Origin of the sequence: Streptomyces sp. CA-106110, from assembly GCF_050936285.1 — a bacterium.
Lineage (GTDB): Bacteria > Actinomycetota > Actinomycetes > Streptomycetales > Streptomycetaceae > Streptomyces.
This window is the reverse complement of sequence record NZ_JBNJNB010000001.1, coordinates 1,712,298-1,769,968: the sequence shown is the minus strand read 5'-3', so window position 1 is coordinate 1,769,968 and position 57,671 is coordinate 1,712,298. Positions and strand designations below refer to the sequence as shown.

45 protein-coding genes and 5 pseudogenes (2 of these 50 cut by a window edge) are annotated in these 57,671 nt (G+C 69.7%); 29 read left to right on the top strand and 21 right to left on the bottom strand.

The window, feature by feature from the left end; genetic code table 11:
- The 3 genes from ACQEXA_RS08245 to ACQEXA_RS08235 form a co-directional block, all read left to right on the top strand.
- Positions 1 to 79: the 3' portion of a hypothetical protein gene (locus ACQEXA_RS08245; protein ID WP_433129244.1), read on the top strand. It extends 65 nt beyond the left edge of the window; only the last 79 of its 144 coding nucleotides appear in the window; the start codon falls outside the window, past its left edge; the stop codon is at positions 77 to 79.
- A gap of 84 nt (positions 80 to 163) precedes the next feature.
- Positions 164 to 694 (top strand): transposase, encoded by a 531-nt coding sequence (locus ACQEXA_RS08240; protein WP_433129242.1) that lies wholly within the window; start codon positions 164 to 166, stop codon positions 692 to 694.
- An 89-nt stretch (positions 695 to 783) separates the two neighbouring features.
- Positions 784 to 1,335 (top strand): PadR family transcriptional regulator, encoded by a 552-nt coding sequence (locus tag ACQEXA_RS08235; protein ID WP_433129240.1) that lies wholly within the window; start codon positions 784 to 786, stop codon positions 1,333 to 1,335.
- Positions 1,336 to 1,370: 35 nt separating this feature from the next.
- Here the strand turns inward: ACQEXA_RS08235 and ACQEXA_RS08230 are convergent.
- Positions 1,371 to 2,255, bottom strand: a pseudogene (locus ACQEXA_RS08230) (fibronectin type III domain-containing protein); the annotation flags it as partial.
- Between the two features lie 885 nt (positions 2,256 to 3,140).
- On the opposite strand from ACQEXA_RS08230, the gene ACQEXA_RS08225 reads away from it, so the two are divergent.
- The gene (locus ACQEXA_RS08225) at positions 3,141 to 3,611 is read left to right on the top strand and encodes a reverse transcriptase N-terminal domain-containing protein (protein ID WP_433129238.1); all 471 of its coding nucleotides are present in this window, start codon (positions 3,141 to 3,143) and stop codon (positions 3,609 to 3,611) included.
- Between the two features lie 226 nt (positions 3,612 to 3,837).
- Here the strand turns inward: ACQEXA_RS08225 and ACQEXA_RS08220 are convergent.
- Positions 3,838 to 5,097, bottom strand: a pseudogene (locus ACQEXA_RS08220) (IS4 family transposase); the annotation flags it as partial.
- 63 nt (positions 5,098 to 5,160) lie between these two features.
- On the opposite strand from ACQEXA_RS08220, the pseudogene ACQEXA_RS08215 reads away from it, so the two are divergent.
- Positions 5,161 to 5,454: pseudogene (locus ACQEXA_RS08215) on the top strand (reverse transcriptase/maturase family protein); the annotation flags it as partial.
- A 178-nt stretch (positions 5,455 to 5,632) separates the two neighbouring features.
- On the opposite strand, the gene ACQEXA_RS08210 reads toward ACQEXA_RS08215, so the two are convergent.
- From ACQEXA_RS08210 to ACQEXA_RS08200, 3 genes are all read right to left on the bottom strand, one after another.
- Entirely contained in the window at positions 5,633 to 7,093 is a 1,461-nt protein-coding gene (locus ACQEXA_RS08210; RefSeq protein ID WP_433129228.1) for an IS1380 family transposase, read from the bottom strand.
- Positions 7,094 to 7,179: 86 nt separating this feature from the next.
- Positions 7,180 to 8,418 (bottom strand): IS1380 family transposase, encoded by a 1,239-nt coding sequence (locus ACQEXA_RS08205; RefSeq protein ID WP_432931261.1) that lies wholly within the window; start codon positions 8,416 to 8,418, stop codon positions 7,180 to 7,182.
- 367 nt (positions 8,419 to 8,785) lie between these two features.
- Positions 8,786 to 10,081 (bottom strand): ISAs1 family transposase, encoded by a 1,296-nt coding sequence (locus tag ACQEXA_RS08200; RefSeq protein WP_432920765.1) that lies wholly within the window; start codon positions 10,079 to 10,081, stop codon positions 8,786 to 8,788.
- 51 nt (positions 10,082 to 10,132) lie between these two features.
- Between ACQEXA_RS08200 and ACQEXA_RS08195 the strand changes: the two genes are divergently transcribed.
- Positions 10,133 to 10,258 carry a hypothetical protein gene (locus tag ACQEXA_RS08195; RefSeq protein ID WP_433129236.1) on the top strand — a complete coding sequence of 42 codons (126 nt, stop codon included), beginning with the start codon at positions 10,133 to 10,135 and terminating at the stop codon, positions 10,256 to 10,258.
- 171 nt (positions 10,259 to 10,429) lie between these two features.
- Here the strand turns inward: ACQEXA_RS08195 and ACQEXA_RS08190 are convergent, their stop codons facing one another.
- The gene (locus ACQEXA_RS08190; RefSeq protein ID WP_433134489.1) at positions 10,430 to 11,710 is read right to left on the bottom strand and encodes an IS256 family transposase; all 1,281 of its coding nucleotides are present in this window, start codon (positions 11,708 to 11,710) and stop codon (positions 10,430 to 10,432) included.
- A gap of 199 nt (positions 11,711 to 11,909) precedes the next feature.
- On the opposite strand from ACQEXA_RS08190, the gene ACQEXA_RS08185 reads away from it, so the two are divergent.
- From ACQEXA_RS08185 to ACQEXA_RS08170, 4 genes are all read left to right on the top strand, one after another.
- On the top strand, positions 11,910 to 13,295 hold the full coding sequence (locus ACQEXA_RS08185; protein WP_433129234.1) for an FAD-binding oxidoreductase: 1,386 nt from the start codon (positions 11,910 to 11,912) through the stop codon (positions 13,293 to 13,295).
- Positions 13,296 to 13,530: 235 nt separating this feature from the next.
- Entirely contained in the window at positions 13,531 to 14,826 is a 1,296-nt protein-coding gene (locus tag ACQEXA_RS08180; RefSeq protein ID WP_432920765.1) for an ISAs1 family transposase, read from the top strand.
- 243 nt (positions 14,827 to 15,069) lie between these two features.
- Positions 15,070 to 16,092 carry an alpha/beta fold hydrolase gene (locus ACQEXA_RS08175; protein ID WP_432931263.1) on the top strand — a complete coding sequence of 341 codons (1,023 nt, stop codon included), beginning with the start codon at positions 15,070 to 15,072 and terminating at the stop codon, positions 16,090 to 16,092.
- Positions 16,093 to 17,042: 950 nt separating this feature from the next.
- On the top strand, positions 17,043 to 19,346 hold the full coding sequence (locus tag ACQEXA_RS08170; protein ID WP_433129232.1) for a recombinase family protein: 2,304 nt from the start codon (positions 17,043 to 17,045) through the stop codon (positions 19,344 to 19,346).
- Positions 19,347 to 19,530: 184 nt separating this feature from the next.
- On the opposite strand, the gene ACQEXA_RS08165 is transcribed toward ACQEXA_RS08170, so the two are convergent.
- Together ACQEXA_RS08165 and ACQEXA_RS08160 are read right to left on the bottom strand one after the other, a co-directional pair.
- Positions 19,531 to 20,364, bottom strand: coding sequence for a transposase (locus ACQEXA_RS08165; RefSeq protein ID WP_433129230.1), 834 nt, complete (start codon positions 20,362 to 20,364; stop codon positions 19,531 to 19,533).
- 288 nt (positions 20,365 to 20,652) lie between these two features.
- Positions 20,653 to 22,113, bottom strand: a complete 1,461-nt coding sequence (locus ACQEXA_RS08160; protein WP_433129228.1) for an IS1380 family transposase — start codon at positions 22,111 to 22,113, stop codon at positions 20,653 to 20,655.
- A gap of 124 nt (positions 22,114 to 22,237) precedes the next feature.
- On the opposite strand from ACQEXA_RS08160, the gene ACQEXA_RS08155 reads away from it, so the two are divergent.
- Positions 22,238 to 23,245, top strand: coding sequence for a group II intron maturase-specific domain-containing protein (locus tag ACQEXA_RS08155; protein ID WP_433129226.1), 1,008 nt, complete (start codon positions 22,238 to 22,240; stop codon positions 23,243 to 23,245).
- 153 nt (positions 23,246 to 23,398) lie between these two features.
- A complete protein-coding gene (locus ACQEXA_RS08150) occupies positions 23,399 to 24,646 on the top strand; it encodes an IS110 family transposase (RefSeq protein ID WP_433134487.1) in 1,248 nt (415 codons plus the stop codon).
- 21 nt (positions 24,647 to 24,667) lie between these two features.
- Here ACQEXA_RS08150 and ACQEXA_RS08145 read toward each other — a convergent pair.
- Positions 24,668 to 26,310: pseudogene (locus ACQEXA_RS08145) on the bottom strand (IS200/IS605 family accessory protein TnpB-related protein).
- Positions 26,311 to 26,525: 215 nt separating this feature from the next.
- Here ACQEXA_RS08145 and ACQEXA_RS08140 point away from each other — a divergent pair.
- Together ACQEXA_RS08140 and ACQEXA_RS08135 are read left to right on the top strand one after the other, a co-directional pair.
- Positions 26,526 to 27,140 (top strand): annotated as a pseudogene (locus ACQEXA_RS08140) (IS110 family transposase); the annotation flags it as partial.
- Between the two features lie 208 nt (positions 27,141 to 27,348).
- Positions 27,349 to 28,101 (top strand): transposase, encoded by a 753-nt coding sequence (locus ACQEXA_RS08135; RefSeq protein ID WP_433128849.1) that lies wholly within the window; start codon positions 27,349 to 27,351, stop codon positions 28,099 to 28,101.
- Between the two features lie 7 nt (positions 28,102 to 28,108).
- Here ACQEXA_RS08135 and ACQEXA_RS08130 read toward each other — a convergent pair whose 3' ends face one another.
- The 4 genes from ACQEXA_RS08130 to dhaK form a co-directional block, all read right to left on the bottom strand.
- The gene (locus tag ACQEXA_RS08130; protein WP_432935643.1) at positions 28,109 to 28,306 is read right to left on the bottom strand and encodes a hypothetical protein; all 198 of its coding nucleotides are present in this window, start codon (positions 28,304 to 28,306) and stop codon (positions 28,109 to 28,111) included.
- Positions 28,307 to 28,639: 333 nt separating this feature from the next.
- Positions 28,640 to 29,056 carry a dihydroxyacetone kinase phosphoryl donor subunit DhaM gene (gene dhaM / locus ACQEXA_RS08125; RefSeq protein ID WP_359403099.1) on the bottom strand — a complete coding sequence of 139 codons (417 nt, stop codon included), beginning with the start codon at positions 29,054 to 29,056 and terminating at the stop codon, positions 28,640 to 28,642.
- A complete protein-coding gene (dhaL, locus tag ACQEXA_RS08120; RefSeq protein ID WP_433129224.1) occupies positions 29,049 to 29,648 on the bottom strand; it encodes a dihydroxyacetone kinase subunit DhaL in 600 nt (199 codons plus the stop codon). The genes dhaM and dhaL overlap by 8 nt, the downstream gene beginning before the upstream one ends.
- A gap of 35 nt (positions 29,649 to 29,683) precedes the next feature.
- Positions 29,684 to 30,676, bottom strand: coding sequence for a dihydroxyacetone kinase subunit DhaK (gene dhaK, locus ACQEXA_RS08115; protein WP_432935647.1), 993 nt, complete (start codon positions 30,674 to 30,676; stop codon positions 29,684 to 29,686).
- A 627-nt stretch (positions 30,677 to 31,303) separates the two neighbouring features.
- On the opposite strand from dhaK, the gene ACQEXA_RS08110 reads away from it, so the two are divergent.
- From ACQEXA_RS08110 to ACQEXA_RS08100, 3 genes are all read left to right on the top strand, one after another.
- The gene (locus tag ACQEXA_RS08110) at positions 31,304 to 32,659 is read left to right on the top strand and encodes an NAD(P)/FAD-dependent oxidoreductase (protein ID WP_432935649.1); all 1,356 of its coding nucleotides are present in this window, start codon (positions 31,304 to 31,306) and stop codon (positions 32,657 to 32,659) included.
- A gap of 106 nt (positions 32,660 to 32,765) precedes the next feature.
- Positions 32,766 to 33,140, top strand: coding sequence for a ferredoxin (locus ACQEXA_RS08105; RefSeq protein WP_359403112.1), 375 nt, complete (start codon positions 32,766 to 32,768; stop codon positions 33,138 to 33,140).
- 112 nt (positions 33,141 to 33,252) lie between these two features.
- A complete protein-coding gene (locus ACQEXA_RS08100; protein WP_432935651.1) occupies positions 33,253 to 34,431 on the top strand; it encodes an acyl-CoA dehydrogenase family protein in 1,179 nt (392 codons plus the stop codon).
- 136 nt (positions 34,432 to 34,567) lie between these two features.
- On the opposite strand, the gene ACQEXA_RS08095 is transcribed toward ACQEXA_RS08100, so the two are convergent.
- The 3 genes from ACQEXA_RS08095 to ACQEXA_RS08085 are packed head-to-tail and all read right to left on the bottom strand — an operon-like array spanning position 34,568 to position 36,365.
- Positions 34,568 to 35,113 carry a hypothetical protein gene (locus ACQEXA_RS08095; RefSeq protein WP_432935653.1) on the bottom strand — a complete coding sequence of 182 codons (546 nt, stop codon included), beginning with the start codon at positions 35,111 to 35,113 and terminating at the stop codon, positions 34,568 to 34,570.
- Entirely contained in the window at positions 35,110 to 36,000 is an 891-nt protein-coding gene (locus tag ACQEXA_RS08090; RefSeq protein WP_432935655.1) for a hypothetical protein, read from the bottom strand. Before ACQEXA_RS08090 ends, ACQEXA_RS08095 begins: the two co-directional genes overlap by 4 nt.
- A complete protein-coding gene (locus ACQEXA_RS08085; RefSeq protein WP_432935657.1) occupies positions 35,997 to 36,365 on the bottom strand; it encodes a hypothetical protein in 369 nt (122 codons plus the stop codon). The genes ACQEXA_RS08090 and ACQEXA_RS08085 overlap by 4 nt, the downstream gene beginning before the upstream one ends.
- Before the next feature lie 23 nt (positions 36,366 to 36,388).
- Between ACQEXA_RS08085 and ACQEXA_RS08080 the strand changes: the two genes are divergently transcribed.
- Both ACQEXA_RS08080 and ACQEXA_RS08075 read left to right on the top strand, forming a co-directional pair.
- Positions 36,389 to 39,265: a CHAT domain-containing protein gene (locus ACQEXA_RS08080; RefSeq protein ID WP_433129222.1), complete on the top strand. Its 2,877-nt coding sequence runs from the start codon at positions 36,389 to 36,391 to the stop codon at positions 39,263 to 39,265.
- Positions 39,266 to 39,324: 59 nt separating this feature from the next.
- The gene (locus ACQEXA_RS08075; RefSeq protein WP_432935661.1) at positions 39,325 to 40,437 is read left to right on the top strand and encodes a tetratricopeptide repeat protein; all 1,113 of its coding nucleotides are present in this window, start codon (positions 39,325 to 39,327) and stop codon (positions 40,435 to 40,437) included.
- Between the two features lie 288 nt (positions 40,438 to 40,725).
- Here ACQEXA_RS08075 and ACQEXA_RS08070 read toward each other — a convergent pair whose 3' ends face one another.
- From ACQEXA_RS08070 to ACQEXA_RS08055, 4 genes are read right to left on the bottom strand one after another with little or no spacing between them, the layout of a single operon-like run.
- Entirely contained in the window at positions 40,726 to 41,733 is a 1,008-nt protein-coding gene (locus tag ACQEXA_RS08070; protein ID WP_432935663.1) for a Gfo/Idh/MocA family protein, read from the bottom strand.
- The gene (locus ACQEXA_RS08065) at positions 41,730 to 42,755 is read right to left on the bottom strand and encodes a Gfo/Idh/MocA family protein (protein ID WP_433129219.1); all 1,026 of its coding nucleotides are present in this window, start codon (positions 42,753 to 42,755) and stop codon (positions 41,730 to 41,732) included. The genes ACQEXA_RS08070 and ACQEXA_RS08065 overlap by 4 nt, the downstream gene beginning before the upstream one ends.
- A gap of 56 nt (positions 42,756 to 42,811) precedes the next feature.
- Entirely contained in the window at positions 42,812 to 43,573 is a 762-nt protein-coding gene (locus tag ACQEXA_RS08060; protein WP_433129216.1) for an SDR family oxidoreductase, read from the bottom strand.
- Positions 43,574 to 43,589: 16 nt separating this feature from the next.
- Positions 43,590 to 44,753, bottom strand: a complete 1,164-nt coding sequence (locus tag ACQEXA_RS08055) for a phytanoyl-CoA dioxygenase family protein (RefSeq protein ID WP_432935667.1) — start codon at positions 44,751 to 44,753, stop codon at positions 43,590 to 43,592.
- Positions 44,754 to 44,891: 138 nt separating this feature from the next.
- Between ACQEXA_RS08055 and ACQEXA_RS08050 the strand changes: the two genes are divergently transcribed.
- The 9 genes from ACQEXA_RS08050 (at position 44,892) to ACQEXA_RS08010 (ending at position 55,931) form a co-directional block, all read left to right on the top strand.
- Positions 44,892 to 45,929, top strand: coding sequence for a LacI family DNA-binding transcriptional regulator (locus ACQEXA_RS08050; RefSeq protein ID WP_432935669.1), 1,038 nt, complete (start codon positions 44,892 to 44,894; stop codon positions 45,927 to 45,929).
- 80 nt (positions 45,930 to 46,009) lie between these two features.
- Entirely contained in the window at positions 46,010 to 46,804 is a 795-nt protein-coding gene (locus tag ACQEXA_RS08045) for an oxygenase MpaB family protein (RefSeq protein ID WP_432939825.1), read from the top strand.
- Positions 46,805 to 46,950: 146 nt separating this feature from the next.
- Positions 46,951 to 48,507, top strand: a complete 1,557-nt coding sequence (locus tag ACQEXA_RS08040) for a phytoene desaturase family protein (protein ID WP_433129211.1) — start codon at positions 46,951 to 46,953, stop codon at positions 48,505 to 48,507.
- 54 nt (positions 48,508 to 48,561) lie between these two features.
- On the top strand, positions 48,562 to 49,671 hold the full coding sequence (locus ACQEXA_RS08035) for a nitronate monooxygenase (protein WP_433129209.1): 1,110 nt from the start codon (positions 48,562 to 48,564) through the stop codon (positions 49,669 to 49,671).
- On the top strand, positions 49,668 to 51,218 hold the full coding sequence (locus tag ACQEXA_RS08030; RefSeq protein WP_433129207.1) for an acyl-CoA synthetase: 1,551 nt from the start codon (positions 49,668 to 49,670) through the stop codon (positions 51,216 to 51,218). Before ACQEXA_RS08035 ends, ACQEXA_RS08030 begins: the two co-directional genes overlap by 4 nt.
- A gap of 95 nt (positions 51,219 to 51,313) precedes the next feature.
- On the top strand, positions 51,314 to 52,816 hold the full coding sequence (locus ACQEXA_RS08025) for an acyl-CoA synthetase (RefSeq protein ID WP_432935677.1): 1,503 nt from the start codon (positions 51,314 to 51,316) through the stop codon (positions 52,814 to 52,816).
- A gap of 146 nt (positions 52,817 to 52,962) precedes the next feature.
- Positions 52,963 to 54,063 carry a fibronectin type III domain-containing protein gene (locus tag ACQEXA_RS08020; RefSeq protein WP_433129205.1) on the top strand — a complete coding sequence of 367 codons (1,101 nt, stop codon included), beginning with the start codon at positions 52,963 to 52,965 and terminating at the stop codon, positions 54,061 to 54,063.
- A 10-nt stretch (positions 54,064 to 54,073) separates the two neighbouring features.
- Positions 54,074 to 55,294: an RNA-guided endonuclease InsQ/TnpB family protein gene (locus ACQEXA_RS08015; protein ID WP_433129203.1), complete on the top strand. Its 1,221-nt coding sequence runs from the start codon at positions 54,074 to 54,076 to the stop codon at positions 55,292 to 55,294.
- A 28-nt stretch (positions 55,295 to 55,322) separates the two neighbouring features.
- Positions 55,323 to 55,931 carry a metallophosphoesterase family protein gene (locus ACQEXA_RS08010; protein WP_433129201.1) on the top strand — a complete coding sequence of 203 codons (609 nt, stop codon included), beginning with the start codon at positions 55,323 to 55,325 and terminating at the stop codon, positions 55,929 to 55,931.
- A gap of 49 nt (positions 55,932 to 55,980) precedes the next feature.
- On the opposite strand, the gene paaK is transcribed toward ACQEXA_RS08010, so the two are convergent.
- On the bottom strand, positions 55,981 to 57,279 hold the full coding sequence (gene paaK, locus ACQEXA_RS08005) for a phenylacetate--CoA ligase PaaK (RefSeq protein ID WP_432935680.1): 1,299 nt from the start codon (positions 57,277 to 57,279) through the stop codon (positions 55,981 to 55,983).
- Between the two features lie 114 nt (positions 57,280 to 57,393).
- Between paaK and ACQEXA_RS08000 the strand changes: the two genes are divergently transcribed.
- Positions 57,394 to 57,671, top strand: partial view of an alpha/beta fold hydrolase gene (locus tag ACQEXA_RS08000; RefSeq protein ID WP_432935682.1) — the 5' portion only. The gene runs 79 nt beyond the window's last position; the window shows 278 of its 357 coding nt (coding positions 1-278); its start codon is at positions 57,394 to 57,396; its stop codon lies off the right edge, out of view.

Genomic DNA, 57,671 nt, shown 5'->3' with positions numbered 1-57,671 from the left:
GCAGATGCATCATCTCGTCGGCCAGATGCGGGAGCGCAAACCAGATGCCGACCCGGCATTGGGCGTTGCCGTTTCCTGACCGGGTCCCGCTGCTTGTCCTCGCCTACCGGACCAACCTCAGCATGCAGCAGCTGGCGTCACTGTTCGCAACCACCGACTCACCGTGCACCGGGTGATTTCCCGCCCCGCACGGCACCTCGCGGAACTTCTGGGGCCGCCCCCGGCTGACCGGCGGGAGTTGTGGGTCGTCGACGGCACGCTCATCCCCGTCCACGATCAGTCCCGCACGGCGAAAAGCAAGAACTACCGGCGCAGTGTGAACGTGCAGGTCGTCTGCCGGGCCCGTAACAGACGCGCCGGCGCTGTTTGCGACGCATGGCCAGGGAACCGGAACGACGTGGTCGTCTTCAGAGAAACCCTCGACCAAAGTCTGCCCGACCACCCGCGGCTCTCCGGCGACGGCGGCTACCGCGGCTACGACCAAATCAGGTCACCGCGCCGCGGACCAGACGGCCGCATCGTCAGAGACAGAAACTACAAACGGTTCCGGAAACGGCGAGCCGTAGCTGAACACACCCTCGCTCGCCTCAAAGACCACCAAATTCTGCGACAATGCCGCCGCCGCGGCGGCGCCGTCAATCACGCCGTCGCCGGCGTCGCCGCGCTCCACAACCTCAAGCTCGACATCAGGTAACTGAAACCCCAGGGTCGGCAAGGCACGCGCCGAGCCGCTTTACGGGATATCTCTTTAGGAGCGTCGCGCGGCCTCCTTAGGATGACCCCATGTCACTCCCGCACGCGATCCTGACCGCCCTGCTGGAGAAGCCGTCGTCCGGACTGGAGCTGACCCGGCGGTTCGACCGGTCGATCGGCTACTTCTGGTCGGCGACTCACCAGCAGATCTACCGGGAGCTGGGGCGGCTGGAGAGTGACGGACTGATCCGGGCCCTGCCCACCGAACAGCCGGCCCGCGGACAGAAGAAGGCCTACGAGGTCCTGCCCGCAGGCCGCGCCGAACTCGAGCGCTGGGCGGCGGCGCCACAGGACCCGAGGCCGATGCGCGATGTGCTGCTGCTGCGGCTGCGGGCGGCCGCCGTCGTCGGAACCGAGGGCATCGAGGCGGATCTGCGCCGCCATCTCGCCTTGCACCAGCAGCAGTTGGCGGAGTACCAGGACATCGAGCGACGTGACTTCGGGCCCGGAAAGGACTCGGAACAGGACCGCCTCCAGCACCTTGTGCTGCGAGCGGGCATCGAGGTCGAGACCTTCTGGATCCAGTGGCTGGCCCATGCCCTGGAGGAGTTCGGGCAGCTGTCCGGGCACGAAAAGCGGTGACCGGAAGACGCTGACCGGAGGGCGACCGGATCGCGTCAACCGGCCGTCGTCACCGTCCGCTCCGCCGAGTAGCCGCCCCAGGTGCCGTCCGGCAGCTTCGCCCGGATCCGCACCCGGTACGTCACGCCTGCCTCCCGGCCCACTTAGAATCTGTACGTCGCCTCGGCGCGCGGCGCTGTTCCGCCCCAGACGAGCGAGGTGGCGGGCTGTCCGTCCAGGTCGATCCGGTACTCGGTGACGAGACCGTCCACCCGCGGCGGGACCCAGGCCAGGTCCAGGTAGTACGCCCCTCCGGCGCGGTGGGTCGTGGCACGGAACCGGGCGGGCGCGGTGCCCCGCCCGTCGCCGGCACCGGCCGGTGTGGTCAGCCGTATCGCCTCGCTCGCCGGTGAGAGGTTGTCGGCCGCGTCCCGGGCGCGCACCGTGAACGAGTAGCGGGCCCCTGGCCGCAGCCCGGTGACCACGGTCGCCGTCTGCGCGCCGCCCACACTGTGGATCTTCGAGCCGCCCTGGTAGATGTCGTACGAGATCACCCTGCGGTCGTCCGTCGACCGGCTCCAGGCCAGCTGGACCGCCCGGCTGCCGACGGCCTTGCCGGACGGGCGTCCGGGGCGGGACGGCGGCCGCTCGTCGGCGGTGACCGCGGCGGGGGTGGTGGCACGGACCGCGTGGCTCGCCGGACCGACGGCGCCGTCGGCGCTCCGCGCCCGTACCGTGAAGAGGTAGGACGTCGCGGGGTCGAGCCGGGTGACGTCCACCATGTGCTCGGCGCCCGGCACCTCCTGCACCTCGGCAGAGCCGCGGTAGACCTCGTACGCGGTGATGTCCGGGCCCCCGGCCACCTGGTTCCACATCACGTGCACGCTGGTCGCGCTGCCCGCCACGGCCGTCACCCCCAGGGGGGCGGAGGGGACCGTTCCTAGTCAGTCATCCCGAGGCCTGTCGGCCTCACCCCGGGGCCGGGAAAATGGGGCGGGTGCCCGTCCGGAGGACGTCGTTTCTACTTGGTGCGAGTGAGCCCGATAGTCAGTCGGACGCGGGGGCCGTGTGCAGGAATCCAATGTTGTTGCCATGAGCACTTGCGACGTGAGGTCGCTTGAGTTGAGTGGTTCGTCACCGAGGAGGTTCGACTGATGTCGAAGGTGTAGGGCCCAGGCCCGTGTGCAGGGTCTGTCCCCGCCTCAGCGTGCGTCGCGGGTAACTGCGGGGTGCGAAGCCTGAGGTCGAGGCCCAAGGACCTCCGTTCCATCCGGGGGTTACAGGCTGGGGAAGAGCGGACGGGTGAATGCAAATGAATCCTCGATGATGCCTCGTCAAGCAAACTCCCGTCGATGGGTAGTACCAGCGGGTGATAGGGACTGGCCGCAGGAAAGCGGCAGGCGCCGAGTGGACAGTGCTCGCCACTCGGGAGCACACCGCCGTCCCCGGGGTTCAGAGGACACCCAACCCGGTCACATCTCACTCATGCGGAACACGACAACCCCGATAAGGTCCCGACGACAAGTCCGTCGGGTAAGCCGACCGCAAGGAAGGCCCAATTCCTCAGCGGGAGCAGGAGGATCCAACAAGCGAAGGCCGACAGCCGAAAGGAAACAGGAACCCGGGAGCCGGAAACCGACAACTCCGTCGGCGGACCCGCATAACTGGTCGGATAGGGGTCTATGCCTCGACTCGAAAGGGTGCTGACGTGGATCTGGTGAGCCTGTGAGACACGACTGTTTATGACACCGGAACCGAAGGGCAAGTTAGACGCCATGGCAACGAGGGCGAACGGGGCGGCTCAGATCGCAACGAGCGCTGTTGTGATGGCGAACGGACCGGAGGACGAGATCACCGACTGGTCGTCGGTCAAATGGCGACAGGTCGAGGACGACGTACGGCGTCTGCGGCAGCGCATCTTCACGGCATCGCAGGCAGGGGACCTGGCCAGGGTCAGGAATCTTCAGAAGTTGATGCTCCGCTCCCGCGCCAACACGCTGGCGAGCGTGCGGCGGGTCACGGAGATCAACGCCGGTCGCGCGACGGCCGGCATCGACGGGAAGACCGCACTGCTGCCCCAGTCCAAGGCCGAACTGACCGACTGGATACAGCATCACGCAAAACCGTGGAAACCCAAGCCGGTCAAGCGCGTGTATATACCGAAGGGCAACGGAGACCGGCGCCCGCTAGGAATTCCCGTGATTGCCGACAGGTGCCTTCAGGCCCTGGCTCTCGGAGCACTGGAACCCGAGTGGGAGGCACGATACGGGCCGAGATCCTATGGCAATGCCACGTAGCGTAAGTTGATCATGCTGTGAGAGTGAGTGCTCGGGCGTTGACGAGGTGGATTGTGGGCGGCGCCGGATGGCGGGTGCCGGTGTCGGCAGGACGCTTGACGCGGTAGCTGTTGTGCCGGGCGCGCTTGACGACACGGGGGTAACTGCGATGGCGGCGGCGGGGGTTGAGGTTCTTCTTGCGGGTGATGTCGGCGCGGACCCTGGCCAGGACGGCGTCCAGGTCCTCAGGGGAAATAGCCGCCGGGTCGGCGACGCGGCGGCGGACGATGCGCAGGGTGCGGGTGAATTTGACCCGGTCGGGGTCGATGTCGGCCTCGGTGGCAGCCCGGCAGATCAGGGCGGAGATCGCGTAGTGGGTGAGCAGGTAGCCGTACAGCTCCTGCCGGACGAGGTCCGGGCTCTTGGAACGCAGGATGCGGCCTGGGCCGCGTAGGGCGGTCTTCAGGTCATCGTTGGACTGCTCGTGCTCCCAGCGCTGGTGGTACGCGTGAGCGAGCAGGGGGGCGGGGGCGTTCGCGTGGTCGGTGATCGTGGTGATCAGGCAGACCAGCTCCCGCTCGGCGTCGGTGCCGCGGTCGGGGACCTCGTACTCGACCACGCGCACCACTCGGGCGGCTGCGGGATCGACCTCCCGCCCGGCGCGGGCGTCTTCCAGCAGTCGGCCCCGCGCCGCCGTGTTGAGGCGGGGGGAGTAGACCAGGGAGAGGTAGGAGCCGTCGGGCAGGTCCGCGACCAGCGGGAGGGTGAGCGTGTCGCCGACGCGCCAGAGCAGGTCCGCGCCGGTCCCGGCGGCAGCGCACCACTGCTCGAAGCCGAAAAAGCCCCGGTCGGCCAGCAGCAGCATGTCCTCTTCCAGGCGCTCGAACAGCTGGAAGGCCAGGGTCTGCTCGCCGGCGCGCTTGCCGGCGATCGGCCCGATCGCTGCCCCGATCGGGGCGCGGGAGCCGGTCTCGACCAGGGTGAGCACCCGCGCCTTGGGGAAGGCGGAGGGATTGGCGGCGGTCCCGGAACGGCCGAACGCCTCGGCGTTGGATTCGGTGTCGGGCAGGTCCCACTCCATGCCGTCGATGGAGACCAGGCGGCGGGGCCCGAGCCAGGCCCCGCGGGTGAGCTGCTCCGCGACCGGCTCGGTGATGCGGTCGAAGATCTCCGCGAGCGGTTCGGAGCCCAGGCGCTTGCGGGCCTGGGTGATCGCGCTGGTCGTGGGCACCTCCCAGGCCCGGTCCCAGCAGCCCCACCGCTCCAACGGCTCCGAAAGGCGGGTGATGGCCTCTTCGTAGTCGTCGTCCGCGAACAGCGCCAACGCCATCACCAGGTACACCACCACATGCGGCGGGAGCTTCCCGTCCGACCGTCTGGCCTGCCGTCCGAACGCCCGCACCGCGTCGTCGATCACATCACGTGGGACCGAGCCCGCCAGCAGCCCGATCGAGATCCACTCCGGCAACCGCCCGCCTGCACCAGCACCCTGAGTCACGGTCAGCAACCTACCGCCCGGAGTCGAAGGCGGCCCCACGCCCTTGATCAACTTACGCTACGTGGCATTGGATCCTATGGTTTTCGGCCCGGTCGTGGCTGTCATGACGCAATCGTGGCCATCCACACAACGGCAAGCGGCAGGAACGCCAAACGCCTGTGGGTGCTCGATGCCGACTTGAAAGCGGCTTTCGACCGAATCGACCACAGCTATCTACTGGCCTCTCTGGGCACATTTCCCGGCAGGGGAATGATAGCCGGATGGCTGAGGGCTGGCGTGGTCGAGAAAGGTTGGTTCACCCCGACCGAGGAGGGGACTCCGCAAGGCGGGGTGATCAGTCCCGCGCTATTGAATATTGCCCTTCATCCTCGACCTCGATTCGTCTGTGGCCTGATCGGTCTGACCGGTCCGACGGTTTGCCCTATTTGTCCCGATGGTCGGTGTGGGGGACCTTCGCGTGACGCTGCGGGTGCGCCGGCTTCCACGGGGCCGGAATCCTGCTGGCCTGCTCCTTCCTGGTCCTTGTCGGGGTGGTGGTCGGCCGTCAGACGCGGGCCGGAAGCTGATGGGCTCGCTGCCAGGCGGCGGTGAACGCGGTGGCCCAGGGCCAGGTCCGGTCGAGGTGGAGGGTGCGTCTGCGGGCGTGGGAGGTGAGGCGGGCGGGCAGGTGGTAGAGCTTCATGCGGATCGTTTCCGCTTCGGCGGCGGCGAGTTCGGGCTCGTCGTGCAGGAGAAGGAGCCGCGTCCAGGCGTCGAGGTCGGCGGCGATCGTGGCGGCCAGCACCCAGGCGGCGTTGATCTGCCAGGACTTCGAGGGCAACAGCCCGAGGCCGACCCGTTTGATCGCTTTGACGCGGTCCTCTACCTCGGCGTGATCCCGGTACAGGGCGTCGATGAACCACACCTGCCCCGAGGCGGGAACCCCGGAAAGCCCTTGGTGGGCGGGGATGTTCGTGGCGACGATCTGGTAGCGCCAGCCGGTGCGTTTCTCGAAGGCGGTCAGCTTCTTCGCATCCCGCCGCGAGGGCTTGACCCGGCGCACGATCAGCCGCATCCCCTCGGGCCAGCCGGTCAGGTCACGGACCCCGGTCAGCTCGGCGACCTGGTAGGAGACCGTCTCGCCGTCGAATCCCTTGATCTCGTGGACCTCGCCGTCCTGCCGCAGTGCGGCCGTCCACACGTTCTCGGGCAGCAGCGCGATGGCCTGCTCGTCCGTGGCGTTGATGGCCCAGCCGGTCACCCAGCGCACCCGGCGCCGGCTGGTGGACAACTGCTGGAGGTGGTCGAGGACATCGTGGCTGAAGGCCGCGCCGTCGATCCGGATCAGCAGCTTCGACCACAGCGGCAGCGGAAGTTGCCGCAGCGCGGCGGCCAGGACCGTCTTGTGGTCGGCGACATCGTTGGGCGGCGCGTTGCCGGGCCGCAGCAGCATCGCGACGCATTCGCGGGTGTTGGCCACCCACGCTCCCAGCGGCATGTGACCGAAGCTGCCCTTGAAGGTGCCCGCCGCGCCCTCCTTGGCGCTGGTGCAGGTGACGATGGTCGCGTCCAGGTCGAGGACGTACCAGCCGGTCAGGGCCCGGCCGCACACCGTAATCCAGGGGAAGCCGCCGGGGCGCAGGGCGAGCAGCGTCCACACCACGCGGCGTATAGCAGCGCGGACGCGCTCGACCCGCGCCGCCACCAGGCCGTCGATCGTCGCCAGAGTGCGGCGCAGGGTGCTGTCCGAGACTGGGCGCGGGAACAGCGGCCGCCATTGGTACTGCAGTCGCTCGGCTTCCAGGATGTTCGTCGCGCCGAGCACGATCGCACAGGCCAGCTGGACCAGCGCCATACCCCGCTCCCGCCAGCCCGGCCCGGCGCCCTTCGGCAGCGCCGCACTCAGTGCGGTGACCAGGCCAGTGCGGTCGGCGACCTTCCGCAGCAACACCACGCCCGCGTGGCCGATCAGGTTCTTGCCGTCGGCCCGCACAGCAAGCCGGTGATCCCATTCGGTAGCCTGCACCTGTCGGGTGCCTCTTCTCTGCGACGGTTTTGATCTAGGCAATCCAGATCATCGCAGGTGGGAGGCACCCTTCTTCTGTCGGGGCATCAGGTCACAGACGTAGCTGAACACATGAGGTTGGCGAGCTCGCCGTCCAGAGCAAGGAGCTGGAACCAGCAGCGGAGAACGGTGGCGGTGAGCCAAGCGGCGTTCACGGTCATCTCGCGCGAGGGCAGCAGGCCGATCCCGGATGCCTTCTGATCGCGGATCTTGGGCTCGACCCGGGCGTGTTTGCGGTGCCGCCCGTCCAAGTGGGCGATCTGCCCGCGCTGGTGGTTGGTCGCGAAGGTCTGGTAGCGCGCCTCCTGCTCGATCTCGTAGGCACTGGCGTCCTTGTTGTAGCGGGGGTGCAGGGGCTCTTTCCGCGCGATCACCCGGTGGTGCGCGGGCCAGGCGGACAGGTCGCCGAGCAGGGCGGTGATGTCAGCGACGAACGCGCCCTCGCGGACACCGCCGTCCGCACCGCCGCCTGCGGGCTGCCACAGGTTCTTCTTGTCGCAGATCTCGATGGCGGCCTGTTCGCGGGCGGTGAAGGCCCAGCCGACGGAGTACTCCCAGCGGAAGGTGGGGCTCTTGCGTCCACCGGCGGAGGCGATCCAGTCGATCAGCTGGTGGGAGAAGCCCGCACCGTCCACCCGGAAGAGGATTTTCTGCCTTCGCCACCAAGGCAGTTGGGCCACCGCCCGGGCCAGGATGTCGATGTTCACCTCGGCGTCGTTGGCGCTGACGTTGCCCGGGTGCAGCGTCGCGGCGAGCTGTTCACCGGTGTTGTCACAGGTGGCGACGAATATGTGGTGTCCGAGGAAGCCCTTGTAGGTTCCGTGGGCTCCCTCCTTCTGCGACGGTGCCGGGATCAGCGTCCCGTCGCTGTCGATCACGGTCCAGCCGGTCAGCGGCGCCCCTTCGACCTCCACCCCGGGGAAACCCCCGGGCCGGTCGCGGAGCAGTTCGTACACACGGCGCCGCACCCTCGCACGGGCCCGCCCGATCCGGGAGATGCCCTGCTCGCCGGCCTCTTTCAACATCCGCCACGTGGTGGGGTGAGAGGCGACCGACCCGAAGACCGGCCGCTGGTGTTCCAGCAGTCGGATGTCGCGGATGCAGGTCGCACCCAAGGTGATCGCGACCGCGAGGTCCACCATCACCTGCCCTCGGTCATGCAGCGGCACGAACCCCGGCCGGGCCAAAGCCGTCGACAGCGCCCCGGTCAGCCCCGTTCGCTCCGCGAGCAGCCGCAGATGTACCCCGCCCACATGACCGATCTGCCCCTTTCCGTCCCCCGGCATCGCCAGACCCCGACTCCACTCGCTACCCTGCACGTGAAAGGTGCCCCCACCCGCTCATGATCCAAGCCTTAGACAAGCCGGATCATCGCAGGTCACGGGGCACCTTTTCCATGCCGTGACAGAACGTCACAGCTCATGGAATTCACGGTGAAACACCAAGGCCGAGGCCACACGTCACGCCCGAAGTACTTCGCTCACTGGACCTGGGCGGCCCCGGCAGGGGCGAGGCCAGAACGACAAGAGCCGTATGACGGGAGACTGTCACGTACGGTTCCGTGGGAGCCCGGGGGTGAGATTCCCCCGGGCGACCCGACTACAAGCAGGCTGCCCGCAGGGCCCCGGCGAGTGCCGGGATCGTCCGGTTTGATCATGTGATGCCGTAGAGGGTGAGGACGCGGGGGCGCTCGGTGTGGGCTCGTCGTCCGGCGGCGGTGTTGACGTAGCCGGCGAGCTTGAGCGCGCTGCGGATCAGGTCGCGGAGGGCAGCGAGTACGGCGGGCGCTTTGTGGGTCCTGACCTGGGACTTGTCCTCGTTGAAGGTGACATCTCGACACCAGTGGACGGTATTTTCCACGGTCCAGTGCCCGCGAGCCCAGGACGCGATCTCGGCTGCGTTCGCTTCCTCGGCGGGCAGGTCGGTGATGGCGTAGACGGTCTCGCTGGACCATTTCTTCGCTCCGTAGAGACGGCGGCGGCGCTGGATCCGCAGGACCTGGGCCGCGTGCGGGAAGAGCAGTCCGCTGACGGTGACGACCTGCACGAGCCGCTGCTCGTGACGGCCGTGGCCCCGGGCGTCGTCGCGGTGGATCACAGGGATCTCCTTCCAGGGCAGGGCGTGGAGTTGACGGGCCTGGCCACGCTGGTTGTTCTTGATGGTCAGCAGGTAGTGAGCGCCGCGTTCGCGCAGGTAGGTGGCGTGGTCACGTTGGGCGTGGAGGGCATCGGCGGTAACGACCACCCCCGCGAGATCCGCGTCGTCGATCTGGTCGAGAAGAGGTGCGAACTCGGGGATTTCATTGGTCTTCGCGCCGATCTCGCGGGAGGCGAGAGTGACACCGTCGCCGTGACGGACGGCGGACAGGACGAAGACCCGACTGCCGTCCGGGCGCCTCGCGCCACGCAGGCACTTGCCGTCCACCGCGATCGCCCGCCGCCTCAGCCGTGCCGGCTCGGCGCGGGCGGCCGCCCGGTGAGCCCGGCGCTGTTCACGCTCGGTTGCGCCGTCGGGCATCACCGGCTCCGGCCGGCGGGGCTGTGTGGACAGCAAGGGCCGAAGGTAGTCGTAACCGGCCGCGCCGATCTCACCGGGATCGAGCCGCCCCAGGACGCTGCGCAGGGTCTTCTCGCTCGGCACCCGGTAGCGGCCAAGGAGTGGGTGGTAGGGCAGGCCGAAGGCGGCCAGTTCCTCCGGCGTCGCACGTCGGCACCACTCCGCCGCCGCGGTGATCGAGTCGTGGCCGGACGGGGTCATCGCGCAGACCACCAGGGCCAGCAGCGAGGAGAGCCGGTACCGCACTCCGCAAGCCCCTCTCGGGTCGGTGACCGACTCGAACTCCGTGACCAGGCTGCGGACTTGGTCCTTGGCGGCACCCTGGCCGAGGGCTTCCAGGCAGGGCGCATGAGGCACGGGGACAGCGACAGGGGATGATGGAGGAACGAACACGGCACCTTCGTGGATCTTGGAGCGTAGAGAACTACATGATCCACAGGTGCCGTGTTCACCTGCTTCCGGGGCCCACCACCGACATCAACACCCCAGGCCAGGACGATCCAGGCACTCGCCAAAGCCCTGGGGGACACCCGCTTCCACACCCTCTGCCTCGACCTCGAACTCACCTGAAGATCGCCAACAGAGTCTGACCATTGATCCCGCGACTATCTCGCGGCTCACCCGCGGGCCGCTTTCGCGCAGCAATACGCAGAGGGCAGAAGCAGCAGGCAGGACAGTTCCATGCAGTTTCCGCTTGTCGGGGGTGTGTCAATTTAACGGCTGATCTTGGTTGTTGAGCGGTCAGTTGTTGCTCGGGGTCAGGCGGCCCTCGAAGGCGATCTGGAAGGCGTTGAGTGGGGCCTTCCAGCGCATGGTCCACCGCTTGCGGCCCTTCCCGGTCGGGTCCAGGCTCATCAGCGCCATGTAGATGCACTTGAGGGCGGCGGCCTCGTTGGGGAAGTGTCCGCGGGCGCGAACGGCCTTGCGTATGCGGGCGTTGACGCTCTCGATCGCGTTCGTGCTGCAGATGACCTTGCGTATCTCGACGTCGAAGGAGAGGAAGGGCACGAACTCGGCCCAGGCGTCCGACCACAGCTTCACGATCGCTGGATACTTCTGGCCCCAGGACTCCTGGAACTCCAGGAACCGCTCCGTCGCCGCGTCCTCGCTGGGAGCGGTGTAGACGGGCTTGAGGGCCTTGGCAACCTTGTCCCAGTCCTGGCGGGCGGCGTAACGGAACGAATTCCGCAGCAGGTGAACCACACACGTTTGGACAATCGTGCGAGGCCAGACGGTCTCCACGGCCTCGGGGAGGCCCTTGAGTCCGTCGCAGACCAGCATCAGCACGTCGTCCAGGCCGCGGTTCTTCAACTCGGTGAACACGTGCAGCCAGTACTTCGCGCCCTCGCCGCCGTCACCGGCCCAGATGCCGAGGATGTCGCGGGTGCCGTCCACGGTCACGGCCATCACGACGTAGATGGGGCGGTTCGCGACCTGACCGTCGCGGATTTTGACATTGATAGCGTCCACGAACAGGACCGGATAGACGCGGTCGAGCGGCCGGTTCTGCCATTCGGCCATGCCGTCCATCACCTTGTCAGTGATGGTGGAGATGGTCTGCTTGGACACCTCGGCGCCGTACGCCTCGGCGAGATGAGCCGATATCTCCCCGTGGGTGAGACCCTTCGCGGACAGGGACAGCACCATCTCGTCGACACCGGTCAGGCGGCGCTGCCGCTTCTTGACGATCTGCGGCTCGAAGCTGCCGGCGGTGTCGCGGGGCACCTTCACCTCCACCGGACCGATGTCGGTCAGTACGGTCTTCGCCCGGGTGCCGTTGCGGCTGTTGCCGTTGTTCTTCCCGGCCGGATCGTGCTTCTCGTAGCCGAGGTGATCGGTGATCTCGCCTTCCAGGGCGGACTCCAGCACCCGCTTGGTCAGCAGCTGCAACAGCCCACCCTCGCCAGTCAGCTGCAGTCCCTCACTACGTGCCCGGTCAACGAGCATCGCGACGAGCTGTTCGTCCGACGCGGCCGATGGCGTCGCATTGCCTGCCGACTCCTCCACGGACCCTTGCTCCATCGTCATCTCGCTCACGTGGCGTCTCTCCCTTGATCAGCAGATCCGCCGTTGATTAGACACTCCCCTTGTCGGACCTCGCGGCTATTGCGATTGCCACCGTAGAGGCCTTGTAGAGCTCCCGTAGACACTGCAATGGCAGGGTCGTACGCAACATAGGCAAGAAGTGTTCACCGTTCAATGGAGAAGGATTCGCGTGGGCGTGCAACTGAAGCCCGAGGACGTGGCGGGGCTGCGGCAGACTGTGACAGGACCGGTTGTGGAGCCGGGGGCCGAGGGCTACGAGGCGGAGTGCGCCACGTACAATCTGAACTGTGCTCTCGAGCCGGCGGTCGTGTTGGGGGCGGCCAACGCTGAGGATGTCGTCACGGCGGTGCGGTTCGCCGTCCGGCACGGGCTGCCGGTCGCGGTGAAGTCCACTGCCCACCAGATGGTTTCCTCGGCCGAGGGCTGGCTCCTCATCACCACGCAGCGTATGAAAGGGATCTCCGTCAACGCCGAGGAGCGAACCGTACGCGTCGAGGCGGGTGTGCACTGGAGTGAAGTACTGCCCCGCACGGCCGAGCACGGGCTTGCTCCGGTATCCGGTTCGGCACCCGAGGTCGGGGTTGTCGGCTACACGCTGGGGGGTGGACAGAGTCCGCTGTTGGGCCGCACCCACGGCTATGCCGCCGACCACGTCAGGTCGCTGGACGTGGTGACCGCGGACGGAGAGCTGCGCCGGGTCACACCCGAGTCCGAACCGGACCTCTATTGGGCTCTGCTGGGCGGCAAGGGCAACTTCGGAGTCGTGACTGCGATCGAGTTCGAGGTGTTCCCCGTCGCACGCTTCTACGGCGGGGGCATCTACTTCCGCGGGGAAGACCTGGACCGCGTCCTGACGGCCTGGCGCATGTGGCTGCCCACCGTCGGTGACGACATGACGTCGTCCATCGCAGTCCAGCGCCTGCCTGACTTGCCGGCGCTCCCCGATCCGTTGCGTGGCGCGTTCGTCGTCCACCTGCGGATCGGCTACCTCGGCACCGCGACCGAGGGCGAGCAACTGATCGCACCGCTGCGGGCGGCTGCGCCGGCCCTGCTCGACCTGGTGGCGGAGAAGCCCGTCACTTCGGTCGGGGAGATCCACATGGACCCGGTGGACCCGATGCCGTACTTCGACCGCTGCGTGTGCCTGACGGAGTTCTCCGAGAAGACCGCACAGGCACTCGTGGAGCTGACGGACGCCGAGTCGGACTGCACACTGACGAGTGTGGAGATACGGGCTCTCGGCGGTGCTTTCGACCGTGAGCCCCGTTTTCCCAACTCAGTGCCCAGCAAGGGACTGCCGTATGTCCTCTTCGCCGCCGCGGTGGGCACGCCCGACCGCGCCGAGGAGCTCCGGGCCGATCTGGCGCGCGTCGTGGACGGACTGGCACCCTGGGTGGCCGAGCGCAACATGGTGAACTTCCTGTCGCCGGACGAGGCGACCGACCCGGCAGGAGTGCGCGCTGTATACGGAAAGGAGCGCTACGACCGTCTCGCCGCCGTGAAGCGTCGCCACGACCCGGACAACCTCTTCCGCCACAACCACAACATCACGCCCGCCTGAGCGACTCCTCTCGCGCGAACGATCCTGCTGCCGACCGCAGTCGGTATGTCCCGTAACTGCTCAGCGCACCGGATCCCACGCTGGAAGAGTTGATCAGGGTGTCCCCCAGGGCTTTGGCGAGTGCCTGGATCGTCCTGGCCTGGGGTGTTGATGTCGGTGGTGGGCCCCGGAAGCAGGTGAACACGGCACCTGTGGATCATGTAGTTCTCTACGCTCCAAGATCCACGAAGGTGCCGTGTTCGTTCCTCCATCATCCCCTGTCGCTGTCCCCGTGCCTCATGCGCCCTGCCTGGAAGCCCTCGGCCAGGGTGCCGCCAAGGACCAAGTCCGCAGCCTGGTCACGGAGTTCGAGTCGGTCACCGACCCGAGAGGGGCTTGCGGAGTGCGGTACCGGCTCTCCTCGCTGCTGGCCCTGGTGGTCTGCGCGATGACCCCGTCCGGCCACGACTCGATCACCGCGGCGGCGGAGTGGTGCCGACGTGCGACGCCGGAGGAACTGGCCGCCTTCGGCCTGCCCTACCACCCACTCCTTGGCCGCTACCGGGTGCCGAGCGAGAAGACCCTGCGCAGCGTCCTGGGGCGGCTCGATCCCGGTGAGATCGGCGCGGCCGGTTACGACTACCTTCGGCCCTTGCTGTCCACACAGCCCCGCCGGCCGGAGCCGGTGATGCCCGACGGCGCAACCGAGCGTGAACAGCGCCGGGCTCACCGGGCGGCCGCCCGCGCCGAGCCGGCACGGCTGAGGCGGCGGGCGATCGCGGTGGACGGCAAGTGCCTGCGTGGCGCGAGGCGCCCGGACGGCAGTCGGGTCTTCGTCCTGTCCGCCGTCCGTCACGGCGACGGTGTCACTCTCGCCTCCCGCGAGATCGGCGCGAAGACCAATGAAATCCCCGAGTTCGCACCTCTTCTCGACCAGATCGACGACGCGGATCTCGCGGGGGTGGTCGTTACCGCCGATGCCCTCCACGCCCAACGTGACCACGCCACCTACCTGCGCGAACGCGGCGCTCACTACCTGCTGACCATCAAGAACAACCAGCGTGGCCAGGCCCGTCAACTCCACGCCCTGCCCTGGAAGGAGATCCCTGTGATCCACCGCGACGACGCCCGGGGCCACGGCCGTCACGAGCAGCGGCTCGTGCAGGTCGTCACCGTCAGCGGACTGCTCTTCCCGCACGCGGCCCAGGTCCTGCGGATCCAGCGCCGCCGCCGTCTCTACGGAGCGAAGAAATGGTCCAGCGAGACCGTCTACGCCATCACCGACCTGCCCGCCGAGGAAGCGAACGCAGCCGAGATCGCGTCCTGGGCTCGCGGGCACTGGACCGTGGAAAATACCGTCCACTGGTGTCGAGATGTCACCTTCAACGAGGACAAGTCCCAGGTCAGGACCCACAAAGCGCCCGCCGTACTCGCTGCCCTCCGCGACCTGATCCGCAGCGCGCTCAAGCTCGCCGGCTACGTCAACACCGCCGCCGGACGACGAGCCCACACCGAGCGCCCCCGCGTCCTCACCCTCTACGGCATCACATGATCAAACCGGACGATCCCGGCACTCGCCGGGGCCCTGAGGCTGCCCGTCCGAGAGAGACGAGTAAGAAGTCGCGCCACCCTGACGCTGATCGTCAAACAGTCTCACAGCGACTCGGGCCGAGTGGAGTGGGTATCCGGCTGCGGGCGGCTCTCGCCCTCATAAATAACGAGTTGATCACGTCACCGCACCGGCGCTTCCCGTGACGTGCAACCGAGATACCGGCTCTCAGCCCCTAGGAGAATCATGGGCATCAGAATAAGAAAGACCAACAAACTATACGCCTTCGTCGCAGCTCTGGCCGCACTCCTGGCCGTCTCGGTGACCCTGAGCTCCGGGGCATGGGGGGCGAGCCGGCAGCATGGCTCAGCGGGTTCGAAGTCGGCTTCTGTGTTCCCGCAGGACAAGCCACCGGCCGGCTTTCAGTCCAAGTATGCGGAGGTGAACGGCTTCCGCATGCATTACGTGATCGGTGGTAAAGGCTCACCCGTCCTGATGTCGGGAGGGTTCCCCAACAACTGGAGCGAGTTCAAGCCGGAGATGGGTCCACTCTCCAAGAACCACACCGTTATCGCGGTCGACCTGCGCGGCACTGGCGACTCTCAGGTTACAAAGAGTGGTTACACGTCGCCACAGCTGGCCCGAGACGAGCATCAGCTGCTGGTCCAGCTGGGCCTCAACAACGGAATCCAGATAGTCGGCCACGACCTCAGTGTGTTTGTCGCCTACGACTATGCCGCCCAGTACCGGTCGGAAGTCCGGAGCATGGTTGTGATGGAAGCGCCTCTCCCGGATGAGAGCATCTACAGCTTCCCGGTCCTCAGCCCTGACCCGACAAAGCCGACGGCTTGGCACTTCGGGCTGTTCCAGCAGCCCTTGGCGGAAAAGCTTCTCGCGGGCAACGAGACCGTCTTCGTCAAGAACATCATGAGCGAGTGGACGAGTGTCAAGTCGGCGTTCAGTCAGTCGGACTTTGAGTACTACGGACACTTCCTGAAGGAGCCCGGTCGCACGCATGCATGGTTGAGCGTGTACCGGGGGATGCGTGCGGACATTGCGCAGACCAAGACGTACCAGGCTGAGGGTAAGTTGAAGATGCCTATTCTTGCGGTCGGTGGCGAGAACTCCTTCGGTTCGGGGGTCGCTGACCAGTGGAGCAAGTACGCTGTGAACGTCCAGGGACGAGTTCTCAAGAACACGGGCCACTTCGTGACGCAGGAGAGGCCGAAGGAAGTGACGGCTATGCTGCAGTCCTTCCTGCAGAAGTAGCTTTCGCCGTCATCCGAGGACCGGAATGGTTCTTTTGAGGGCGAGTAGCATTCCCTTTGATGTGGTCGTGGTGGTAGCAATCACGTTGCTACCAGCACGACCACATCGTCATGTTATGGAGTCAACCTCGATTCGTCAGCGGTGATCGCTGCCTCTTGAGGTGGTCAGTTCGCCCCGTTTGTCCCTTCGGGTGTGAGGCGGGTTCGTCGCGTGTCGCTGCGGCTGCGCCGGGTTCCACGGGCCCGGGGATGTGCGGTTCTCCTCCGTTCTGGTCTTCGTCGGGACGGGACCGGACGTTAGGTGACGGCCGGAAGTTCGGAGAGGCGTTGCCAGCAGGTGGTGAACGCGGTGCGCCAGGGGCCAGGTGTCGGGGATCTTCAGTCCGTCGGCGGGCGTGGCGGACCAGGCGGGCGGGCAGATGCAGAAGTTTGTAGCGCAGGGTGTCGGGTTCGGCGTCGGCGAGGCCGTCCACATCGTGTAGTCCCAGCAGCCGGGTCCAGGCTTCCACGTCGGCGGCGAGGTTCGCGGCGAGCATCCATCCCCGGTTGACCGTCCAGGACTGGGAGGGGAGATTGCGCAGACCACGGGCCTTGTCACAGCGCACCCTGTCCTCGAGGAGGAAATCTCAACACGACGGTGGATGGCGTTGACGCCTCCTCGACGCCCATCATTGCGGTAGAGGCGCTGTTGGAGCTGGTTGCCGAGGTTGGGCGGATCTCGGAGCGGCGGTCGGGTGCCTCGGGGCCGGAGGAGTCGTGGACGGACAGCAGGTTGAGGGTGAGCCCCCCTCATCGCGGGGGCGACCGTGGGGGTGTGGGCGGAGCTATCGGAGGTCAACCGGCATCTGGTAGTACGGCTGTTAGGGGTGCTGCTGACGCGCCGGGCCGCGGAGGCGGCGGTTGCGACGGGTCCCTTGACGGCCGTCGTGGGAGCGGGCGGGGGTGATGGTGGTGACGACGCGGGTGGAGCGTCCGTGGGAGGGCGTGTCGGGGAAGGTGGCCGCGCACCATCGTGATCGGCTCGCGGTCGTCTACGTCCGGCAGTCGACGTTGCGTCAGCTTCGGCACAATACCGAGTCCGCGAAGTTGCAGTACGCGCTGGTGGAACGGGCCGTCATGCTGGGCTGGCCGCCGTCGCGGACGCTCGTGATCGACGAGGACATGGGTCATTCCGCGTCCGGGGCCCAGGACCGGCCCGGGTTTACCCGCTTGGTCTCCGAGGTCGGGCTGGGGCATGTGGGGGTGGTGCTGGGCATCGAGATGTCCAGGTTGGCCCGCTCGGGCCGGGACTGGCATCAGCTGCTCGAGCTGTGCGCGCTGTCACGCACGTTGCTGGCGGATCCGGACGGGGTCTACGACCCGGCCGAGCACAACGACAGGCTGCTGCTGGGGCTCAAGGGCACGATCAGCGAGGCTGAGCTGTATCTGATCAAGCAGCGGATGTGGGGCGGGCGGATCGCCAAGGCCCGGCGCGGGGAGCTGGGGTTCGAGCCACCGATCGGCTACTGGCGCCGCCCGTCCGGAGAGATCGTGATCGATCCGGACGAGCAGGTCCAGTCCGTCATCCGGCTGGTCTTCGCCAAGTTTGAGGAGCTGGGCACCCTGCACGCGCTGCTGGCCTGGCTGGTCGCGAACGGCATCGAGCTGGGAGGGCGGCAACGCTGCGGGCCCGAGCGCGGGGAGGTGGTGTGGCGGCGTCCAAACCGCACCATCGTGCGCAACACCATCCGCAGCCCCGTTTACGCCGGGATCTACGCCTACGGACGCAAGCACACCGAATACCACGGGGCGGGCCGGCGCGAGCGCGCGGTCAAGGATCCCGCGGACTGGCTGGTCTACCTGCCCGGACGACTGCCCGCCTACATCAGCGTCGAGCAGTGGCAGCGCAACCTGGCCCGGCTGGAGACCAACCGCAACACCGCGACCACCCCGGGCTCCCCGCGCGGCGGTAACGCCCTGCTCGCGGGCCTGCCGCGGTGCGGCAAGTGCGGCAAACGGCGCATGGGCGTGTACTACCGCAGCCACCAGGGACAGCACGGACACCTCTACCACTGCAGCTGGGAGTACGCCCACTACGGCGGGCCGCGCTGCCAGGAACTGGCCGGGGCCTGCCTCGACGAGCACATCACCACCCAGGTCCTGACCGCGATCGCCCCGGCCTCACTGGAGCTGTCGCTGCATGCGGCCGAGCAGGTCGAGCGCGACCGCGCTGCCGTGGAGAAGATCTGGAGCCAGCGCTTGGAACGAGCGGACTACCTCGTCGACCGCGCCCGCCGGGCCCACCACCTTGCCGAACCCGAGAACCGCCTGGTGGTACGGCAACTGGAGGCCGAATGGGAACAGACTTTGGCGGACCGGGAGAAACTACGCGAGGACCACGCTCGGTTCGCGGCCACCACACCGCGCACGCTGTCCCGGGCCGAACGTGAGGCAATCCGCGAACTGGCAGCCGACCTGCCCGGCCTGTGGCACGCACCCACCACCACCATCGAGGACCGCAAACACCTGCTGCGACTGCTCATCGAGCAGGTCGCGGTCCGGGTCATCGGCGAGTCCGAGCAGGTCGAGGCCACCGTCACCTGGGCCGGCGGCCACCGCACCACGAGCCGGCTGGTCCGCCCCGTCGCCAAATTCGAACAACTCAGCTACTACCCACAACTCCTGTCCCGGACCCGGGAACTGGCCGAACAGGGCGTCGGCACCAGGCAGACCGCCCAGATCCTCAACGCCGAGGGCTTCCGGCCGCCCAAGCGTTCCGAGAGTTTCACCATGGACAACGTCCGTGATCTGCTCCGCCGCCAGGGCCTGCTCAAGGCCCAGGGCCGTAGCACCCGCGCACCCTACGAGAAGCTGCTCGGCCCGGATGACCGATGGGCCACCGACCTGGCGGCGGAACTCGGGATCCCGCCCAGCACCATGAACAGCTGGATTATCAAGGGCTGGGTCGCCGCCCGGAAGATCGAGGCCCGGGCGGGATGTGGATCGTTCACGCCGACCAGGCCGAGCAGCAGCGACTGCGTGAACTACACGCCCGCCCCAACGGCTACTACACCCGCCTGCGCTTCCTGGACCATCAGCAGGCACCACCACCAAATGCCGACACAGGAGGAGGGAACGATGGACCACGACGCGGAACATGACTGCACCGTGACTCCCTCATCTCCACCACCGCGTGCGAGCGGTACAGGACATCAAGCCACTGCGCGTGCTGCGACCCCGAAATCCCCCACATGTGGCGGATGTTGGTGGCGGTGATGGAGTAGCGCCAGCCGGTTTTGATCTCGAAGGCGGTGAGGTTCTTCATCTGCCGGCGGGAGGGTCTGACCCGGCGCACGATCAGCCGCATCCCCTCCGGCCAGCCCTCCCGGGTGTTCAGCGCGGTCAGTTCCGCGACCGCGTACCCGTCCTGGATAGTTCCGTCCTGGTGCAGGGACGTTTCCTACGCGGTTTCCGGCAGCTGGGCGATGGCCTGTTCGTCGGCGTCACCGATTTTCCAGCCGACCGTGTAACGCACGGTGCGGCGGGTGGTGTTGAGGGATTCGAGGTGGGTGACGAGGTCGTGGGTGGCACCGGCGCCGTCGACCCGCACCAGGATCTTCGCCGACGAGGCGTGCGGGATCTGGGCCAGAGCCTCGGTCAGGACCCGCAGATGGTCGGCCACCGTGTTGGCTCCCGCGTTGCCCTCGCGCAGGAGCATGGCCAGCGATTCGGTGGTGTTCGCGCACCAGGCTCCCAGCGGATGGAACCCGTACGTTTTCTTGAAGGTGGCCCGGGCACCCTGCTTTTTGGACGCTGAGGTGATGATCGTCGCGTCAAGGTCGACGATGATCCAGCCGGTCAGGCGTTTGCCCGCCACACTCAGCCAGGGAAACCCGCCCGGCCGCAGACGCAGCAGCGGCCACACGTGCCGGCGGACCTGCCTGCGGGCCCGCGCGATCCTCATCAGGACCGCCTCGTCCATGCCATCCAGCAGCCTGCGGAGCGTGGAGTCCGAAGCCGCAGACCCGAACACACCGGCCTGATGCGCCAACAGTGCCTCCGCCTCGGACAGGTTCGTCGCCCCGAGGACGATGGCCACCACGAGCTGGACGAGCACCACTCCCCGGCCGGGGAAGTTCACCCCCCGGCCGCGCGGCAGCACCTTCTCCAGCGCACCGGTCAGTCCGGTGCGGTCTGCGCACCGGCGCAGCAGCACCGCTCCGGCATGCCCGATCAATCCCTTGCCGGTGGCCGCGACGGACAGCTCACGACCCCACCCAGTACTATGTCTCACCTGAAAGGTGCCCCTGGATTCTGCTGTGATGCGACCTAGACACTCACATCGTCGCAGGCCAGGTGGCACCTTTCTCTGTCGGGGCATCAGATCGAGCTATGCCACTGAATAACTGGGGTCGATTCGTCTGTGGCCTGATCGGTCTGACCGGTCCGACGGTTTGCCCTATTTGTCCCGATGGTCGGTGTGGGGGACCTTCGCGTGACGCTGCGGGTGCGCCGGCTTCCACGGGGCCGGAATCCTGCTGGCCTGCTCCTTCCTGGTCCTTGTCGGGGTGGTGGTCGGCCGTCAGACGCGGGCCGGAAGCTGATGGGCTCGCTGCCAGGCGGCGGTGAACGCGGTGGCCCAGGGCCAGGTCCGGTCGAGGTGGAGGGTGCGTCTGCGGGCGTGGGAGGTGAGGCGGGCGGGCAGGTGGTAGAGCTTCATGCGGATCGTTTCCGCTTCGGCGGCGGCGAGTTCGGGCTCGTCGTGCAGGAGAAGGAGCCGCGTCCAGGCGTCGAGGTCGGCGGCGATCGTGGCGGCCAGCACCCAGGCGGCGTTGATCTGCCAGGACTTCGAGGGCAACAGCCCGAGGCCGACCCGTTTGATCGCTTTGACGCGGTCCTCTACCTCGGCGTGATCCCGGTACAGGGCGTCGATGAACCACACCTGCCCCGAGGCGGGAACCCCGGAAAGCCCTTGGTGGGCGGGGATGTTCGTGGCGACGATCTGGTAGCGCCAGCCGGTGCGTTTCTCGAAGGCGGTCAGCTTCTTCGCATCCCGCCGCGAGGGCTTGACCCGGCGCACGATCAGCCGCATCCCCTCGGGCCAGCCGGTCAGGTCACGGACCCCGGTCAGCTCGGCGACCTGGTAGGAGACCGTCTCGCCGTCGAATCCCTTGATCTCGTGGACCTCGCCGTCCTGCCGCAGTGCGGCCGTCCACACGTTCTCGGGCAGCAGCGCGATGGCCTGCTCGTCCGTGGCGTTGATGGCCCAGCCGGTCACCCAGCGCACCCGGCGCCGGCTGGTGGACAACTGCTGGAGGTGGTCGAGGACATCGTGGCTGAAGGCCGCGCCGTCGATCCGGATCAGCAGCTTCGACCACAGCGGCAGCGGAAGTTGCCGCAGCGCGGCGGCCAGGACCGTCTTGTGGTCGGCGACATCGTTGGGCGGCGCGTTGCCGGGCCGCAGCAGCATCGCGACGCATTCGCGGGTGTTGGCCACCCACGCTCCCAGCGGCATGTGACCGAAGCTGCCCTTGAAGGTGCCCGCCGCGCCCTCCTTGGCGCTGGTGCAGGTGACGATGGTCGCGTCCAGGTCGAGGACGTACCAGCCGGTCAGGGCCCGGCCGCACACCGTAATCCAGGGGAAGCCGCCGGGGCGCAGGGCGAGCAGCGTCCACACCACGCGGCGTATAGCAGCGCGGACGCGCTCGACCCGCGCCGCCACCAGGCCGTCGATCGTCGCCAGAGTGCGGCGCAGGGTGCTGTCCGAGACTGGGCGCGGGAACAGCGGCCGCCATTGGTACTGCAGTCGCTCGGCTTCCAGGATGTTCGTCGCGCCGAGCACGATCGCACAGGCCAGCTGGACCAGCGCCATACCCCGCTCCCGCCAGCCCGGCCCGGCGCCCTTCGGCAGCGCCGCACTCAGTGCGGTGACCAGGCCAGTGCGGTCGGCGACCTTCCGCAGCAACACCACGCCCGCGTGGCCGATCAGGTTCTTGCCGTCGGCCCGCACAGCAAGCCGGTGATCCCATTCGGTAGCCTGCACCTGTCGGGTGCCTCTTCTCTGCGACGGTTTTGATCTAGGCAATCCAGATCATCGCAGGTGGGAGGCACCCTTCTTCTGTCGGGGCATCAGGTCACAGACGTAGCTGAACACATGAGGTCATGGCATGGAAGAGGCTGCCGGAGTACGGTACCAACGTCTCGGCAGCAGTGCCGCGACCACGGCGCCGGGCTCCCCGGTTCTGGTCGTCTACGCCGACGACCTGCTCGCGCTGTGCCACTCCCGTGAGCAGGCCGAACAGGTCAAGGCGCGGCTGGCCGCGTGGCTGGTGCCCAGGGGCCTGGCCTTCAACGAGGACAAGACGCGTGTCGTCCACCTCGACGAGGGCTGTGACTTCCTAGGGTTCAACATCCGCCGGTATCGCGGCAAGTTGCTGACCAAGCCGAGTCAGGCAGCCCTGCGGCGGATCCGGGAACGGCTCACCGCAGAGGTGCTGGCCCTGCGAGGGACCAATGCCGAAGCGGTGGTGGCCAAGCTCAACCCGATCATCAAGGGGTGGGCCGCCTACTACCGGATCGGTGTCTCCAAACGGGCGTTCGCCTCGCTGGACCACCACGTGTGGAGACTGACCTACAAGTGGGCCAGGTACTCCCACCCGAACAAGTCGAACCGCTGGGTCACAGCCCGGTACTTCGGCGAGTTCAACAAGTCCAGGCAGGACCGGTGGGTCTTCGGGGACCGCGCCAGCGGTCGCTACCTCGCCAAATTCGCCTGGACACCCATCGTCCGGCACCGGATGGTGCCAGGAACGGCGTCGGTCGACGACCCGGCCCTGGCCGACTTCTGGGCCAACCGGCGTCGCCGCAGCCAACCCCCACTGGCCAGCGCCGTCCTACGACTGATCCAAGCGCAGGACAGCCGCTGCCCGCTATGTGGGGCGCTGCTGCTGCACGCCGACCATGAACCACAGCGCCCGGACGCATGGGAGCAGTGGCTCAAGGCTGTCCGCCACGCGATCCGCAAACACGCGTTCATCGCCGACGCGGCAGTCGGCACGCCGGACGAACCCGCCGCTCCACGCCTTGTGCACGCGCACTGCCACCGCCGCCAGACTCTCGGCGCCGATGGCAGGCCAGCACTTCTGTCCGCCAACGAGCCTTCAAGGCTTGCTTGAGCCGGATGCGGTTGGCGCCGCACGTCCGGTTCTTAGGGGGCGGGAACGCAGTGATGCGTTCCCGCTACCCGGCGCAAGAGAGCGTCTTTGAATCCTGTGGCCTCGGATGGGCGGGTGCCCGTCGCGATCGTCTCGGCGGGAGGGGCAGGGCTCGTGGACGTGGTGGAAGAGCGGTGCGCGGGGATCGACTTGAGCAAGGCGGATGCGAAGGTGTGCATCCGGCTGCCGGGTTCGGGGAAGCGGGCGCGTCGTGAGGTGCGGACGTTCTCCACGATGAGTGACGGTCTGCTGGCGCTGCGGGACTGGCTGGTGGACAACCAGATCACCCGGGTGGGCATGGAAGCGACCGCGTCCTATTGGAAGTCTCTGTTCTACCTGTTGGAGGCCACCGAGGGGATCGAGCCCTGGCTGCTGAACGCCCAGCACATCAAGACGGTGCCGGGCCGCAAGACCGATGTGAAGGACTGCGAGTGGATCTGCCGGCTGGTCGAGTACGGCCTGGTCCGGCCCAGCTTCGTGCCCCCGCGAGACATCCGCCAGCTGCGGGATCTGACCCGGTACCGCACCGAGACCACCCGCGACCGGGTCCGCGACGTCAACCGGCTCGCGATGTTCCTGGAGGACGCCGGGATCAAGCTCAGCTCGGTGGTCAGCGACATCACCGGCCGCTCCGCCCGGGCCATGCTGGACGCCCTGGTCGCGGGCGAGCGTGACCCGCAGGTGCTGGCGGACTTGGCGCTGGGCAGCCTGCAGGGCAAGGTACCCCTGCTGACTCGGGCGCTGACCGGCAGCTTCAGTGAGCACCACGCGTTCATGGTCGCCTCGATGCTCCGGGCGATCGACGAGGCCGACGCGCGAATCGCGCGGCTCAGTGAGGAGATTAACCGGCAGTTGCTGCCCCTGCGGCAGCAGGTCGAGCTGCTGATCACCATCCCCGGAATCAGCCTGGTCATGGCCCAGATCCTGATCGCTGAGGTGGGTGTGGACATGGGCCGCTTCGCCACCGCCGGGCACCTCGCCTCGTGGGCCGGAATGTGCCCGGGCAACAAGGAGTCGGCCGGCAAACGGCTGTCCGGCCGCACCCGCCACGGTGACACCTGGCTCAAGACCGCACTGTTCCTGGCCGGCGCCACCGCCGCCCGCAGCAAGGGCACCTACCTCGGCGCCCAGTACCGAAGGCTCGTACCCCACCGCGGAGCCAAGCGCGCCACCATCGCGGTCGGCCACTCGATCCTGGTCGCTGCCTGGCACATCCTGCGCGACCTGGTCCCCTACCGGGACCTCGGCCCCGACCACTTCACCAACCGACTCGGCAAGGAAAGACACACCCGCCGCCTGATCGCCCAACTCGCCGCCCTCGGCCTCGACGTCACCGTCACCCCGCGAGAGGGAGCCGCTTGACCTGCACCGACGCCCATCAGCTCAGGTCATTTTCAAGAGAGTGAGCAGGAGTGAGTCTTGTACCCAGTCCTGGTCAACTGGCGCATCCCGAACGGTGGTGGATGCACTGGTCGCCCGCGTTCGCGCCGCGTCCGGCGACACGGATCGTGTCCGTGGTCCGGGGATGCGGGGGCGGGTTTCCTCACGCCCTGGGGTGCCGTTTCCGGCCTGGGCGGTCCGATGCTGCTGTCCATCGCTCCGGTGGGCAGGAGGCGGTGCCGTCCGTCGCCGGATGCGGTGCCCGAGGGCGCGTCGTCCGATCGCGATGCTCGCGGCATCGTGACGGGTGGTCTTGCGGTTCTTGCCGGTGGGGGGTTTTGCCAGTGCTGGGCGCCCCATCTGCTGGTGTAGGCCGGGTCGACGGCGATGATGGTGATGCCGAGTTCGGCCGCCATGCTGACGAGCCGGGCCCGCAGCTTGGATACGGGCATGCCGGAGATCACCTGCCTGAACCGCTTCTGGCGGCCGTGTTTCTCCCGGGTCTTCTCCGTGCTGAAGTCGAGGTGTTCGATCGCGATCGACAGGCCGTGGCGTTGGGCCCAGTGCAGGAGCCGGATCAGTGCATGCCGTACCTGGGCATCACGATGCATCGCGGTGCCGGACAGGTCGTAGACGAACCGGCGCGGCTCGCCGCACGGGTTGCCGTGCTGATCGAGGCGCCAGGCGGCGAGGTGGTCGGCGTTGGTGTCGACGCCGATCAGACCGCCTGTGCGGGCGTGGGACAGGGGGACGGTCTTGATGGGCGGGATGGTCCAGGAGGCGGTGAGGTACCAGCGGGCGCGGTCTGTGTCGTAGTGGATGCGGTAGGCCACGGACCGGTTCGTGGTGATGCGGTCGGCCCACTCGTCGCTGCGGTGGTGGAAGAGGGCAGCGCCGGTGAGCGTGTACCGGCCGTGCGGGGCGTTGGCCAGGTGGGCGAGCGGAGCAGGGAGCTTGAGGGAGACCTCGCCGTCCGGGGTGACGCGGATGGTCTCGTTGCCGAACCGCTTGCCCGATTCCCCGTCCGCCTGCAGGAACCAGCGCGATGCTTCCCAGCGTTGCCGCCACTGGGCCTGCGTGAGGTGGGCGGCGTGCAGGTGGTGCCTGTTGCGTGCGAGGCGCTTCCCGCCGCGCACCACCCGGACCCGGCCCACGGCGTGATCGACCTGCTCGGCACTGAGCCGGTCTTCAAGGGCCTGCAGGCGCCGGGACTTGGCGAACCACTCCTTGGCGCTGCGGTAGCCGCCCGGCGCACGCTTGCTTCCCTTCTCCCCGATCGGCAGGGACAGGCGGTGCGCGATCGTCCGCACGCCCGCCTGAAGGCTTTGGATGTGCGCGAGTTGGGCACGCCTGGACAGCGCCCACTGATCGTGGGTGGCCTTGGTGATGCTCCCGGCCCAACGCGACGAAGACTCCCCCGTCAGGGCCCGCTTGCGCCCCGCCCACGTATGAGTGGAGTGCTCCAGACCGTCGGCGCACCGGCGTTTGAGGTCCCTTGCGGCCAGCGAGCCAAGATGCGCGCCCACCAGGCGCAACACCTCCTCGTCGGCGGCCCCCAGGTGCTTGAGGCGGGTGCGGATCGCCACGCCCGACGGGCCGACGGCCACGAAGGGGGCAGCGATCGTGCGCAGCGACCCCTCACGCATCGATGTACTCCCTCCCCAACGCTTGATCGGCAACCGGTAGAACGGTACGGGCGGGCACTGACATTTAGCGTTGACGGTGGCTTCCCGGGATCCTCGGGGGCTGCGTAGGGTGCTTCGGGTCCGGTTCTTCCGGCACGGCTGGATCACTGACCGAAGCGTCTGCCTGCAGGCGACTTCTCCACGCTGATCGACGGCTGGTTGAACCCCCGACGCACGTGCGTCCCTGTTGGGAACCCGTGGCCACGGCAAGCGCGTGGACCTCTGCTACCGAATGTCCGGTCAGCACAACCCTGCGGAACACGTGCCTGGTTGTGGCGGAAGCCCTCCGGACACGGACAGCACCTGCTGCGGGACGGAGGCATCTGTTGAAGCTGCACCTGGGGATCGATGTGGCCTGCCGGGCCTCGCACCGGGCCACCTGCACTGACGCCGCCGGGCAGATCCAGTTCTCCGGACGGCGGTTCACCACCACGGCTGACGACCTCGAACGGTTATGGGACGGCTTGCCCTCCACCGACGACGTCACCGTCATCATGGAGCCCACCCGCAACGCGTGGGTCCCGCTCGCCGCGTGGTTCGCCCACCGTGGCGCCAAGGTGGTCCTGGTGCCGCCGGAGCAGGCCGCTGACCTGCGCGACTACTACTCCAAGCACACCAAGAACGACCGGCTCGACTCCCGGATCCTCGCGCGGCTGCCACTGCTGCACCCCGAAGGACTGCGGGACCTGTCAGACACAGGGCCGGCCGACCCCCTGCGACGAGTCGTCCGTCGCCGCAGCTCGCTGGTCGAACGCCGCAGGGCCACTTTCTACCGGCTCGACGCCCTGCTGGAGCTGCTCGGACCCGCCTGGGCCGACGCCCTGGGCACAGGCGCCTACTCCAAAGCCGCGCTGGCCGTGCTGGAGAAAACCGGAGCCGACTCCCACGCCATCCGCCGACTGGGCCGCAAACGCCTGGCCGCCCTGCTGATCCGACACAGCCGAGGCCAGTGGCGCGAGGAGCACGCGGAACAGATCACGGCTGCCGCCCGGCAGAGCCTTGAGGCGGGCGGGCGGCGCCCTGGACTTCGCCGAACTGGCCGAGGACATCGCCGGCGAGGCCCGCATGGCCGCTCACCTGAACGCGCAGATCATCACCCTGGAGGACCGGATCGCCATCCTTTACGAAGAAGCCGACCCCGGCCAGGTCATCGCCTCCGGGCCCGGCTTCGGCGTCATCACGGCCGCGGGCATCCTGGGCCGGCTCGGAGACCCGAACCGCTTCGCCAGCCTGGCCGGTATCCGCGCCTTCACCGGCCTGGTTCCCCGTGTCAGCCAGTCCGGACTGACCGGCCGCAACGGCCCACCCACCCGCCAAGGAGATCCCGGACTGCGCGAGACCTTGTTCAAGGCCGCGGACATCGCCCGGCACGTCGATCCCACCCTCGCCGCCCGTTACCACGATCTCGTCGCAGGCAAGGGCAAACACCACAACTCCGCCCTCTGCACACTCGCCGCCGTCCTGGTCACCCGCCTGGCCGCCTGCTGGCGCAACGGCACCCTCTACGAACTCCGCGACACCGACGGACGCGAGATCACCGAGGCCGAGGGACGACGAACCTGCACAACCCGCTACAAGGTCGACAAGACCGCCCGAGCGAAAGTCGACGTCCGACGGCGAGCCCAGCAACTGAAAAACCCAACGACGAGCCGGCGTGAGAAGGAGTCGCGAAGCGCTCCGGCAACCGGCCCGTCGACAACCACCCTACGAACCAACCCCCGAGATCACCACGATCTGCTTGACGTCCGTTAGGAACTCATCAGTGCCGCCATACGACGTGTGCGCGCCGCAACACCACGAACCAGTACATGCTCGTGCACACCCACGCACGCTCCTGCACATCCGAAAGCGACCAGTTCCCCACCCCTTTGCCTTCGTCGGCGTGCTGCCCGCCCCAGGCGCAGGACGCGAGCAGCAGGACGGAACCGCAGATCACCGGCGCGGGCATGCGTCGCACGGCCTGCCTCCCCCCGAGGGATTGGTCTGTACCTATATGCCACGGCTGCCGTGATCGCATCAAGAGAAGGGGATGTGTTCGCCCGCCCGCGGCCCGGCTACGTATGCTGGTCCCGGGGGCGGCGTGAACTCGCTTTTCTTGCAAGGTAGTTCGTGCTGGCCGCGCGGTCCGCTGTCGTCGCTGATGCCGCGCCGGCGAGCGCGGCCGGGCGGCGCCGGCGTTCCGTCCTGACGCTCCGTCATCCCCCGCGAAGCCCCGCGAAGGGCAGGGACTTGCCCGCGAGACCCGTCCCTCCTGAGTCGAGGACGGCAGCGGCTTCGCTGGGAGGTTGCCCTACTGCTTCCGGTACGAGTACGCCTCCGTGGCCGCCGTCTCCACCGCCGCCAGGTCGGCCCCCGCCGAGGCCGTCACCACCGCGGCGACCGCGCCCTCGACGAAGGGGGCGTCGACCAGCCGGGTGTTCTCGGGGAGTTCGTCGCCCTCCAAGAGCAGCGCCTTCACGGTGAGCACGGCACTGCCCAGGTCCATGAGCACGGCGACCCCCGCGCCGCGGTCCACCGCGGCGGCGGCGGAGGCGACCAGCTCGGGACTGGTGCCGAGCCCGCCGTCGGGCGTGCCGCCCGCCGGGGCGACGGGTGCCGTGGTGCCGCCGCCCGCCAGCCCCTTGGCGAGTTCGGCGACCGACTCGGCCACGGCCGCACTGTGCGAGACGAGCACGATGCCGACCAGCTTGTCCGGGGTCTCACTCACCGGCGACCTCCACGAGTGCGGCGATCAGCAGGGCCGACGAGGTGGCACCGGGATCCTGGTGCCCGATGCTGCGCTCGCCCAGATAGCTCGCCCGTCCCTTGCGGGCCTGCAACGGAGTCGTCGCGACGGCGCCCTCCTCGGCGGCGGTGCTCGCCGCCTCGAAGGAGGTGCCGAGTGCGTCCACCGCGGGCACCAGGGCGTCGACCATGGTCTTGTCGCCGGGCGCGGCTCCGCCCAGCGTCATGACGGCGTCGACGCCCGCGCGCAGCGCCTCCGCCAGCTGCTCCCGGCTGACCTCGGCGGCGTCCCCGAGGGCCTTGCCGGTACGGCGCAGCAGGGTGCCGTACAGCGGTCCCGACGCTCCGCCGACGGTCGAGATCAGCTGCTGGCCCGCGAGCTGGAGGATCGCGCCGGGCGTGTCCGGCGCCTCCTTCTCCAAGGTGGCGGCCACCGCGCGGAACCCGCGTTGCAGATTGCTGCCGTGGTCGGCATCGCCGATGGGCGAGTCGAGCGCGGTGAGCCGCTCCGCCTCGCGATCGACGGACGCGGCCACCGCCGTCATCCAGCGGCGGAAGAAGTCGGCGTCGAGCACTGGATCTCCTTGCCTGGTACGGATGTTGACCTCACTCACCTGCCCCAGCGCAGCGCCGGCGTACTGACCGGCGCGTCCCACAGCCGCAGCAGTTCCTCATCGACCTGGCACAGGGTGACGGAGGCCCCGGCCATGTCGAGGGAGGTGACGTAGTTGCCGACCAGGGTTCGGGCGACGGGGACGCCCCGCTCGGTCAGCACCCGCTGCACCTCGGCGTTGTAGCCGTACAGCTCGAGGAGTGGAGTGGCGCCCATCCCGTTGACCAGTACCAGTACCGGACTGCGCGGCTCGAAGTCGTCAAGGATGGCGTTCACCGAGAAGTCGGCGATCTCGCGCGCGGTCATCATCCGGCGCCGTTCGCGCCCCGGCTCGCCATGGATGCCGACGCCCAACTCCAGCTCGCCCGGCGGTAGATCGAAGGTGGGCGAGCCCTTGGCCGGCGTGGTGCAGGCGCTGAGGGCCACACCGAAGCTGCGGGAGTTCTCGTTGACCTGCCGCGCGACGGACTCCACTCGCTCCAGCGGCTGCCCCTCCTCCGCGGCCGCCCCCGCGATCTTCTCCACGAACAGGGTGGCGCCGGTGCCGCGCCGCCCCGCCGTGTACAGGCTGTCGGTGACGGCCACGTCGTCGTTGACCAGGACCTTCGCGACCTGGATGCCCTCGTCCTCGGCGAGTTCGGCCGCCATGTCGAAGTTCAGCACGTCACCGGTGTAGTTCTTCACGATGAACAGCACGCCCGCGCCGCTGTCCACGGCCGCCGCCGCGCGCACCATCTGGTCGGGCACCGGGGAGGTGAACACCTCGCCGGGGCAGGCCGCCGACAGCATGCCCGGGCCGACGAACCCGCCGTGCAGCGGCTCGTGCCCGGAGCCACCGCCGGACACGAGGCCCACCTGACCGGCGACCGGGGCGTCACGCCGTACGATCACCCGGTTCTCCACGTCGACGGTCAGCTGCGGGTAGGCGGCCGCCATGCCCCGCAGCGCGTCCGCGACCACCGATTCCGGGACATTGATCAGCATCTTCACAAGAGCCTCCTGACGAGCCTGGCGGTCTTCGGTCTCACTGGTCCGTTTGCGGTGACCCACTCCGGGCAGTATCCGTGCTCATGGGTCGATGGTCACGTGCGCGGACGTTCCCGGGCGTGTAGGGGCGGAGAGGAGCTGCACGGCCGATCGCACCTGGCGGGAAGCACTGTTCGTGTGCGCCGACCGGCAAACCCATGGCCGTCAGCGGCGTCCGCCGCACTGTGGGGAGGCTCTCCTGCCATGGAAGGCGCCGAGATGGTCCGGTCGCCCGCCGACGCATGATCCGGCACCGCTCTGGCAGGGCGCCGGTTTCCGCGGCGATCGAGCGGGTCCTCGGTTTCGCGCCGATCCAACTCGGGCCGCTGTGCGAGGTGTTCGGGAGCATCCCCGACCGCTGCGGTCCCAGGCGCGGGACAGCCGGCTGCGATACCGACGACGTCCGCGGACGAAGGTGTCCACCGGGGGGCGTCACGGCCGACCCCAGCGGGGCGTTGACCAGTGGACCGAGGAGCCCCCACGCTGCGGGCGCTGCGCGAGGCCGCGCCGGTGTCCACCGTTGCGGATGCGGGCCCGGGCCGCGTTCCCTAGCGTGGCAGGCGTCGACGTCTCCCTCTGGAGGGACCTGCCATGGCCGTGCCCCGGATCTTGATCGTCGGTGGTGGATTCGCCGGATTGGAGACCGCACGCAAGCTGGAACGGATCCTCCAGCCCGCCGAGGCTTCGCTCAGGCTCGTCACCCCCTTCGACCACCAGCTGTACCTGCCCCTGCTTCCGCACGTCGCCGCCGGGATCCTCACCCCGCAGTCCGTCGCCGTGTCGCTGCGCCGTCTGCTCCGGCGCACCGTCATCGTGCCCGGTGGAGCGGTGGGCGTCGATCCCGGTGCCAAGGCCGTGGTGGTACGGAAGATCAACGGCGAGACGACCGTCGAGCGCTACGACTACCTCGTGCTGACACCGGGCAGTGTGACGCGGCAGTTCGACATCCCCGGGGTGAACGAGCACGCAGTGGGCATGAAGACGCTGGCCGAGGCCGCCTGGGTCCGCGATCACGTGATCGCCCAGCTCGACCTGGCGGCGGCGAGTTCCGACCCGGTGGAGCGTGAGACCCGGCTGCAGTTCGTGGTGGTCGGCGGCGGCTACGCCGGCACCGAGACCGCCGCCGGTCTGCACCACCTCACCGCCGCCGCCGTCCGGCGTTACCCGGGCCTGGACCCCACTCTCATCAAATGGCATCTCGTGGACATCGCGCCCAGGCTGATGCCGGAGCTCGGCGACCGGCTGGGCGCGAAGGCCCTCGCCATCCTTCGGCGGCGCGGACTGGACGTCTCCCTCGGTGTCTCGGTCGCCGAGGCCACGCACAACACCGTCGTCCTCACGGACGGCCGCCGGCTGCCCTGCCACACCCTGATCTGGACCGCCGGGGTGGCGCCGAGCCCGCTGATCGCCACGCTCGACGCGGAGACCGACCGTGGGCGGCTCGTGGTCCGGCCGGATCTGAGGGTGCCGGGCCTGGACGGAGTCTTCGCCCTCGGGGACGCCGCCGCGGTCCCCGACCTCGCCAAGAGCGACCACGCGATCTGCCCGCCGACCGCCCAGCACGCCGTGCGCCAGGGCTGGGCCGCCGCGAAGAACGTCGCGGCCACGTTGCACGGCATGCCGCTCGGGCAGTACCGGCACCGTGACCTGGGGCTGGTCGTGGACCTCGGCGGCGTCGACGCAGTGTCCAAGCCGGTCGGCGTGGAACTCACGGGCCTCCCCGCGCAGGTCGTCGCCCGCGGATACCACCTCGCGGCGCAGCGCACGTTTCCGGCCCGGCTGCGCACCATGACGAACTGGACGCTCAACGCGCTGGCGGGCTACGACTTCGTACGCACCGGTTTCCTGGTCGGCCGCCCGACCACGCTCAAGGACTTCGAACGGTCCGACGTCTATCTGACGCCCGACCTGATCGCCTCGCACACATCGAAGAGCACGACGCGGTGAGGGGCGCCCGCGGTACAGGGCGGCAGACGTCCTAAGGAGGTGCTGCGCCGGCGCGCCCCGGCGGAGCGGCGGGTTTGACGCGGTCGGCACCGGCTACCCGCACCGAGTGACCACGACATCCCAGCAGGAGGTCTACCGCTTCCTCGAGGACCGTTTCGCCTGCGCGCAGACCTGCACCGAATGTGCGCGGGCGAGCGCCCTGCGTGCGAGCCTTGCGGAACCGGACGGGACCCACGACCAGGAACTTCTGCGGCGCAAGGGCGTCATGTGCGCGGAGGTGTGCGACGCGACCTGCCGTGTGCTGTCCCAGCACGGCGGCCACGAGGAGGAGGACGGCATCCGGAGCCAGGTGGAGTGGTGCCGGTCCGTCTGCCTGGACTGCGCGCACGTCTTCGACGCGGATCCCGGCGGTGAGGCGGCCGCGCGGGCCTGCCGCGCCTGCGCGCGGGCCTGCACCGACTTCCTCGCGACGCTGGGCTGACGGCCTCGGCCGGCCGACCTGACACCGGCTCGGCCCGCATCGCCATTCCCAATTTCTGAAACACGTTCTACGGTGTGCGCCGTCAGGACCGGCCTTGGAGCCTGGAGGCGCCGTGCATCTCGACCACACGCCCGAGCAGCAGCGGTTGCGCACCGAACTGCGTGGCTACTTCGCCCGGCTCGTGCCGGACAACGCCTATGCCCGCCACGCCCAACCGGCGGCGCAGAAGCGCTTCTACCGCGACGCCATCCGCCGTCTCGGCCGCGACGGCTGGCTCGGCGTCGGCTGGCCGAAGGAGTACGGCGGGCGGGGGCTGACCGCCATGGAGCAGTTCATCTTCTTCGACGAGGCCGCGCAGGCGGGTGTGCCCCTTCCGCTGATGGCGCTCAACACGGTCGGTCCGACGCTCATGCGGTTCGGCTCGGACGAGCAGAAGGCGTACTTCCTGCCGAAGATCCTCGCCGGCGAGATCGACTTCGCGATCGGCTACAGCGAGCCGGACGCGGGCACGGACCTTGCGTCCCTGAAGACACGCGCGGTGCGGGACGGCGACACATACGTCGTCAACGGGCAGAAGATCTGGACCACCAACGGTGACACCGCCGACTGGGTGTGGCTCGCCGTGCGCACCGACCCGGACGCCCCGCCGCACAAGGGCATCACCATGCTCCTCGTGCCGACCTCCGACCCCGGCTACTCCTGCACGCTCATCCGTACGCTCGCCTCGCACGACACCACGGCCAGCTACTACGAGAACGTCCGCGTCCCCGTCTCCCGCCGCGTCGGTGAGGAGAACAAGGGCTGGCGGCTGATCACCAACCAGCTCAACCACGAGCGCGTCACCCTCGCGGCGCACGGCACCATGGCGATCCGCGCCCTGCACGACGTGCAGCGCTGGGCCATGGGGACCAAGCTCGCCGACGGTCGCCGGGTGATCGACCTGCCCTGGGTGCGGCAGCGCCTGGCCAGGACGCACACGAAGCTGGACGCGCTGAAGCTGCTCAACTGGCGGATGGTGAACGCCGTCCAGGACGGCACGCTCACCCCGCAGGACGCCTCCGCCGTGAAGGTCTACGGCTCCGAGGCCCGCCGGGACGCGTACGCCTGGCTCATGGAGATCGTCGCCGCCGCGGGCCCGCTGAAGGAGGGCTCGGCGGGCGCCGTGCTCCACGGCGAACTGGAGCGGGGCTATCGCTCGGCCGTCATCTTCACCTTCGGCGGCGGCAACAACGAGATCCAGCGTGAGATCATCTCCTGGATCGGCCTCGGGATGCCCCGCGTCCGCAGGTGACGCTCTTGTGACTCCGCTCTTTGGTTGGCACTCAGGCAGGCCAGTTGGCACCAAGGTCGATGGTCCCCTGTTGTGCGCTACAGGTACCGCGACGCGAGCCCGGTGGGCGGCGAGGCGCTCCGCCGCGCCTCCCCGTTCACGAACTCGCCGGGTGCACCCGCATCACCCGGACTCCGCGCCGCTGGAGCCCCGCGACGGTGTAGTCCTGCCGCCGCCACTTGCCGAGGGCCCCGCCCACGAGGTCCTCGGCCTCCTCGCGCCGCAGGTCCCGGTACCTGAGGTTGACCAGCGGCGGCTGGTAACCGGGCACCACGTCGAAGTCGTACACCTCGCAGAACCTCTCGCTGATGGAGCCATGGGCGGCGTAGTAGGTGAGCCACCGGGCGTGGTCCTCCAGCCGGGTGGGGTGCACGCCGGGGCGGCCCAGCACCAGGTGGGCGACGACAGCCGTGACCTCGGGGCACTTGTTGGTGATCGAGGCGACGGGGTCGTTGTCGAGGTCGCCCATGACGACGACCGGCTTCGACGCGTTCCCGGGCCGGAAGACCCGCGCGTGATAGTCGGCGTGGCCGTACCAGTGCGGCGACCGGAAGGGCAGCGCGTACTGGTCGATCACCAGGACGGCCTCGTCGTCCAGTGTCGGCGCGTCGGCGGACCTGCGGCGGCGGGAGAAGAAGCTCATGTCCGTTTCCTCAGCAACGTGGTGATCTCCGCGCCGACGTCCTCGGTGAGCGTGCCCGCGCAAGGGATGCCGAGACTCTCCGCCAGCCCTCGGCCGTGCAGGTCGACGGCCGCCTCGGCGAGTTCCGCGAACGCCACGCCCGCCGCCCGCGCCCGCCACCAGGCCGTCACGGTGGTGACGACGCCGACCACTGCCGACGGCCACCAGACGGCGCCCACGGCGAGATAGGCGAGGGCCCACGCCACCAGCCGGGTCGCGGCGGCGAGCCGGCCGCGGGCCGTGCCGATCTCGGCGCGCACATCCTCGGGCAGCGTCAGCCACAACCGTGGCCAGGCCGAGGTGAGATCGAGCCGGTAGGTCTCCCAGACCCGGGTGTCCACCGCGGCGATCCGGTCGCCCAGCCAGAACGGGTGAGTCGGCGGTGCCAGGCCGATCCGGTTGCGCCGGGCGTTGAACTCACGGGCCAGCGCCGCGGACGCCGGCGCCTCGGGAGTGCCGTCGGCCCTGGCCGCCTCCAACAGAGCCTGGTCGAACCGCTCCTGCGCGGCGTCCCAACGTCGGCGGCGCCGGGCAGTGAGCCGTCGCGGCCGGGTGGCGAGCCACAGCCGTTCCACCGCGGCGCCCAGCGCGGTGACTGCCAGCCCGAGGCCAGTCGAGGCGGCCAGGACTCCCACCAGGACGAGGACCAGCGTGCCGGTGCTCCGCAGCGCGGGCTGCGCCGACAGGTGATCGAGCCGTGTCAGCAGCAGGGCGGTGTCGTGCCAGTGCCGGTGCCCCAGCGTCACCCCGGCCACGGCCACGCTCAGGAGCAGCACGCTGGGGCCGAGCAACAGGGTGAGCCAGCGTTCGGCCAGCTTGCCGCCCAGGGCCTCGAGGAACTTGGTCACGACCTGAGCCTTGTCACGGCCATCGGCCGCCGGTGGACCAGGCAGTTCACCGGCACCGCGCCCGGCGCCTCGAGCCGGGAGCAGGTACCGCCGGGGCAGACGAGAAGCTCCAGGATACGGTGACCGTCGCCGGCGCCGGGCAGCCGCTCGTAGGAACGGACCGGGCTCAGCCCCGCGGCGTGCCCCGCTCGCAGCAGCAATTCCTCCAACTCGTCGAAGTCGTCCGCGAGTTCGCCGGGAGACGCGCCACCGCGGACCCGGTCGGCGATCGACTCCGCGTGGGCCCGGATCTCCGGCGAGGTCCGCACCGCGTCGGCGGCGTCGGCCAAGCGCCCGCACAGGACGGCGAGTTGGTCAGCGGTCATCCCAGTGAGGATAACCTCGCTCAGTGACCCCGACACCCTTCGACAGCGAGATCGAACGGAACCGGCGCCTGGCCGCGGAGGGCTCGGTCAACGCCATGAGCGACCTGGCGATGAGCTTGCGCGACCGCCACCGGTACACCAATGATCCGGCGGACCTGTCGGAGGCGATCGGTCAACTGCGCGCCGCCCTCGAATATGTGCCGGACCACCCGATCCGACACGCGCTGCGGGTCAACCTCAGTGCCGTGCTGCTGGACCACTTCCAGTACGCCGGTGACGTGTCGGCGATCCATGAGGCGATTGCCGGATGCGACGAGGCGATTCCGCTGCTGGACGAGGAGAGCAGGCGTGTGGCCGCCACGATGCGCGCCGAGGCGCTGATCCTGCTGGCCGAGCACACCCGCGACCCGGTGTACGTCGCCGAGGCCGTCGAGTCGGCGTCACGACTGCCGCGCCTACCGGCGGTGCTGTTCGTGCTGGGCAGGGCCCAGTACCTGCGGTACGGGCTGACCGGCGATCACACCGCGCTCACCGAGGCGGCCCGCGTCCTCGAGGACAGCGTTCGGGAGTCGTCCGCCGACGATCCGGGTTACCTGCTGCGGCTCAACCAGTTGGGCGATGTGTTGCAGCGCTCCGCCGAACACACGGGTGACGAGTCGGTGCGGCAGACCGCCATCCGGTATCTGCGGGCCGCGGTGGAAGGCGCCCCGAGCGCGTCGGGCTCGCTGCTGGACTTCAAGGTCGACCTCGCGGCGGCGCTGCGGGACCGCGGCCGGCACACCGGTGACCTGGGAGCGGCGCGGGAAGGGGTGAGCCTTCTGCGTGAGGTGCTCGCGGCCACCCCGGCCGACACCCGCTCGTGGGGCAACCGATGTGAGAACTACCTGATCGCCGTGCACGGGCTCATAGAAAAGACCGGCGACATCGAAATGCTGGACCAGGCCGTGGAGATGGGCCGGACCGCCCACGGCCGGGGCAGCAACGACGCCACGATCCCGCTGCTGTTGGGGCTGCTGCACCACGACCGGTTCCTGCACACCCGGCTGCAGTCCGACCTGGCGCAGGCGGTCACCGCGTTCAGCGAGGTGGTCGAGGCGGTGCCGTACGGCGAGGACGACCATGTGTCGGCGCTGGGCAACCTCGGCCGGGTCTGGTTCTCCGAGTACCGGTTCACCGGGGATCCGGAGGCGTTGCGCCGGTCCGTGACGGCACTGGGCAGCGCCGTCCGGGCGAGTGCTCCCGACAGTCCGAAGCGCGGCGCGGCCGAGATCAACTACGGTGACGCCTTGTACGCCCAGTACGAGGTGAGCCAGGACCCCGGCGTCCTCGCCGCGGCGGGGCACGCCTTCCGGGCAGCGGCCCAACACGGGGGACTGCAGCCGATCGTGCGGATCAAGGCCGCACGCGCATGGGCGGGCACCGAAGCGGAGGCGGGACACTGGCGAGGGGCGCGGGACGCCTACGCCTACGCGGTCGGCCTGCTGCCCCGTGTGGCGCCGCGACGTCTTGCCCGCCTCGACCAGCAGAGGGCGCTGGAAGAGCTCGACGGTCTCGCCGCCGACGCGGCCGCCAGTGCCGTCATGGCGAACGACCCGGAGACGGCCGTACGGCTGCTGGAACTCGGCCGAGGCGTGCTCGGCGGGCAGGTGCTGGAGAGCCGTAGCGACCTGTCCCGGCTGTCCGCCGTGGCACCGGAACTCGCTGAACAACTGGCGTACACGGTCGAACGGCTGACCCCGTCGGGACACCTCCTGGGCACGGCGGCGGACGAGCGGCACGACCTGGACATCCGGCTGGGTCGTCTGCTCGACGAGGCCCGCGGGCTGCCGGGGTTCGAGGACTTCTTCGCCCCGCCGGCGCTGGCCGACCTGCTGGCGTCCACGGTGGGCGGGCCGGTTGTGCTCATCAACGTGAGCGGGTTCCGCAGCGACGCGCTGATCGTCGAGCCGTCGGGCGTCACGGTGGTAGAACTGCCGGGCGTGACACCGGACTCGGTGGCGGAGCAGGCCGCCGCGTTCAGGGTCGCGCTGCACGCGGCGACCCGCCCGGGAGCGGGTGAGACCGAGGCCCAGACCACCGTCACGGAGGTACTCGGCTGGCTGTGGGACTTCGTCGCCGAACCGGTGCTGAAACGACTCGGGTACACCGTCGCGCCGTCCGGCGCCTGGCCACGGGTCTGGTGGTCGCCGGTGGGACAGCTCGCGTTGCTCCCCCTCCACGCGGCCGGACGCTTCCCGGACGGTCCGACGGCCCTCGATCGGGCAGTGTCCGCCTACACGCCGACCCTGCGGGCGTTGCGGCGTGCTCGGGGCCGATACGTCCGGGCGGGCGAGGATCTGGTGATCGTGGCGATCGGGGACGCACCCGGCGCGACGACACTGCGCGGCACGGATCGGGAGGCGAGCAGGATCGCCGCCCTCACGCCGGCCACCCGGCTCGCCGACGCGCAGGCGACGGTCGACGCGGTCCGTGCCGCGCTCGCGTCCCACGCGTCGGCGCACTTCGCGTGCCACGCGGCGAGCGACCCCGACGACCCCTCAGCAGGGCATCTCCTGCTGCACGACGGTCCGCTGTCGGTGCTCGACGTCTCCGCGCTGGACCTCTCCGGGGTCCGGCTCGCCGTGCTGTCGGCGTGCGAGACGTCGCTCGGCACGCACCGGATCCCGGATGAGAGCCTGCATCTGATGTCGGCCTTCCAGCTCGCCGGCTATCCGCAGGTGGTCGGCACGCTGTGGCAGGCCAACGACCACGTGGCCCGGCTGGTCGCCGTGGACCTGCACCAGGGGATCGCCCGGGGTGAGGACGTCGCGACAGCGTTGCACCATGCAGTGCGCCGCTGCAGGGAGCGTTTCCCGAAAACCCCGACGCTGTGGGCGGCGCACTTGTATTCCGGCCAATGACGGTCACGCGGCCGTCAAAGGTATGGGCACGGGCGCGATACTGTGACCAAGCTGGTGGTGTGGCGTTCTGGAGCAAGAAGAAGACGAGGAAGCAGCCGGAGGTCACCGACCACTTCGTCGGAGACTTCGGCAGTGCCGAGATCAAGGTGACCGAGCGGCCCGGTGACGTGCCACTGATCGACGTCAAGCTGAAGGTGACTCAGGAGTTCGCCCGGGGAGCGGAGTTCGAGCGCAAACGCGAGGAACTGGGCCTGCAGCACCCGGAGACACTGCACGCTCTGCACCTGTATGCGGCGGCCCTCGGCGGACTGCCCGACCGGCGGAACGACGCCATCGAACTCCTCGACTGGCTGGTCACCGCCCGAGCGGACGACGAGGAGAACAAGCTCCTGGCGTTGAACGACCTCACCCGGCTGCTGCAGGAGGGCGGCCATCTCGCGCTCGCCGAGCAGCGGTTGCGGGAGGCGTTGTCCGGGTGGGAGCGGTTGCGGGGCCAGGACGACGACCAGACCCTGTCGATCGCGTCGAACCTGGGGAAGGTCCTGATCGACCTTGGGCGCCGGGAGGAGGCGGAAGGGCTGATGCGGGACACCGTGGCCCGCCGTGTCCGCACCCTGGGCGCCGCCCATCCGGAAACGCTGAGCTGCAGGAACACCCTTGCGGGAACGTTGCGCGGCTCGCCCGAACGGCTCGCCGAGGCCGAGGCGATGTACCGCGCGATGCTGGCCGACGCCGACGCGGGTAGCGACGTGGCCCTGACCGTACGGCACAATCTCGCCGCCGTGCTCATCCACCAGGGCAGGCACGCCGAGGCCCTGACGATGTACCGGGAGCTGATCGACGCCCGGTCACGGCTGAAGGGCGACCGGCATCCGGACACCTTGACCGCCCGGCACAACCACGCCGTCGTCCTGAACAGGCTCGGCCGCGTCACCGAGGCCGAGACTCTGATCGCCGAGCTGCTCAAGGACTACCGGCGGGCACACGGCCCTCGGCATGCGACGACCCTCGGGGTCCAGGTCGACCTGGCGGCGATGAAGGCCAACCAGGGTCGTAACGCCGAGGCGGTTCCACTGCTGCGCGACGCGATCGAGGGCTACCGCAGCACGCACGGCCCCAACCACCCGCGCGTCCGCGAACTCACCGGCATCCTTGCGCAGTTGGGCGGGTGACCGACGCGGGCGCAGCTTTCCAGTAGGCGTCCCGGAGGGGCGGCCCGCTAGGCCTGCCGGGCGTGCCGCCGGACCACCTGCGCCGAGGACACCCGTCAGCAGGCGGCCACGCCAGATCGTGGCTTTGGAGACAGGCAGTTCGAACGACATGGTCCTACCGCGTCCACCGGCGGAGGCAGGACCCGAGGCCGGGAAGGGCGCCTGTCCGGCATGTGCCGTGTCAGGCGCCCTTTTCGGTGTCCGGAAGAAGCCCGGCCTCTGGTGACGACCCGTGGCTGTGGTGACGGCTCAGACGGCTCGACTGCGCGGCCGCGGCGTGAAACCGGCCTTCTCGTAGCACTCGTCGATGAGCCGCATGGTCGCGAGCGCGTCCTCCGCATCGACGGGCTGCGGCCGGCCCTCGCGCACATGGGCCGTGAACGCGTCGAGCTGGTAGGCGTACGAGGACCTGCGGCCCAGTTCCTCCGTCCGCTCACCCGCCCCGGTGCGGACCACGACCCGGTCGTCCTGGTGCGGCAGGATGAAGTCGACCGCCGTGGCCTCGCCCCGGGTGCCGATCACCCGGCAGGTGGCCTGCCAGGTGTCGTGCGCCATGGAACAGCGCGCGACGCCGGTGGCGCCGCCGGGGAAGGCGAGCTCCGCGTCCAGCCATTCGTCGACACCCGGTGCCTGCGCCCGCTCCCCGCCCCGGGCCGAGACGACCACGGGAGCACCGCCCGCCCAGGGGGCCAGCGCCCGCTGGGCATGCAGGCCGTAGCAGCCCAGGTCCATCACGGCACCGCCCGCCAGCGGGAGCGACCAGCGCACATCGTCCTCGGGCGGGGCTGGCATGGCCACCACGGTCTCCACGTGCCGGAGCTCGCCCAGTTCACCCGAGGCGAGCAGTTCGTGCAGCCGCCGGGTGACCGGATGGAAGAGGTAGTGGAAGCCCTCCATGAAGACGGTGCCCGACTTGGCGGCCGCGTCGCGCACCTCGGCCGCCTCCTGCGCGTTGCTCGCCGACGGCTTCTCGCTCAGCACATGCTTGCCCGCGCGCAGGGCCTCCAGGTTCCACGGGCCGTGCAGGCCGTTGGCCAGCGGGTTGTAGACGACCTCGACCTCGGGGTCGGCGATCAGCTCGGCGTAGGAGCCCGCGACCCGCTCCACGCCGTGGGTGTCGGCGAAGGCCTGCGCCCGGTCCCGGTCGCGGGCGGCGACCGCCACCAGCCGGTGGCCGCCCTCGCGGGCCGGGGTGACGAGTGCCCGTTCACTGATCCGGGCCGCGCCCAGGATCCCGATCCGCAGGGGTGCGCTCACCGCGCGCTCACCTCGTCCATTCCGTGCCGTACCTCTTCCATCCGCACCGGTCGGTGCTCCGCCAGCGACAGCGTGCAGGCCTCGGCGATCCAGCTCGCCTCGATGGCGTCCGCAACCGTACAGGGCGAGGGTGTGCGGCCCGCCACGACCTCGGTGAATGCGGTGAGTTCGGCCCGGTAGGCGTCGGCGAAGCGGTCCATGAAGAAGTGGTGCGGGGTGCCTGCCGGGAACGTGGCGCCCGGCTCGACGGACCGCAGCGGCAGTTTGTCCTCCAGTCCCACGGCGATGCTGTCCTTCATGCCGTGCAGCTCGAGGCGCACATCGTAACCGCGCGCGTTGTGCCGTGAGTTGGACACCACGGCCAGCGTCCCGTCGTCCAGGGTGAGGATCGCCGAGGCTGTGTCGACGTCGCCCGCCGCCGCGATGTACTCGGCACCGCGGTTGCCGCCCGCCGCGTACACCTCGGCGACCTCCCGGCCGGTCACCCAGCGCACGATGTCGAAGTCGTGCACGGAGCAGTCGCGGAAGATGCCGCCGGACACGGCGATGTACGCCTCCGGCGGCGGCGCCGGGTCCAGGGTGGTGGAGCGCACGGTGTGCAGCTTGCCGAGTTCGTCGGCGAGGACCGCCTTGCGCGCCGCCACACAGCCCGCGTCGAAGCGCCGGTTGTACCCGATGTGCACCTCGACACCGCTGTCCCGCACCGCGCGCAGCACGGTCAGGCTCTCCTCGACGGCCTTCGCCACCGGCTTCTCGCAGAAGACGGGGACGCTCGCCTCGACGGCGGCGAGAATCAGCGCCGGATGCGCGTCCGTGGCCGCGGCGATCACGACGCCGTCGACACCGGCGGCCAGCAGCTCCTCGGGGGAGTCGACCGCCGTGGCCCCGTGGCGTTCCGCCGCCGAGGCGGTCGCCGCCTTCACGGGGTCGGTGACCACCAGGGAGTCCACCGCGTCCAGTCCGGCGAGTGTGGCGGCGTGGAAGGCGCCGATCCGGCCGAGGCCAAGAATGCCGATACGCATGAAGAGTCGCTCCGATCTTTCGTGGAAGGCGTGCGGGGGCGCCGAGGAGAAGGACGTCAGTCCAGGCCGCCGAGGACGATCTGGCCCCAGTCGATCACCGAACCGGTCACCACACCGCTGCGGTCGGACAGCAGGAAGGCGACGAAGTCGGCGATCTCGTCGACCTGGCCCAGCCTGCCCATCGGCTGCCCCTTCGCCGCCTCGACGCGCCAGTCGTCCCCGGCGCCGTGGAAGGCGCGCTGGACGGCGTCCTCACCCTCGGTGTCCGTCCAGCCGATGTTCAGCCCGTTGATCCGGATCCGGTCCCAGCGGTGTGCGTGGGCGGCGTTGCGGGTGAGTCCCGAAAGTCCGGCCTTGGCGGCGACGTACGGGGCGAGGAAGGGCTGTCCGCCGTGCGACGAGGACGTGATGATGTTGACGATGGTGCCGGCCGCCTCGCGGTCCACCATGTTCTGTACGGCCGCCTGCATCGCGAAGAACGGCGCCCGCAGATTGATCGCGACATGGGCGTCGAACAGCTCGGGCGTGGTGTCCAGCAGCGTTCCCCGTGAGGTCAGCCCCGCCGCGTTCACCAGACAGTCGATGCGGCCGTGGCGCTCCACGACCCGCTCCACGCTGTGACGCGCCTGCGCGGGGTCGGCGAGGTCCGCCCGCACGAAGCCGGCACCGGTCTCGGCCGCGCACCGCTCGCCCACGTCCGCCCGGCGACCGGTGAAGACGACCCGCCCGCCTTCGCGTACGGCGGCCCGGACGATTCCGGCTCCCACGCCCTGGCTTCCGCCGTTGACCAGGACGACCTTGTCCGTCAGAAGACCCATGAGTGCGGATGTCCTTTCAGATCGTGCGGCGCTCGGCGCCGGCCCGGAGTTCCCGGAGCAGCCGGCCGGGGCTCCAGCCCTCGGACACGGCCTGGCACACGGTGTCCGCCTGGGACGGCGGGGCCAGCCCGTCGGCCGGCGGATCCAGATCCAGGTTGGTCGGGAAGGGGTAGCCCTCGGCACAGGCCGCGACCACCCGGCGCAGCCAGTCCTGGTCGGCGCCCTCGCCCCGGCGCCGCAGCAGGACCGGATAGAGCGCGTTCGACACCGCCTCGCGGTCGACCGTCTCCATGGCGCGGCCGAAGGCGGAGGAGATCTGGAGCAGATTGGCCATGCGCCTGATGCCGGCGGAGCGGTTGTGCCCCGCGGCATGGAAGAGCGCCGGGTTGAAGAAGACCGCGTCGCCCTTGGCCAAGGGCAGCTGGACGTGGTGCGCGTCGAAGTAGGCGATGAACTCCGGGAGCCGCCAGGCCAGATAGCCCGGTTCGTACTTCTGCGAGTGCGGCAGGTACAGCGTAGGGCCGGACTCCACCGGCATGTCGCAGTGCGCCACCGCGCCCTGCAGCGTCAGTACGGGGGAGAGCCGGTGCACGTGCCCCGGGTAGCGGGCCGCCTGTTCCTGGCCGAGGAATCCGAGGTGGTAGTCGCGGTGCACGCTCTGCGCCGCGCCGCCCGGGTTGACCTGGTTCACCTGTGAGGTGATTTGATAGCCCGGGCCCAGCCAGGCCTCGGCGACCAGCGCCAGCATGTCGTTGCCGTAGTAGTCGGCGAACGTCTCCGGGTCGTGTGCGGCCAGCTTGTCGAGCGCGTTCCACACCCGGTCGTTGGCGCCGGGCTTGGCGAAGTGGTCCCCGCGGGCGGCACCCGTCGCGCGTTCCTGCTCGATCAGCGCGGTGAAGGCGGCGCTCGCGCGGTCCACCGCGCCGAGGTCGCGGAAGGCGCGCTCGAGCACCACGATGCCGGGCCCGTCCAGCAGGGCACGCACCCACTCCGTCTGCACCTGCCTCGGGTCGGCCTCCCGCAGCCGGTCGCAGTCGTACACCGGGACGTTCTGCCGTACGTCCGCGGCGTGCGGGTAGTCCGCCGGGTCGGTGCGCCCTTCGACCAGGGTGCGGAAGGCGTCGAGGTCGCAGTCCTCCTCGCTCAGCCAGGTCGCGGGTCCGGTGGCGGTGAGAGCCATCGCACACTCCTTTCGCAGTGCTGTCGCTTCCGCCAGTCTTGTGAACCCGGGTCACTCATTCAATGATCAGAGGCCCATCAAAAAGCCATCATCGACAAGCCGTCGCGGCCCCGCGCCGCCGACGTCCGGGAACGAGTCATGGGACACCCGTACACGATCCGCGAGATAGCCCGTCAGGCCGGCCTGAGCCAGGCGACCGTCGACCGCGTCCTCAACCACCGCGGCGGGGTCCGGGAGAGCACGGTGCGCGAGGTGCACCAGGCGATCAAGGACCTGGACCGGCAGCGCACCCAGGTCCGGATCGGCGGACGCGCCTTCATGATCGACATCGTGATGCAGACACCGGCCCGGTTCTCCGCCGCGGTCCGTGACGCCCTGGAGGCCGAACTCCCCTCCCTGCACCCCGCCCTCGTCCGCTCCCGCTTCCACTTCCGGGAGACCTGTCCGCCCGAGGAGCTGATCAGCATCCTGGACCGCATCGCCCGGCGCGGTTCCCAGGGGGTGATCCTCAAGGCCCCGGACCTGCCCGAGGTCACCGCCGCCGTCGCCCGGCTGGTCGGGGCCGGGATCCCCGTGGTCACCCTGGTGACCGATCTGCCCGGCAGTGCCCGCCACGCGTACATCGGCATCGACAACCGCGCCGCCGGGGCCACAGCCGCCTACCTCCTCGACCAGTGGCTGGGCGACCGCCCCGGCCATGTGCTCGTCACCATCAGCCGCGGTTTCTTCCGTGGCGAGGAGGAACGCGAGATGGGCTTTCGCGGCGCGCTCCGGATGACCTGCCCCGAGCGTACGGTCGTCGAGGTCACCGACAGTGACGGTCTGGACGCCACTCAGCGGGATCTCGTCCTGGCCGCCCTGGAGCGGGACCCGGAGATCAACGCCGTCTACTCCGTCGGCGGCGGCAACGCCGCGACCGTGGACGCCTTCGCGGCGCTCGGCCGCGACCTGGCCGTCTTCATCGCACACGACCTCGACCGCGACAACACCCGGTTGCTGGGCGAACGCCGTATCTCCGCCGTGCTCCACCACGACCTGCGCCAGGACATGCGCCGCGCCTGCCAGACGGTCATGCGGGCACACGGGGCGCTCCCCGAGGAAGGTCCCCATCTGCCGTCGCCGATCCAGGTGGTCACCCCGTTCAACCTGCCGCCCGGGGTGCCCGCGGACGGTTGATGGCGCGTACCGGGCAAGGCCACACTGACGGGGTGGACGCGGATCCGGGGTTCTTCGGGCCCTCCTCGGTGACCTGGCAGATGCACGGTGACCCCATGATGTGGGTCGCCGGCATCCGTGCGCTCTACCTGCAGGCCCTGCATCCGCCGACCGTGCGCGGCGTCGTGCAGAACTCCGACTTCCGGCGCGACGCCTGGGGCCGGCTGATGCGGACCGCCAACTTCGTCGGCACGACGACGTACGGCACCACCGAGGCCGCGGAGCGGGCGGCCGCACGGGTGCGCCGGATCCACGGCCTGCTGGGCGCCACCGATCCGCGCACCGGCGAGCGGTACGGCGTGGACCGGCCGGAGCTGTTGCTGTGGGTGCACTGCGCCGAGATCGACTCCTATCTCCACGTCCTGCGCCGCTCGGGCTTCCGGCTCACCGACTCCCAGGCCGACCGGTACATCCGCGAAAACCGGGCGGCGGCGGGCCTCGTGGGGCTCGACCAGGAGCAAGTGCCCTCCGACCAGGCCCAGTTGGCTGCCTATTTCGAGAAGGTGCTGCCCGAGCTCGCCGCCGGTCCCGAGGCCCGGGAGGTGGACGACTTCCTGCGCCGCCCGCCCGTCCATCCGCTGCTCCTCCCGGCGCGCACCCTGGTGTGGCGGCGCGTGGCCGACCTGGCGTACGGCGCGCTGCCCCCGTACGCCCACGAGCTGTACGGGAGACGGGCCCCCGCGCCCAGGACGGTGACCCGGCGCCTGCGGGTCACCGGCACCCTGCTCCGCTGCGTTCCCGCACGTCTGCGCTGGCAACTGCCGCCCAAACACATCCTGCGCGCGATGGCCAGACTCGGCCCGGAGGCCCGTCCCGCACCGTACAAAGTCGGCTGACAGCTCGCTGGAGCGGACCGGCCGGGGGAGGGCGGGGCGCGGACGGACGCGATCGCAGGCGACGGGGGACGCCTGGCCGGGCCAGGGTGGGTACGCGGTGCGGCCCGTCACTGGCCGATCCGGATCATGACGTGCTACGAAGAAGCATGCCTGCACACGAGGGATATGACGTCGTCGTCGTCGGCGGCGGACACAACGGACTGGTGGCCGCCGCCTACCTGGCCCGGGCCGGGCGGTCCGTGCTGGTCCTGGAGCGACTGGACCACACCGGGGGCGCCGCCGTGTCCACGCGGCCGTTCACCGGGGTGGACGCGCGGCTGTCGCGGTACTCGTACCTGGTCAGCCTGCTGCCCCGGAAGATCGTGCGGGACCTGGAGCTCGACTTCAGGGTCAGGGGGCGCACGGTGTCCTCGTACACGCCCGTCGAGCGCGAAGGGCGGCCCACCGGGCTGCTCGTCGGCGGCGGCGAGCGGCGGACCCGGGAGGCGTTCGCCCGGCTCACCGGCTCCGATCGCGAGTACGAGGCATGGCAGAGCTTCTACGGGATGACCGGACGCGTCGCCGAGCGGGTGTTCCCCACGCTCACCGACCCCCTGCCCACGCGAGACGAACTGCGCCGCCGCGTCGACGACGAGGAGGCCTGGCGCGCGCTGTTCGAGGAGCCCATCGGTGCCGCCGTCGAGGCCCGCTTCCAGGACGACCTGGTCCGGGGTGTCGTCCTCACCGATGCCCTGATCGGGACCTTCGCCGACGCCCACGACGCCTCCCTGCGGCAGAACCGCTGCTTCCTCTACCACGTCATCGGCGGCGGCACGGGCGCCTGGGACGTCCCGGTGGGCGGCATGGGAGCGTTCACCGATGCGCTGGCCCAGGCCGCGCGCGCCGCCGGCGCGGTGATCGCCACAGGGCGCGAGGTGGTGGGGATCGAGACCGACGGACGCTCCGCCGAGGTCACGTACCGGACCGAGGACAGGGAGGGCACCGTCGCCGCCCGGCACGTCCTGGTGAACGCGTCGCCGCAGGAGCTGGCCAGGCTCACCGGCGACACCCCGGCCGCCCCGGCCGAGGGCACCCAGCTCAAGGTGAACATGCTGCTGACCCGGCTGCCCGCGCTGCGGGACGCCGCCGTCGACCCCCGTGAGGCCTTCGCCGGGACCTTCCACATCGCGGAGGGGTACGAGCAGCTGGCCACCGCCCACGCCCAGGCGGTCGCGGGCAGGCTGCCGAGCGCGCCGCCCTCGGAGATCTACTGCCACTCGCTGACCGACCCGACCATCCTCGGCCCGGAACTCGTCGAGCGCGGCTACCAGACCCTGACCCTCTTCGGCCTCCACACGCCCGCCCGTCTCTTCGAGAGCGACAACGACGGTGTACGGGACGAGTTGCTGAAGTCGACGCTGGCGCAGCTGGACGCCCACCTCGCCGAGCCCATCGAGGGGTGTCTGGCCAAGGACGCGGACGGGAGCCCCTGCATCGAGGCGAAGACCCCGCTGGACCTGGAGCGCGACCTGCGGCTGCCGGGCGGCAACATCTTCCACCGCGAGCTGGCCTGGCCGTACGCGCAGGAGGGCACCGGCCGGTGGGGGGTGGAGACGCCGCACGCGAACGTTCTGCTGTGCGGAGCGGGAGCGGTGCGCGGCGGCGGGGTGAGCGGGGTGCCGGGGCACAACGCGGCGATGGCAGTGCTCGAGGACACAATCTGACGGAGCATCAGAAAAGGTCTTCCCTCCTCCCGGTCGCTGCGGCATCCTGCGCCCATGCAGACGGAGCTGAGCAAGCGACTGGGAGTCGAGCACGCCCTCTTCGGCTTCACACCGTTTCCCGCCGTCGCCGCGGCCATCAGCCGGGCCGGCGGCTTCGGCGTGCTCGGCGCGGTCCGCTACACCGCCCCCGATGACCTCAAGCGCGACCTCGACTGGCTCGAGGCACACGTCGACGGCAGGCCCTACGGGCTGGACGTCGTCATGCCCGCGAGGAAAGTGGAGGGTGTCACCGAGGCCGATGTCGAGGCGATGATCCCGGAAGGGCACCGGCAGTTCGTCAGGGACACCCTCGCCAAGTACGGGGTGCCCGAACTCGCCGACGGCGAGGCGTCCGGGTGGCGGATCACCGGCTGGATGGAGCAGGTCGCCCGCTCCCAGCTCGACGTCGCCTTCGACTATCCGATCAAACTGCTCGCCAACGCGCTCGGCTCCCCGCCTGCCGACGTCGTGGCACGCGCCCACGACCAGGGTGTGCTCGTCGCCGCGCTGGCCGGCAGCGCCCGGCACGCGCGCAAGCACAAGGAGGCGGGCATCGACATCGTCGTCGCCCAGGGGTACGAGGCCGGCGGCCACACCGGAGAGATCGCCTCCATGGTGCTCACCCCCGAAGTCGTCGACGCCGTCGGCCCGTTGCCCGTACTGGCCGCCGGAGGCATCGGCAGCGGGCAGCAGATGGCAGCGGCCCTCGCGCTCGGGGCCCAGGGAGTCTGGCTCGGCTCGATCTGGCTGACCACCACGGAGGCCGAACTTCCCTCGCCCGCGCTCGTGCGCAAGCTGCTCGCCGCCGGTTCGGGCGACACCGTCCGCTCCCGGGCGCTGACCGGCAAACCGGCCCGGCAGTTGCGGACCGAATGGACCGACGCGTGGGACGACCCCAGTGGACCCGACGTGCTTTCGATGCCCCTTCAGGGGCTGCTCGTCGCCGACGCCGTCACCCGCATCCAGAAGTACGAGGTGGAGCCGCTGCTCGGCACGCCCGTCGGCCAGATCGTCGGCCGTATGAACAGCGAACGCAGTGTCCAGGCCGTCGTCGACGACCTCACCCGCGGCTTCGAGCGCGCCGTCGACCGCATCAACCGGATCGCCGGAAGGAGCCAGCAGTGAACCAGGACGCCAACGGTTTCTGGGGCCAGGCAGCGGCAGACCCCGAGCGCACCGTGCTCGTCGCACCCGACGGGGAGGAGTGGACCGCCGGACGGCTGCTGGGGGCGGCCAACCGGCTGGTCCACGGACTGCGGGCCGCGGGGCTCGAACGCGGGGACTCCTTCGCCGTCATGCTGCCCAACGGCGCCGAGTTCCTGACCGCCTACCTCGCCGCCACCCAGGCCGGCCTCTACCTCGTCCCCGTCAACCACCACCTCGTGGGTCCCGAGATCGCCTGGATCGTCGCCGACTCCGGCGCCAAGGTGCTCATCGCGCACGAGCGGTTCGCGGACGCGGCCAAGGGCGCCGCGGGCGAGGCGAAGCTGCCGACCGCCGGACGGTACGCCGCCGGAACGGTCGAGGGGTTCCGGCCGTACGCCGAACTCCTCGGCGGACAGCCGGAGTCGGCGCCGGGCGGGCGCACCCTCGGCTGGGTCATGAACTACACCTCGGGCACCACGGGCCGCCCGCGCGGCATTCGCCGGCCGCTGCCCGGTAAACCGCCGGAGGAGGTGTATCTCGGCGGCTTCCTAGGCATCTTCGGCATCAAGCCGTACGACGACAACGTCCACCTGGTCTGTTCGCCGCTGTACCACACGGCGGTGCTCCAGTTCGCGGGCGCGTCCCTGCACATCGGGCACCGGCTGGTCGTGATGGACAAGTGGACGCCCGAGGAGATGCTCCGCGTGATCGACATCCACCGGTGCACACACACCCACATGGTCCCGACCCAGTTCCACCGTCTGCTCGCGCTCCCCGAGGAGGTGCGGGCGCGCTACGACGTCTCCTCCATGCGGCACGCCGTCCATGGCGCCGCCCCCTGCCCCGACCATGTGAAGCGGGCCATGATCGAGTGGTGGGGCGACAGCGTGGAGGAGTACTACGCGGCCAGTGAGGGCGGTGGTGCGTTCGCGACCGCCGAGGACTGGCTGAAGAAGCCCGGCACGGTCGGCAAGGCCTGGCCCATCAGCGAACTCGCGGTCTTCGACGACGACGCCAACAGGCTGGCGCCCGGCGAACTCGGCACCGTCTACATGAAGATGACCACCGGCGGATTCACGTACCACAAGGACGAGGCCAAGACCCGCAAGAGCCGTATCGGCGACTTCTTCACGGTGGGCGACCTCGGCTACCTCGACGAGGACGGCTATCTCTTCCTGCACGACCGCAAGATCGACCTGATCATCTCGGGCGGGGTCAACATCTATCCCGCGGAGATCGAGGCCGCCCTGCTCACCCACCCCGCCGTGGCCGACGCCGCCGCCTTCGGGATCCCGCACGACGACTGGGGCGAGGAGGTGAAGGCGGTCGTCGAAACCGCCCCCGGCCACGAGCCGGGACCGGCGCTCGGCGCCGACATCCTCGACCACTGCGCCCGGCTGCTCGCCGGCTACAAACGGCCCAGGAGTGTGGACTTCATCGCGGCGATGCCCCGCGACCCGAACGGCAAGCTGTACAAGCGCCGCCTGCGGGAACCGTACTGGGAAGGCCGCACCCGCCAGATGTGAGACCGGCCCCCGCTGCAGAAGACGTCCGGACCTTGACCGCCCTCGCGGGACGCGACGAGGATCGCGGCAGGCGGAGGCGGACGAAGGGGCGGTTCATGACGGCAGGACGAAGCGTCACAGTCGACGGCACACTGCGGCGAAGTGCCGGGCGCACCCCGGAACGCGTGGCGATCCACTACGGGGACCGGTCGTGGACCTACGCCGAACTGGACGACGCCGTCTCCCGCGCCGCCCGCGTCCTCGTGGAGGCGGGACTCGAGCGCGGGGACCGCGTGGGCGCACTGGGCCACAACTCCGACGCGTATCTGATCGCCTTCCTGGCCTGCGCGCGCGCCGGGCTGGTGCACGTGCCGGTGAACCAGAACCTGACCGGCGACGACCTGGCGTACATCGTCGGCCAGTCCGGCTGCGGGCTGGTGCTCGCGGACCCGGGTCTCGCCGGCCACCTCCCGGAGGGGGTACGGGTGCTGCCGCTGCGCGACGCGGACGACTCGCTGCTCGCGCGGCTCGCCACGACCGAGCCGTACGACGGCGAGGAGCCGCGCGGCGAGGACCTGGTGCAACTGCTCTACACGTCCGGTACGACCGCGCTCCCCAAGGGCGCGATGATGACGCACCGGGCGCTGGTGCACGAGTATCTGAGCGCGATCACCGCACTCGACCTGAGCGCGGGCGACCTGCCCGTGCACGCGCTGCCGCTCTACCACTCGGCGCAGATGCACGTCTTCCTGCTGCCCTACCTGGCCGTGGGGGCGCAGAACGTGATCCTGGACGCGCCCGACGGCGACCGGCTCTTCGACCTGATCGAGGAGGGCCGGGCCGACAGCCTGTTCGCGCCGCCCACCGTATGGATCGGCCTCGCGGGCCGCCCCGATTTCGGCACACGCGACCTGAGCGGGCTACGGAAGGCCTACTACGGCGCCTCGATCATGCCGGTGCCCGTCCTGGAACGCCTCAAGGAGCGACTGCCGAAGCTCGCCTTCTACAACTGCTTCGGCCAGAGCGAGATCGGCCCGCTGTCCATGGTGCTCGGACCCCATGAGCACAAGGGGCGCATGGACTCCTGCGGGCGCCCGGTGCTGTTCGTGGAGGCGAAGCTCGTCGACGGCTCCGGCAAGGACGTGCCGGACGGTGAACGGGGCGAAATCGTCTACCGGTCACCGCAGTTGTGCGAGGGATACTGGGACAAGCCCGAGGAGACCGAGGAGGCCTTCCGGGACGGCTGGTTCCACTCCGGGGACCTCGGCGTACGGGACTCCGAGGGCTACTTCACCATCGTCGACCGGCTCAAGGACGTCATCAACTCCGGTGGTGTGCTGGTCGCTTCACGGCAGGTCGAGGACGCGCTGTACACCCATCCCCAGGTCGCCGAGGCAGCGGTCGTCGGCCTGCCGGACGAGCGGTGGATCGAGGCCGTCACGGCCGTCGTGGTCCCTCGCGGCCGGGTCACCGAGGAGGAGCTGATCGCGCACGCCCGCGAGACGCTCGCCCCGTTCAAGGCGCCGAAGCGGGTGGTGTTCGTGGACGAGTTGCCCCGTAACGCGAGCGGGAAGATCCTCAAGCGGGACCTGCGGACCCGGTTCGGCGACACGGGGTGAAGCGGGGCGCCGGCGCGCATCCGTGGGATCCGGGCAGGTGATCCGGCCACCGCGCTGCGGCCGCCGCGCCGAGATGTCGCCTTCCCGACCGGACGTCGCCGTCGACTCCACCGACGCCGTTCACTGCGCCCGGGGAAGCAGCCGGCATGCGCTGCTGCTTCTCCCCCGTTCTCTCGGCCCTGGCGGCCCTGCCCGCCCCGCACGAGGTGCTGCGCTCCGGCGCCCTGCTCGCCCCCGCCCTGCTGCGGGCGGCCTCCCGACCGTCATCCGGCGTCCCCCGCCACGCGGACGCGGTGTCGGCCGTCCATCTGGAACTTGTGACCCTGACCGAGGACCGCGCCGTCATCACCTGGTACACCGGAGTGCCGGGCACCGATGACGGACTGGGCCGGATGCTCCCGGCGGCCACCGAGGGAGAGGTCGTCTACGGCACCTGTCCGGGCCGTCTGAACCGCGTTGCGGGGGAGGACCGGCCCACCGCGCACCACCAAGTGGAACTCACCGGCCTGGAACCGGGTCAGACGTACTACTACCAGGCCCGTTCCCGGGGCGTGGCCGCCCGTCCCACACCGCTGCACCTCGTGCGCGGCAACGCGGTGGGCACCGGCCCGCACGGTCGCGGCTCGCGCGGAGGCCCCTACTCCTTCACCACGCCCCAGCCCCCGCCCGGACGGCATCTGCTGACCATCGCGCTCTGCAACGACCTGCACCTCGGCGAGACCACGGCCGGACTGGTGGGCGGCATACCCCTGATGCGCGGAGTCTCGCAGGAGCCGGGGCTCGCGCCGTATCCGGAGATCATGAGCCGGGCGATGGTCGCGGAGGCACGCCTGCGCGGGGCGGACCTGCTGCTGGCCGCCGGGGACATCTCGGCCGGCGGGGCACCGCGGGACCTGACCGAGGCCAGGCGCATCCTCGACGGCTTCGGCACGCACGACCGGGACTACTTCGTCGTGCGGGGCAACCACGACCGGCCCGGCCCCGGCGCCTGCCGGAACGACTGCCGATCCTGCCCGGCCGACGGCGAGGACAGCTTCCGCGAGGGGTTCCCCGGTGACGGCGGACCCGGCTACTTCACCGGCTTTCTCCGAGGATGCCCCGGCCTTCAGGCCGGGGAGGAATCGGACTCCTGCGGAGCAGGGCAGGGACAGCCGGATCGCCGTCAGGGCGATCCGGCGTCCACCCCGCACGGCCGTGATGCCGCCCACAACGGTCAAGAACTCTCAACTGTCAGTCCCCCCGGGTAGGTTCGGATCCATGACGACAGAAGCGACCACGAAGGACACCGGGCATGCCCGGTACACCTTCCGTGTACGCCTGTCGAAGACAGCCCGGCGCGCACTTGAAGCCGAGTGGGATCGCTGCCGCTGGATCTGGAACGAATGCGTGGCCAAGTCCCGGCAGGCCCACGCGCAGAGCAGAGCGGGCGGCGAGAAGTTGACGTGTGGTCCGGCGCAGCTGGACAGGATGCTGACCGACGCCCGCGGGGTGACAGCGTGGCTGGCTGAGGGCGCGAGCGTGCCGCAGCAGCAGGTGATCCGGGACTTCGCCAGGTCGAGGGCGAAGGCGCTGAAGGACATCAAGGACGGGCTTGCGCAGCACCGCCGGGCCGGGATGCCCCGCTTCAAGCGCAAGCGGGAGGCCAGGCCGAGCCTGAACTACACCCGGCGCGGCTTCCGTCTGAAGGACGGTCGTCTGCACCTTGCGGGCCAGATCGTGCTGAGCGTGGTGTGGTCGCGGGCTCTTCCGGCCGACCCGTCGAGTGTGCGCGTGTACCAGGACACGCTCGGGCATTGGTACGCCTCCTTCGTCGCCCCGGCCCAGGTCGAGCCGCTTGTGGAGACCGGCCGCGTCCTGGGCGTGGACTGGGGTGTGAAGGAGACCGCGACCACCACGGATGACGCCTACGACCTTCCGCATGCCGAACACGGCGAGCGGTCCGCTCAGCGGCTCGCGAAGTACCAGCGGATGATGGCCCGGCGCCGGCGACCGAAAGGACAGCGTGCATCCACCGGCTACCAGAAGGCGCAGGCACAGGCAGCGAAGCTGCACAGGAAGATCGCGCGGCAGCGTGAGGACACCGGCCGCAAGTGGGCCAAGGCCGTCATGCGCGATCATGACGGAGTGGCGGTGGAGGACTTCCGCCCGAAGTTCCTCGCGAAGACCACCATGGCCCGCAAGGCGGCCGACGCGGCCATCGCGGCGACGAAGCGTGCCCTGATCGAGATGGGCCGCAAGCACGCACGGGACGTCCGTCTGGTGCACCCGGCGCACACCACGATGGACTGCGCAACGTGCGGGGCGAGAACCAAGCACGCACTCCCTCTCTCGATGAGAACGTATGCCTGCACCGTGTGCGCAGCCGTGTCCCCCAGGGACAAGAACTCCGCCCGCGTGATGCTGGTCCGGGCAGGTTGGAACCCGGACGGTGCCGAGGGCGTAAGACCACCTGAGCCGCTGGCTCCGGTGGCAGCCTGAGCCGTACATCCCCGCTCAACCCTGGAGGGTGGAGAATCCCCTCCCTTCAGGGAGGGGAGCCTTCAAACGTGACGTCGGCGGACTGCGGATCGTCGGCCTCGACACCTACGAGAAGCACGGCAACGGGGGCGACGCGGGCGGGCTCGGAGCCGAGCAGCTCTCCTGGTTCCGGAGCCGGCTGAAGGAGCACAAGGACCAGCCCACGGTGGTCTTCGGCCACCATCCGCTGACCGTGCGGGGCTCCGTCTTCCCCGTGACACCCGGGCAGCGCCTGAACCGCGCCCAGGCGCGCTCGATCCTGGAGGCCTATGCCGCCGCACCCGGCGTCTTCCTCCATCACGCGGGCCACACCCACCGCAACAAGCGGACCGTCCTGCAGCAGGCCCCGCACGTGGTGCTGCAGGAGGTCAGCGCCGTCAAGGAGTACCCCGGTGGCTTCACTCTGCTGCGGATCCACTCCGGCGGTTTCGCCGTCAACTTCTACAAGGCCACCCATCCCGCGGCCCGAGCGTGGGGCGAGCGCAGCCGATGGGTGGCGGGGGGACTGTGGCCGCACCATGCGCTGGGCCGCTCGGTCGCCGACCGCAACGGCGTGACGGTCCGTGACCTGTCCGGGATCCGCCGCGTCTCGCGGTGATCCGCGGTCCTCGGCACACCGCGTGCCGAGCTGCGGGGGTGCCGGCCGGTCACGGGCGCGGGCGGAGGTCCACAATGCGCCGGATCTTCCCCACGGAGCGCTCCAGGGACTCCGGTTCGACGATCTCCACCGCGACGGACACGCCGATGCCGTCCTTCACGGCCGCGGCGATGGTGACAGCCGCCGCGTCGCGCTGCTCGGGCGTGGCCCCGGTGCGGGCCTCGGCCCGTACGGTGAGCGCGTCGAGCCGGCCCTCGCGGGTGAGCCGGAGCTGGAAGTGCGGTGCCACGCCCGGGGTGCGCAGCACGATCTCCTCGACCTGGGTGGGGAAGAGGTTGACGCCCCGGAGTATGACCATGTCGTCGCTGCGGCCGGTGATCTTCTCGATCCGCCGGAAGACGCGGGCCGTGCCGGGCAGCAGCCGGGTCAGGTCCCGGGTCCGGTAGCGGACCACGGGCATGGCCTCCTTGGTGAGGGAGGTGAAGACCAGCTCGCCCTCCTCGCCGTCGGGCAGCGCCTCGGCGGTGATCGGGTCGACGACCTCGGGGTAGAAGTGGTCCTCCCACACATGGAGGCCGTCCTTGGTCTCGACGCACTCCTGGGCCACGCCGGGGCCGATGACCTCGGAGAGGCCGTAGATGTCGACCGCGTCGATCGCGAACCGCTCCTCGATCTCGCGCCGCATCTCCTGCGTCCACGGCTCGGCGCCGAAGATCCCGACGCGCAGGGACGTGCTGCGCGGGTCGACGCCCTGGCGTTCGAACTCGTCGAGCAGGGTGAGCATGTACGAGGGGGTCACCATGATGACGCCGGGCTTCAGGTCCTGGATCAGCTGCACCTGCCGCGCCGTCATGCCCCCGGAGGCGGGGATCACCGTGCAGCCGAGGCGTTCGGCGCCGTAGTGGGCGCCGAGGCCGCCGGTGAACAGGCCGTATCCATAGGCGACGTGCACCGTGTCGCCGGGCCGTCCGCCCGCCGCGCGGATCGACCGGGCCACCATGTCGGACCACATGGACAGATCGTTGTCGGTGTACCCGACGACGGTGGGGCGCCCGGTGGTGCCGCTGGAGGCGTGGATGCGCCGGATCTGCTCCCGGGGCACCGCGAACATCCCGTACGGGTAGTTCTCCCGCAGGTCCGACTTCACGGTGAAGGGGAAGCGGGCCAGGTCGGCGAGCGAGCGGCAGTCGTCCGGATGGACCCCCGCCTTGTCGAAGGACTCCCGGTAGAAGGGCACGTGCGCGTACACGCGCCGCAGCGAGGCCTGCAGCCGCTCCAGCTGCACGGCCCGCAGCGCCTCCGCGTCGAGTCGTTCCCCCGCGTCCAGCAGGTCCTGCGCATCCGCCATGGAGGCGTCTCCCTCGCCCATCGCACAATCCGGGCGACCGATCATTCGGTCGGATCTCTCGGAGATCAGTAATCCAGCTCATCGGCCTGTAGGCAAGGGGTCGGCCCTCACTTTTTGGGTGGTGCCGCTGGGTTCGGTGCGGGCGCGGAACCCCGAGGCGATCCGGCGCGGCGCGCCCGTCGGGAGGATCACCACATACCGAGCTTCGACGCACCCGACGGGACACCTGCGAGGCAAGGGCGAGCCGCTCGTCGTGCTGCCCGGCGGCCCCGTGCGTGCGTCCGCCTGCCTCGAAGCCCTGGCCGGCTCGACGCCGGGCGGCGGCTGGCGCTGCTCGACCCGCGCGGGACCGGGGGCTCGGCGCATCCGGCGGCCCCCGCCGCCTACTGCTG

Bases quoted from the DNA above. Each gene is read 5' to 3' on its own strand.
- ACQEXA_RS08235 (WP_433129240.1), top strand. From the start codon at position 784: ATGTCACTCCCGCACGCGATCCTGACCGCCCTGCTGGAGAAGCCGTCG.
- ACQEXA_RS08225 (WP_433129238.1), top strand. From the start codon at position 3,141: ATGGCGAACGGACCGGAGGACGAGATCACCGACTGGTCGTCGGTCAAA.
- ACQEXA_RS08205 (WP_432931261.1), bottom strand. From the start codon at position 8,418: ATGCCGGGGGACGGAAAGGGGCAGATCGGTCATGTGGGCGGGGTACAT.
- ACQEXA_RS08190 (WP_433134489.1), bottom strand. From the start codon at position 11,710: ATGGAGCAAGGGTCCGTGGAGGAGTCGGCAGGCAATGCGACGCCATCG.
- ACQEXA_RS08175 (WP_432931263.1), top strand. From the start codon at position 15,070: ATGGGCATCAGAATAAGAAAGACCAACAAACTATACGCCTTCGTCGCA.
- ACQEXA_RS08155 (WP_433129226.1), top strand. From the start codon at position 22,238: ATGGAAGAGGCTGCCGGAGTACGGTACCAACGTCTCGGCAGCAGTGCC.
- ACQEXA_RS08110 (WP_432935649.1), top strand. From the start codon at position 31,304: ATGGCCGTGCCCCGGATCTTGATCGTCGGTGGTGGATTCGCCGGATTG.
- ACQEXA_RS08095 (WP_432935653.1), bottom strand. From the start codon at position 35,113: ATGAGCTTCTTCTCCCGCCGCCGCAGGTCCGCCGACGCGCCGACACTG.
- ACQEXA_RS08085 (WP_432935657.1), bottom strand. From the start codon at position 36,365: ATGACCGCTGACCAACTCGCCGTCCTGTGCGGGCGCTTGGCCGACGCC.
- ACQEXA_RS08065 (WP_433129219.1), bottom strand. From the start codon at position 42,755: ATGCGTATCGGCATTCTTGGCCTCGGCCGGATCGGCGCCTTCCACGCC.
- ACQEXA_RS08060 (WP_433129216.1), bottom strand. From the start codon at position 43,573: ATGGGTCTTCTGACGGACAAGGTCGTCCTGGTCAACGGCGGAAGCCAG.
- ACQEXA_RS08055 (WP_432935667.1), bottom strand. From the start codon at position 44,753: ATGGCTCTCACCGCCACCGGACCCGCGACCTGGCTGAGCGAGGAGGAC.
- ACQEXA_RS08050 (WP_432935669.1), top strand. From the start codon at position 44,892: ATGGGACACCCGTACACGATCCGCGAGATAGCCCGTCAGGCCGGCCTG.
- ACQEXA_RS08045 (WP_432939825.1), top strand. From the start codon at position 46,010: ATGCACGGTGACCCCATGATGTGGGTCGCCGGCATCCGTGCGCTCTAC.
- ACQEXA_RS08040 (WP_433129211.1), top strand. From the start codon at position 46,951: ATGCCTGCACACGAGGGATATGACGTCGTCGTCGTCGGCGGCGGACAC.
- ACQEXA_RS08035 (WP_433129209.1), top strand. From the start codon at position 48,562: ATGCAGACGGAGCTGAGCAAGCGACTGGGAGTCGAGCACGCCCTCTTC.
- ACQEXA_RS08025 (WP_432935677.1), top strand. From the start codon at position 51,314: ATGACGGCAGGACGAAGCGTCACAGTCGACGGCACACTGCGGCGAAGT.
- ACQEXA_RS08020 (WP_433129205.1), top strand. From the start codon at position 52,963: ATGCGCTGCTGCTTCTCCCCCGTTCTCTCGGCCCTGGCGGCCCTGCCC.
- ACQEXA_RS08015 (WP_433129203.1), top strand. From the start codon at position 54,074: ATGACGACAGAAGCGACCACGAAGGACACCGGGCATGCCCGGTACACC.
- paaK (WP_432935680.1), bottom strand. From the start codon at position 57,279: ATGGCGGATGCGCAGGACCTGCTGGACGCGGGGGAACGACTCGACGCG.